The sequence below is a fragment of the Actinomadura graeca genome (assembly GCF_019175365.1).
GTDB classification, from domain to species: domain Bacteria; phylum Actinomycetota; class Actinomycetes; order Streptosporangiales; family Streptosporangiaceae; genus Spirillospora; species Spirillospora graeca.
This window is the reverse complement of the sequence record NZ_CP059572.1, coordinates 1,179,803-1,237,473: the sequence shown is the minus strand read 5'-3', so window position 1 is coordinate 1,237,473 and position 57,671 is coordinate 1,179,803. Positions and strand designations below refer to the sequence as shown.

The window sequence follows — 57,671 nt, the reverse complement described above, 5'->3', positions numbered from 1 at the left end:
CTCCGAGACGAGGTCGACGACGGCGCCGTCGGCGACGCCGAGGGCGGCGAGGTCCAGGGGGTTCACGAAGATCACGCGGCGCCCGGCCCTGATGCCGCGGTAGCGGTCGTCCAGCCCGTAGATGGTGGTGTTGTACTGGTCGTGGCTGCGGACGGTCTGGAGCAGCAGCCGCCCCTCGGGCACCCGCAGCACCTCCAGCGCGTTGACCGTCAGGTTGGCCTTGCCGGTCGCGGTGGGGAAGCGGCGCTCGTCGCGGGGCGCGTGGGGGAGGGTGAACCCGCCGGGCCGGCGGACGCGCACGTTGTAGTCGGCGAATCCCGGGACGACGCGGGAGATGCGGTCGCGGATGACGTCGTAGTCGCGCTCCATCGCCTCCCAGCCGAACTCCCCGCCCGCCAGGGTGGCCCGGGCGAGGCGGCAGACGATCGCGACCTCCGACAGGAGGTGGCCCGCCGCCGGGGCGAGCCGCCCGCGGGAGCCGTGCACCATCCCCATCGAGTCCTCGACGGACACCAGCTGGGGGCCGCTCTCCTGCACGTCCCGCTCGGTGCGGCCGAGCGTCGGCAGGATGAGGGCCTGCGCGCCGGTGACCGTGTGCGAGCGGTTGAGCTTGGTGGAGACCTGCGCGGTCAGCCGGCAGCGGCGCAGCGCCGCCTCGGTGACGGCCGAGTCGGGCGTCGCGCGGACGAAGTTGCCGCCCATCCCGAGGAACACCCGGGCCCTGCCGTCCCGCATGGCGCGGATGGCCTCCACCGTGTCGAGGCCGTGCTCGCGGGGCGGCTCGAAGGAGAACTCCCTGGCGAGGGCGTCCAGGAACGCGGGCGCGGGCTTCTCGTAGATCCCCATCGTGCGGTCGCCCTGCACGTTGGAGTGGCCGCGCACCGGGCAGACGCCCGCGCCGGGACGGCCGATGTTGCCGCGCAGCAGCAGGAAGTTGACGACCTCGCGGATCGTCGGGACGGAGTTGCGGTGCTGGGTCAGGCCCATCGCCCAGCACACCACGATCCGCCTCGCGGCCAGGACGTCGCCGAACGTGGCGGTGATCTCGTCCCGGCCCAGGCCGGTCGCCTCCAGCACCGTGTCCCAGTCCAGGCCGAGGACGTGGTCGCGGAACGCCTCGAACCCGTGCGCGTGGGCGTCGAGGAACCCGCGGTCGAGGGCGTCCGGCGCGTCCGACTCCAGGAGCAGCCGGTTGAGCGCCTGGAACAGGGCCAGGTCGCCGTTCAGCCGGATCTGCAGGAACCGGTCGGCGAGGCCGGTGCCGCGCCCGGTGACGCCGGAGGCGCGCTGCGGGTTCTTGAACCGCATCAGGCCCGCCTCGGGCAGGGGGTTCACCGCGACGATCCGGGCGCCCGCCCGCTTGGCGCGTTCCAGCGCCGACAGCATCCGGGGATGGTTGGTGCCGGGATTCTGGCCGACGACGAAGATCAGGTCCGCCTGGTACAGGTCCTCCAGCAGCACCGAGCCCTTGCCGATGCCGATCGTCTCGACCAGCGCCGACCCGGACGACTCGTGGCACATGTTGCTGCAGTCGGGCAGGTTGTTGGTGCCGAACGCGCGCGCGAACAGCTGGTAGGCGAACGCCGCCTCGTTGCTCGTCCGCCCCGAGGTGTAGAAGACCGCCTCGTCGGGGGAGTCCAGGGCGTTCAGCTCGGACGCGAGGAGCCCGAACGCCTCGTCCCACGACACCGGCTCGTAGTGCCCGGACCCGGCCCGCAGGATCATCGGCTCGGTCAGCCGGCCCTGCTGCCCGAGCCAGTGGTCGGACCGCACGGCCAGGTCGGCGACGCTGTGCCGGGCGAAGAACTCCCGGGTGACGCGCCGGGTGGTGGCCTCCTCGGCGACGGCCTTCGCGCCGTTCTCGCAGAACTCGGCGAGGTGCCGGTGGTCGTCCTCCGGCCAGGCGCAGCCGGGGCAGTCGAAGCCCTGCTTCTGGTTGACGCGCAGCAGCGTCAGCGCGGTGCGGCGCACCCCCATCTGGCCGTAGGACTGGCGCAGCGCCGCCGTGACGCCGGGCACGCCCGCGGCCCACGCCTTCGGCTTCGACACCCCGACCCCGGCGGTGTCGTCGGCCGGGTCGAAGTCGTCGGCGGGCGCCTTCCGGCTCATCGTCCACATCCTCGCGCTCGGGGGTCGAAGTCCCCCCACTGTGCCACGACCTGGCGTTCCCGGCACTGGCCGGGGTTCCGCTGGGCGGATGCCGGGCCGCCGCGCGGCGCTACTGCGGCGGGCCGCCGGTGAGGTGCAGGTCCGTGGACTGGCGGGCGCCCTCGGGCGTCGTCCACTCGATGCGGACGGTGTCGCCGGGATGGTGGGCGAGCATCAGGTCGGTGAGCGTGCCGGGGGAGTCGACGGGGCTGCCCCCCAGGGAGACGATGACGGCGCCGACGGGGACGCCGCCGGCGTCGGCGGGGGTGCCGGGGACGACCTCGGCGACCAGCGCGCCCGCGGTGGGCCCGGCGCCGCGGACCTTGACGCCGAGCAGGGCCGTCGGGCCGATGTGGACGGTCCGGGACGCCTCGCCGCGCTGGATCCGCCGGGCGATCTCCAGCGCGCGGCCCGAGGGGATCGCGTAGCCGCGGTGCGCGCCCTTGCGCTTGAGCTCCGTCCCGCCGGACGCCGCGGTGTTGATGCCGATGACGCGTCCGCGGGTGTCCAGGAGGGGGCCGCCGGAGTCGCCCGGCCTGATCGGGGCGCTGGTCTCGATCAGGCCGGTGAGCCGCTCGGACGTGCCGTCGCTCTCGTCACGCGCGGTGACGGCCTGCCCGAGCGCGGTGACGCGGCCGGTGACGACGGTGGGCGTGCCGCCCTTGCCGCCCGCGTTGCCCACGGCGGTGACCGGGTCCCCGACGCGGACGGTGGAGGCGTCGCCGAACGCGGCGGGCTGGAGCCCGGCCGCGCCGGTCAGCCGGATCACCGCGATGTCACCGGCCCTGTCGTACCCGACGACCTGCGCCGGGTAGCCGCGCCTGTTGTCGGTGTCGGTGCCCTTGATCACGGTGGCGCCCTGGATGACGTGGTTGTTGGTCAGCACGAACCCCGACGGGTCCAGGACGATGCCCGTCCCGGCGGCGGTGGCGCTGTTCAGGCCCTGCTCGGTGTCGATGTTGACGACGCCGGGGCGGCGGCCGCTGGGCGTGGCGTGCCGGGTGGGCGTCGCGGCGACCGGCGTCTCGGCGGTCTCTTCGACGGGACGGCAGGCCGGGGCGAGGAGGGCCGTCAGCGCGGCCAGGACGACCAGGACGGCGGCGCGGGCGCGGCGCCGCTCCGGGATCTCGCTCACCAGCGTGCCTCCCTTGTGATACTTCCTCCAATGATTCCCGATCTCCGGTGAATAGTCCTTGACGTCGGCACTGGATAACCGTTATCCATGGCAGACCGCTAGGGGGTCGCCATGCAGGACGTCGTGCTCGCGTTGCTGGCCAAGAAGCCGTCCCACGGCTACGAACTGCGCGCGCGCCTGCGCGACACACTCGGCCCCGTCGGGGAGGGCCTGAACGGCGGGCAGGTGTACGTGACACTGCGGCGCCTGGAGAAGGCTGGCCTGGCCCACGCCCGCGTGGTGGGTCAGATCGACCGTCCCGACCGCAAGGTTTACGAACTGACCCTGGCGGGCCGCGACCGCGTCACCGCGTGGCTGGGCGAGCTGGACTGGGACCGTGCGGCGCCCACGGGGTTCCACCTGAAGCTGGCGGCCGCCGCCACGTCCGGCCTCGGCGACCCCGTCGCGATCGTCGGCGCCCAGCGCCACGAACTCCTGCGCCTGCTCGCCGCGGCGCAGCGCGCCGCCCTCGCCGAGCCGGACGGCTCGGGCGCCGCCCTGCTGCTCCAGGGCTCGATCCTGCGCCTCCAGGCCGACCTGCGCTGGCTGGACGCCTGCGAAACCCACTGGACGACCACACAGCCCTGACCGTCTGCATGACGCGCGGCCGCGACCTGCGCCGCACCACAGGACGGGGTGGACGCTCGTCCGCGCGGTCGACGAAAGGGACCTCGCGCTTGGACGGATCGGACGTCAGGACGCCTCGGGCATGGGCAGGAGTTCGACGTGCAGCTGCATGCCCAGGGCCAAGGCGTAGCGTTCCAGCGTGGGGATCGAGGGCATGGTCCCGCCTGCTTCGAATCTGGCCACCGCCGGTTGCTGAAGACCGGTCCGCTTGGCGAGAGCGGCCTGGGTGAGACCGAGCTCCTCCCGGCGCTCGCGCACGGCCTTTCCGAGCTCGTACCGGATGCGCGCTGCTTCGTACCCTGCACCTGCACCGGGATGGTCCATGAGCTCGGCGCGCGTTTCCGCCCAGCTCTTCCTTTCGCTCACGACTCCTCCTCGTCGAGAGTGTGCCCCTCCGCGGCGCAGCGCTTCATGGCCCGTTGCGCCCGGACCACCTCGCCACGCTCGCGGTCGCGCTGCTTCCTGAAAACGGTCAACAGGATGATGCGCCTACCCGGGGCGATCCAGTAGGTGATCCGCACGGCGTCGCGATCGAGGTGGAAACGCAGCTCCCGCAGCTTGCCGTCCAGCTGCCGCGTATACGGCTCGCCGAGGAGAACCCCGTGCTCGGCAAGTAAATCGACATAGAAGACCACCGTTCCCATCGAGTCCCGGTCGAGTGAACGGATCCATGCTTCCACCTCGGGTTCGAGTTCTATGACACCCCAGCTCATAACATAGACGTTATCTTCGAAGGAGTCGAGAGGGAGGACGTTCGGCGATTGAGGCGTTACTGACCGTGGTGGGTTTTAGGTGTCTTGGTGGGTCGGGGTGGGGGTTTTGTGGAGGGGGGCGGGGCGGGCGGTGAGGGTGATGGCGGCGGCCGCCAGGGAGAGGGCGGCGATGGTCAGGGACATGGGCATGGCGGTGCCGGGGCCGCCCACGCCCGCCAGAGGGGCGACGGCGCCGCCGATGGCGAACTGGGTCAGGCCGAGCAGGGCGGAGGCGCTTCCGGCGACGCGCGGGGGCCGGTCGGCCAGGGCCAGGGCCGTCGCGTTCGGGATGATCAGCCCCTGGCCGGCGCTGACCAGGAACAGCGCGGGCAGGAGGCCGGCGAGACCGGCCCCGGTGAGGACGATCACCGGCAGCGCCACGCCGCCGGCCGCGATGATCGTCAGGCCGGACCACAGGAGCCGTTCCAGGCGGACGCGCCCGGCGAGCATGCCGCTGATCTGGCCGACGGCCACGATGCCGAGCGAGTTGACACCGAAGACGAGGCTGAACCCCTGCGGTGACAGGTGGTGGATGTCCTGGAGGACGAACGGGGAGCCGGAGATGTAGGTGAACAGCGCGCCGAACGTCAGCGCGCCCGCCAGGCCGTAGCCGGTGAAGGCGCGGTCGCGGGACAGCTCGCGGAAGGTCGCCAGCGTGGCGCGGGCGCCGCCGGTCTGGCGGCGGCCCGGTGGCAGGGTCTCGGGCAGGCCGAGCAGGGCGCCGAGGAACAGCGCGACCCCCATCCCGGCCAGGACGGCGAAGACGCCCGGCCACGGCATCAGCCGCAGCAGCTGCCCGCCGAGGACGGGCGCGAGGACGGGCGCCAGTCCGTTCACCAGCATGAGCAGCGAGAAGAACTTCGCCGCGGCCACGCCGTCGTAGAGGTCCTGGACGATGGCGCGGCCGATGACGATCCCGGCGGCGCCGGTCGCGCCCTGGACGAGCCGCAGCGCGGTGAAGGTCTCCACGTTCGGCGCGGCGACGCACAGCAGCGACGTGACGGCGTACGCGGCGACCCCGATCAGCAGGGGGCGGCGGCGGCCGAGCGCGTCGCTGAGCGGGCCCGCGACGAGCTGGCCGACGGCGAGGCCGACGACGCAGGCGGTCAGGGTGAGCTGCGTCTGCATCGCGCCGGTCGACAGGTCCGAGGCGAGCTCCGGCAGCGCCGGGAGGTACATGTCGATCGACAGGGGGGCGACGGCGGTCAGGGCGCCCAGGATGAGCAGCAGCACGAGCCGCCGGTCGGGTTCGGCGGCCCGGGCCTGGGACGGGGTGGCCGTCTGGGACATGGGGGTCTCCGTGGGGGGTCGGCGGCCGGGGTCGTCTGGCGCAGGCGGGGGCGGGACGCGGAGCCCGGGTGGCTCCGAGAGCCCTAACGCGATGACGGTACGTTATCTGCCTCGTCAGGGAGTGTTGTCCGTCACATCACGATCCGTACGTGGATTACCCACGCGGGGCCGTCAGTAAGGGAAGCGCTCCGCCGCGGCGACGACCGCCCCGGTCACCGTGGCGATGGTCAGGACCGACAGCCCGGCGAGGACGGACCAGCGTCCCACCTGGTAACCGGCGGGGACCCGCCCCGAGCCGCGTCCGCGCACGGGCCAGGGGGCGCGCAGCGGCGCGGTCCCGGGCACCTCCTGGCCGTCATCGGCCTGGCCGTCTCCGGACGCGGCGTCCGCGCCGCCGTCCGCGGGCGGGGCGGCGAGGCCCGACACCCAGCCGAGCAGGTCGGCGACGCCGGCGGGCTCGGTGGCCAGGCCGGAGCCGAAGTAGCGGACCTGCCCGGCGACCTGGTCCAGGGTCCGGACGGTGTTGCCGAGCCCGACCTGCGCGAGCCATTCCCGCAGGTCGGGGTCGTGTTCGAGACGGCGGCCGATGTCGGTGCGGGCCAGCAGGTCGGTCTTGGTGACGATGACGGCGACGCGCTTCTGCCGCCCCTGGTCGGGACGCGAGCGCAGCTCGTTCAGCACCCGCTGGAGGGTGTCGGCGGGGTCCTCCTCCGAGGACGCCGCCGAGCCGTCCACGAGCCGCCGCTCGTCCTCGGTGAGGGCCCGGCGGACCTGGGGGAGCGCGAACGGGTCCACGACGAACAGCAGCGCCTCACCGTGGTCGAGATAGCGCAGCGACTCGACTTCTGTGGCGCCCGTGTAATGCTCACCTGCCGGATCGAACAGGTAGAGGATCCGCCGCGCGCGTCCGGGAAGGTCCACGTCCACCATGGTCGCGAGCGGCAGTTCCGGGCCGGTCTTCGCGGGGCTCCCGCCGCGCTGGAACTCGCGGATGGCGCCCGCGTACGCCTGCGCGTGCCGTTGCTCCACAAACGTCAGCCGCCCGTGGAGGGACTGCGCGCGCGCGTGCAGCGCACGTATCCCGAGCACCATGAACGTGGTCTTGCCCGCCGCCGGGCCTCCGACGAACGGCAGCGGCTCGACGCGGACCCGCCCGATCCGCTCCGGCAGCCGCCCGTCGCAGTGCGGGCAGTGGGCGGCGAGCCGGAAGCGCCCCAGCGGGACGGTCGTGGGCAGGCGCGCCCCGCAGCGGCACACGTGGCGGAACGCCCCGCCCGCGCCCGGGGTCAGGCGCCGGTGCCGCGCGCCGCACCCCGGGCACTCGTACACCGGCAGCCCGATCCGCTCGTAACAGAACGGATGCGGGCAGGTCTGCAGGATCCGCCCGTACGCCATGAACACCCGCTCGACGGCCGCCAGGACCAGCACGCACGCCAGCCATCCCGCGAGCCCGATCGCCGCCACCAGCCCGTACAGGACGGTCAGCGCCAGCACGAACACACCGGCGGGGACGGCCGCGGTGGCGATGCCCGCGCACAGGGCCGCCCAGATCGGGAACGCGAAGAACCCCCACAGCCCGCCGAGCAGCAGCGTCCGGGTCAGCCTCACCACGATCCCCGAGGCGGTCTTCCACACCTGCGGGACGACCGTCCGCGTGATCGCCCACCAGTCGCGCCACACCTGCGTCAGGAGGTAGTGCCGGTAGGCGACCCGGGGGGAGGCGACCGGAGAGGGGCCCTCCAGCGTCGACGGCGCGAGCGTCCGGCACGCGTGCAGGTAGTACAGGCCGAGCGCGGCGGCCCCGGCGACGATCAGCGTCGCGGGGAACAACACCGGGAACACGACCATGAACCCGAGCCACATGGCGCCGAGCCACACCGCGATCAGCACGAGGACGATGATCGGATGCATCCCTCACCTCCCCCTGGCCTCGGCGAGGAGGTCCTTCAGCGCCGCCTGGAGCTGCGGCTCGCCCGCGAAGTGGGAGTCGAGCTGGCGGGCGGCGAGCCACCGGGCGGCGGCCGCCCGCGCCCACGTCTCCAGCGCGGGCTCGGTGACGCCGCGCTTGCGCAGCCTCAGCACGACCTCGACGAGCTGGTTGCGCTGCTCGACCTCCGCGCCGCGCAGGGGCGCGCGGCCGGCGCGGGCGCGTCCGGGCAGCTCCGCGGTCCACCGCCCGCCGAGCCTCGCGCGGACGGCGGTGGACGCGGCGGCGAGCAGCGCGGCGCGGAACGGCGGCGGGCGCCGGCACAGCCGCCGCGCCGCGCCGGTGAACGCCGCGTCCACCAGCCGGGGGTTCGCGCCGGACGCGCCCGCCAGGTCCTCCAGCGCCCGCGCGGCCTGCCGCGGGCCGTCGGCGGTGACGGCGTCGGCGTGCGCCTGGACGACCGTCGCGTCGCACCCCGCGGGACCGTCCGGCGCGACGGCCCTGACCCGCGCGGCGAGCCGCAGCGCCGCCGCGTCCGTCAGGCCCGCGTCCGGCGGGACGGCACCGGCGCCGGTCTTGCCCGGGCGGGCGTCGGCCAGCCGCGCGAACGTGCGGGACGGCAGCACCGCCAGCACCGGGCGCCCCGCCATCGCCTCGGGGTGCGCGTCCAGCAGCGCGACGCACTCGGACGCGGACGGCGGCGACGTCCACACCTGCTCCAGCGCCGCGTCGAGGTCCCTGCCCGGCGCCGTGTCCCGCGCCGGGCCGCCCGCGGGGCCGTCGCCGTCGCCGAGCCGCAGCAGCTCCCCGGTGACGGCGACGCGCCGGTCGCGGCGCCGCCGTCCCACCGACGCCAGCACCGCGACCGCGACCGAGGGCGCGGCGCGCAGCCGCCCGGGGTGCTCGGACAGCAGGTCGCAGGTGGCGGCGGTGAGGTCGCGCCGCCCGGACCCGGCGAGGCCGGAGACCAGGCCGTCCAGCAGCGGCCCGCCCGGCCCGGCGTCGCCGAGCCGGGCCAGCAGCCGCGCCGCCGTCTCCTCCTCGCCCGGCGTCACCGACGCGTCGCCGCGGCACAGCGCGAGCAGCGCCGCCGCCCCGTCCGGCGTGCCGGCGTCCAGGTGGGCCAGCTCGGCGAGGGCGTCGAGGCCGGCGAAGTCCGCGTCGCGCCAGCAGTCGGCGACCGTGCGGGCGAACCGGGAGGGCCCGGCCGCCGTCCCGCCTCCCCGCAGGTCGATGGCGGCGGCGTGGGACGTGTGGTGGCGCACGGCGGCCCACACGTCCGGCGTGGTGCCGACGAGGCGCTGCGCGGCGCCGTCCGGGTCGGCGGTGTAGGTGACGAACGACAGCCCGGCCGCCGCCGCGACCGGCAGCGAGTAGGACACGACCGCGATCCAGCGGGCGATCAGCTCGACGTCCCCGGCGATGAGGACGACCCGCCCGTGCCCCCGGCGGAGCACGGCCGCGACGGCGTCCACCAGCCGCGCGAGGGTGGCGTAGGGGTCCTCGGGCCGCTCCCCGGCGGCCCGGGGCGCCGGCCCCGGCCCGGCGGCGAGCCAGGTGGCGAGGGCCTCGGGGTCCAGGACGGCGCCGGGCGTCAGCTCGTCCAGCTCCTCCAGGTCGGGGCCGGTCGCGGGCTCGCCCGTCCACAGCGGGGCGTGCCACAGCTCGGCGGGGCGCAGTCCCTCCAGCTCGGCGGGCTCGGCGACGACCGCGTGGGCGAAGAAGTTGCCGTACCGGCCGGAGTAGTCCCGGCCGAGGTAGCGGCAGCGCAGGAGCAGCGGCCTGCCGTCCACCCGGTCGTAGAGCAGCGAGACGGGGAACAGGTCCAGCTCGGCGTCGTCGGGGGACAGCGGCGCGTCCGGCGGCGGCCGGTACGACAGGTACGGCGTCACGCCCGCCCGCACGCCGTCGGGCAGGCCGGGCGTCTCCGCGACGAACTGGAAGCCCGCCCGGCCGGTGGGGCCGCGCCGGGCGGAGGTGTAGTGCAGCTGCCAGGCCACCGTCACGTCCCCCCGGGGCGCACGCCGTCGAGCAACCCGAACCGGTACAGCAGCCACAGCAGCGGGTCCTCCGCGCGGTGGGGGCGGACGCCGCCCGCGCCGACCCGCCCGGCCTCGGGGACGCCGCCGAGCGCCGACAGCCCGAACAGGGCGTGGTCGGCGTACTGCTGCCCGAGGTAGGTGTCGAGCTGCCCGGACCGCCAGTCGTGCAGCAGCGCGCGGACCTGCGCGTCCACAGCGTCCCTGTCGTCCAGGTCCAGGACGCCCGTGCCGGACCGTGTCCGGTGCAGCGCCGACTGCCGCAGCAGCGACGGCCGCAGCACGTCGATCTTCGTCAGCGCGACCGCGACCGGGACGGGCAGCGGGTCGCCCGGCCGGGTGCCGTGCCGCTGCCGGAGCGCCTCGGTGACCCGGGCGATGACGTTGAGCGGCTCGCTGTCGGGGTCGGGGGACGGGGGATCGCCGCCCCGCGACACCTCGCCTCCCCGCGACAGCTCGCCGCGGGCGCCGGGCAGCTCCAGCGGGTCGACGAGGAAGATGATCGCGTCGGCGGCCTCCAGGTAGCGCAGGTGCAGGTCGGTGACCTCGCGGCTGCGCAGGTCCTCGCCCGCGGTGTCGAACAGGACGAGGGCCAGGGAGTCGTTGCGGGCGCGGGCGAAACGGCCCCGGCGGGTCCTGGTGAGGAGGTAGACGAGCGGCTCGCGGGGGCCCGTCGCGGCGCTGGCCGTCGTCGGCAGCAGCCGCCGCTCCTCCAGCAGCGGGCGGGCGAAGTCGCGCTTGTACCGCTCGATCGTCCGGTCGTCGCAGGCCACGAGCGAGGCGTCCAGCTCGGTGCCGACCCGGTTCATCAGCTCGTGCAGCAGGACGGCGATGTAGGTGCTCTTCCCCGCGTTCTTCGCGCCGACGAGCGCGACGATCCGGCCGGGGGAGTCGCAGTACGCGGAGGGGAGCGGGTTGTGGCACTCCGGGCAGACCCGGTTGCCCGTCGGGCGCCCGCACGCGGGGCAGTCGGCGCGCCCCTTGCGCCCGGCCGCGGCGAACACCGGCGGCAGCGACGCCCCGGCCGTCGAGCCGGTGTAGGCGGCGAGCCGCTCGTCCAGGACGGGCGCGCACCCGAGCGTCCCGCCGGCCTGCCCGCGGCACCGGAACGGGATGCGCTGCGGTGCCGCGGACGCGAAGCAGTACGGGCAGGTGACACCGTTCCTGGACGATGCGCCGGGGAGCCCCACGCGGGCGAGCGGCCTCGTCATCGGGCGACCTGGAGCCGGCGGACGGGGGGATCGCTGAGCTCGACGACGTCGTCGTCGGCGAAGCAGCGCAGCCAGTAGGGTCCGGCCGCGCGCGGGGCGGACAGCGACAGCTCGCCGGGGACGGGGACCTGCTCCCACGCGGCGAGCGTCTCGCCGTCGGCCGCGCGGTGCGGCATCACGCGCCCGGCGCGCAGCACCAGCGACAGCCGCGCCACCCGCAGCGGGCGGGACGAGCTGAGCCGGATCGTCAGCGACCTGCGCCACGGCGGGCCCGACCGCAGCACGTCGTAGCGGACGACCGCGCGGGCGGCGACCACGGCGGTGACCTCCGGGCCCGTGACCCGGACGCCGCCCACGGTCCCGGCGGCCGCGACCGACACCAGCACCGGCTCGTCCTCGGGGGCGGGCACCCTGATCCCGCCACCGGTGTCGTAGGCGGCGCGCGTCACGGCCTCCCGGGGCGGCGGCCCGTCCTCGGCGGAGCGCTCGGGGTCGCCGCCGACGTGGTAGACGAGGTCGACCTCCGTGACGTCCGGCGGCCAGTCGAACCCGACGTGCACGTGGCCGCCGCGCCGCTCGGTGACCAGCCGCCGCGGCGGCGGCAGGTTCACGTGCCGGTGGCAGGCGCCGATCGCGGCGACGCCCTCGGCCACCGTCACCGCGAGCAGCCAGCCGCCCGCGCCCGGCCGCACGTCGAGACCGCCGCCGGCCGGCAGGCACGCCAGCCTCCGCGTCACGGCCCGGACCTCCTCCACCGGCACGAGCGCGCTGCGCGGCCACGGCGGCGGCCCGGCCGACAGCACCAGCTCGACCGTCCCGTGCGCGGGCCGCTCGAACCGCACCCGCAGCAGCCCCGGGTCGGACGGGTCGGGCTCGGCGGCCAGCTCGTACACCGGGCGCGGGGGGGCGCTCGGCGTGACCGACGCCCGCACCCCCGGCGTCACGACCTCGTTCCCCGAGTCGTCGAGGTACACCGCGCCGATCCGGTAGTGGTGGGTGCGGCCGTTCGGGACCCGCTCCTGGAACCCGTCCCGGCCGGACGGGACGATCGTGCCCTCCCGGGCCACCACGACGCGCGCGGCCCCGGCCGGGCACCTCCACCGGCCCGTCACCCGCCCGTCGCCGGGCAGCAGCTCGACGTCGGCGGGCTCCGGCCGCACGATCAGCGGGCCCACCACCGACGGGGCGGCGGCGGCCTCGCCCCGGACCGCGATCACGCCGTAGTACAGCGGCACGTTCACCGGCGGGCTGGGGTCCCGCACGCCGGTGACGGGGTCCCCGTCGCGCGCGTCACGCGGCGCCCGGTCCCGCCGCCGCACCACATGGCACGCGACCTCGCCGACCGTCGACGGCGACGCCTCCCAGGACAGCCGGACCGACCCGTCCGCGGGATCGACGTCCGCGCGCGGGGGCGGCACCGGCCGGGGCGGGAGGCGGCGCTGGTGCTCGGCGGCACCGGGCAGGTCGCGGACGAGGCGCAGCGCGTCGGCGAGCAGGACCCACGCGCGGTCCGGGTCGGGTTCGGCGACGGCCGACTCGCGCAGCCGCAGCGCCGTGTCGAGGCGGTGCCGGGCCTCGGCGGCGAGGACCTCCTCCTCCGGCGGGTCCCCGGCCGGGGCGCGGTCGGCGGCGCCGGGCCCGGGGCGGGGGACCTCCGCCGCGTCGGCGAGCTCGGCGGCCGCGTACACCTCGCCCGCGTCCAGGAGGGCGCGCAGCCGCCCGGCGAGGCCGCCGCCGCCCGCCGGTTCCGTCTCGCGGACGACGGCGAACACCAGCCGCCGCGCGTCGCCCTGCTCGACGCGCAGGTCCTCGGCGGCGTGCCGGAGCAGGGCGTGCTCGGAGGCGCGCTGCCGCCGCCGCTCCCGGAGCCGGTCGGCGATGTCGAACAGCACGAGGCCCGGCAGCGCGTCCGGGTCGTCGTGCCCGGCCCGCAGCGCCGCCAGGACGGTGCCGGCGTGGGTGGTGCTGGTGTCGCGGCTGCGGCGCGCCCACTCGGCGCCCGCCGCCGCGACCGCCGCGGCGTCCAGCCGGAGGCCGGGGGGCGCCGCGAACCCGTCCAGGACCTTGATGGGACCCGCGAGCCGCACGCCGAACAGGAAGTCGGCCAGGTGCCTTTTGCCGAGGACGTCCAGGGACTCGCGCACCTTCCGGTACGCGGGGTAGGGGGCGGCGGACGGCAGCGCGTCCGGCTCGCGGACCTCGATGCCCTCGGCGGCCGCGACGGCCTCCAGGTCGGCGCGGGTCACGCCGCCGGTGCGGGCGATGGCCTCGATCTCGGCGGGCGTCACCATCCGCAGCGTCCCGGCGGCGTCGGCGAGGCGCGCGCGCGTGTCGGCGCGCCGCCGCTCGGTGCGCTCGGCGCCGCCGCGCAGGCGGCCGGTGAGCGGCCGCAGGTCGCCGCGCCCGGCGGCGTCGAACAGCGGCGCCAGCCCGCGGTGCTCGGCCTCCAGCCGGTCGATGAGCTTGCGGTACTTCAGCTGCCCGCGGGCCCGCCGCCAGCACTGCCGGACCTCCTTGACGCGCGCGGCGACCGCCGCGGCCTCCAGGGGGTCGGGCAGCGCGTACCGGAGCCGCAGGTCCTCGGGGGGCTGGTCGCCGGCCGCCCGGGCGGGCTCCAGCACCTCCCGCCGGTAGTCGTCGTCGAACGGCACGGCGGGGCCCCTAGCTCACCTGCACCCGGGAGAGTGCCTTGCGGGAGCGCTCGACCTCCTCCTCGGACATGCCGCCGACGTCCACCTTCAGCTCCAGGCGCTCGCCGGTCTCCTTCTCCACCGCCGTGACGTTGAGCAGGCCGGAGGAGTCCAGCGCGAACGTCACCCCGATCGGCCAGCCCGCCTTCTTGCCCGGCGGGACGCGGATCTCGCCGGTCGCGATCTCGGTGTTGTCGATCAGCTCGGCGGACTCGACGCTCCCCGCCTGCTCCATCACCCGGATGTCGGCGGAGGTCTGGTCGTCGTAGACGGTGAAGAAGTCCTCGGTCTTGGCGGCGGGCAGCGCGTCGTTGGCGTGGACGAGGTGCGCGACGTGCTCGGCGCCGCTGTCGCGGTCGACGACGACGATGCCGAACGCGTGCGAGGCGACGGTCTTGATCTGCCGCCCGGCGATCTGCTTCTGCTGCTCGGCGGACAGGCCCGCGCGGTTCGCCATCTCCTCGGCGCGCTCGGCGGCCCCCTCGCGGACGAGCCGCCGGTAGGTCTCCTCGAAGGCGTACAGGGCGGCGCCCTTCGCGACGGCGAGGTCGGGGTCCTGCAGCCGCGGCGCGAGGCCCAGCTCGGTCTCCAGCCGCGCCGCGACCACCGGCATCTTCGTGGACCCGCCCACCAGGACGAGGTCGTCGTAGTCGTCGACGCCCTTGTCGGCGGCCGTCGCGAGGGTCCGCCCGGTGATCTCGACGGTGCGGTCGAGGAGGTCCTTGGTCAGCTCCTCCAGCTTCTCCCGCGTCACCTCCACCACGGCGACCCGCCCGCCGTGCATGACCCGGACGGTGTGCGCCGTCCGGGTGGTGAGGGCCTTCTTGGCGTCCTCGGCGTCGCGGCGCAGCTGCTGCTCGGTCTGCTTGTCGTCGAGCGGGTCGCCCGCGTCGGGGTGCTCGGCGCGGAACCGCTCGGCGAGGTGCTCGACGAGCCGCGCGTCCCAGTCGGCGCCGCCGAGCTCGTGGTCGCCGTCGGTGCACACCACCTCGATGTGGCCGCCGCGCAGCGCGATGACGGTCGTGTCGAACGTCCCGCCGCCGAGGTCGTACACCAGGATCGTCCGGTCCGACTCGGGGTTGAGGACCCCGTAGGTGATCGCGGCGGCGATCGGCTCGGACACGATGTCGATGACGTTCAGGCCCGCGATCCGGCCCGCCTTGCGGGTCGCGTCGCGCTCGGCGGCGCCGAAGTAGGCCGGGACGGTGACGACGACGTCGCGGGTCTCCTCGCCCGTCGTGGTGCGCGCGTCCGTCGCGAGCTTCAGCAGGATGAACGCCGACAGCTCCTCCGGTGCGAAGTCGATGCCGTGGATGGGACGCGTCACGTCCCGGCCCATGTCGCGTTTGATCAGGCTGACGACATTGTCGGGCTCCAGGACCGCGGTGTCCTTCGCGGTCGCGCCGACGACGACGTTGTCGCCGCTCTCGAAGTACACCACCGACGGCGTGGTGTCGGTCCCCTCCAGGTTGCGCAGCACCGCTGGCCGCCCCACCTCGTCGATGGAGGCGATGCACGAGTACGTGGTTCCGAGGTCGATCCCGTAGACAGCCATGTCCCTCTCACCTATCGGTGCCGAGTCCGGTGTTCATCGTCTCTCCGCGCCCTGCCGCGCGGTGGCGACTTGACCGGGCCTTGTCGGGCCCCGTGTCGCCGAGGCCGGTCTGGTCGAGCTCCGTCCTGTCGGGTCCGGTGCCGCGGGGCGCCGCGCCGGGCCCCGCCGTGTCGAGCCTTCCGACGCACACCGCCGCCTTGCGCAGCACCTTGCCGCCCTGCTCGAAGCCGTCCGACTGGACGGTGACCACGGTGCCGTCGCGGGCGGGCTCGGCGACGGCGGTGACCGCGACCGGCCGGTGCCGGGACGCGTCGTAGAGGGCGCCGGGCTCGACGGTGAACCGCTCCACGCCGAGCCGGGCGAGGGCGTCGGCGACGTCGTCGGCCACCGCGGCCAGCAGCAGCGCGGTCTGCGCGGGGTCCGGCGTGTCGCCGCCGTCCGGCGCGGCGAGCCTGCCCGACTCGCGGCGCGCCTGGTCGTGGAGCCGGTACAGCGCGGCGCGCACGGGCTCCAGCATCGCCTGGAGCTCCCCCCTGCGCAGCCGCTGGTTCTCCTCGTGCAGCCGGTCGATGACGGCCTCCCGGTGCGCCGCGCGCTCGTGCTCGCGGTCGAGCCGGGCGGACATCCCGGCGAGGGCCCGCCTGACCTCCGCCCGGAAGGCGGCGTCGCCGTCATCGCCGGTGCCCTCCCCGGCGGGTTCCGGCTCGGCTCCAGAGCCGTCGTTGACTGGGCGATCCCGGTCCGTCGACACGTGCGGTTACCTTAATGGTGAGGCGGCTGCGGCGATAGGCGTGTGGTTGACCTTCAGTGGACTCTAGTTTGACCCCTGCCCGCCGATCCAGCACCGGGTTCCCGTTGGCGACACGCGTGGGTAACACCAAGGAAACGCCTCTCGCGCATTCTGAGGGGGATTCCGACACTGGAGGTGGCGATGTTGCTGCGGATTCGCGTCCGCCTGCCGGACCGTCCCGGCTCGCTGGGGCAGGTGGCGCGCACGCTCGGCGCCGCCGGCGCCGACGTGGTGCAGATGGCTGTGCTGGAACGTGCCAACGGCCGGGCGCTGGACGACTTCACCGTGTCCTGGCCCGCGGGCGCCGACGCCGGGCGGCTGCGCGGCGGGCTGGGCTCGGTGCCCGGCGTGGACGTCGTCGGCGTGTGGCCGACGGCCGAGCCGCACGGCGTGTTCCCGGACGCGGCCGTGATCGGGCAGGTCGCGGCGGTGCCGGAGCGCGGCGCCGAGATCCTCGCCGACGCCGTCCCGGCCATCCTCAGCGCCGACTGGGCCGGGCTGGCGGAGACCGGCCCCGACGGCACGGCGGTGCTCGTGCACGCCAGCGTCGGCGGGCTGGAGGGCGCGGAGCCGCCCGCCCTGGAGCCGCTGCGGCCGCGGGCGTTCACCGCGCCGGACGGCGCGGAGTACGCGATCTGCCCGATGCCGGGGAACGGCGCGCTGGTGGTGTCCCGCGCGGGCGCGCCGCCGTTCCACCAGACCGAGGTGCTGCGGCTGGAGCAGCTCGCGGGCGCGGCGGCGGCGGTGCTGTCCGCGGGACTGCTCCGCACGCCCTGACGCCGGCCCCTTGTGATCGCCGGGCCGGTGGCGTACGCCTGGGGGAGATCCGGCGGGAGGGGTTCGCGATGCTGCTGGGTGACGAGCGGGCCGCGCTGTGCGGCGTGGGCCGGAGGCTCGCGGAGACCGGTCTGGTGACCGGGTCGTCCGGCAACGCCAGTGTGCGCGCGGGCGACCTGGTCGCGGTCACGCCGGGCGGGATGATGCTCGACCGGATGGAGCCCGCGGACTGCCCCGTCCTGGACGTGCGGGGACGGCCGGTGGAGGGCGGCCGGGCGCCGTCGTCGGAGACGCCCATGCATCTCGCGCTGTACGGGGCGACCGCCGCGTCGGCGGTCGTGCACACGCACTCGACCTACGGCACCGTCGTGGCGACGACGATGACGGAGCTGCCGCCGGTCCACTACAACACGCTGCTGCTGGGCGGGGTGGTGAGGGTCGCCCCGTACGCCACGTACGGGACGCCCGAGCTGGCGGAGAACGTGCGCGCGGCCATGGAGGGCGGGAGGCGCGCCGCGCTCCTGGCCAACCACGGCGGTGTGGCGATCGGCCGTGACCTGGGCGAGGCGTTCGAGAACGCGCGGCTGCTGGAGTGGCTGTGCGGCGTGTACGTGCGGGCCAGGATGATCGGTGAGCCCCGCGTCCTGACCGCCGGGGAGCTGGCGGAGGCGGCGGAGCGGGGCGTCAGGCCGCCGGAGTACGGCCCGTCCGGTCCCGCGGACTGACCAAGCGGTCTCCTGGAGGGAACCCTCCCGCCCGTGCGGGGTGGGTGCGCGGGAGGCGGCGGCGTGGCAGGGTGCTCGGTGTGCCCAGGCTCTCGCCGGACGACGCGCTCCGGCTCCTGACGGCGGTCCCCGTCGCGCGGCTGGCGACGGCCGACGAGACGGGGCGCCCGCATCTCGTCCCGGTGACGTTCGCCGTCCACCGCGGGACGGTCTACACCGCGGTCGACCACAAGCCGAAGAGCGGCCGGGACCTGCGGCGCCTCGCCAACGTCCGGGCCAACCCGCGGGTCGCGCTGCTCGCCGACCACTACGAGGACGACTGGGACCGCCTGTGGTGGGTCCGCGTGGACGGCCACGCGCACGTGTCCGGGGACCCGTCCCGGACGGCCGGGCCCGTCCGCCTGCTGGCGGGCCGCTACCCCCAGTACCGCGACCGCCCGCCCGGCGGCCCGGTGATCACCATCACGATCGACGCCGTGACCGGCTGGACGGCCACCACGCCTCCCGGCACGTCCTCCTGACCCGTTCCCCCGGCCCTGGCGCGGGCCGCGGGCGCGTCAGGAGGCGACGGCGCGGTGGAAGGCGGTGACCGCCTCGGCGACCCGCTCGGGGAACTCCACGTGCGGGTGGTGGCCGGCGCCCTCCAGGAGGACGACCTCGGCGTCCAGCCGCCCGGCGACCCACTCGGCCTCGGCGACGGGGTCGGGCCAGTCGATGTCGGCGGTGCCCATGATCACCAGCGCGGGCGCGGTGACGCGGTCCAGGCGGGCCTCGGCCTCGGCGTGCGACATGCTCATGTAGGCGCCGATGACGCGGGCGCGGCCGGGCCGCCGGAAACTCGCGTCGAGACGCGCCTTGTGCTCGGCGAAGTCGGCCGGGGGACGGGGCTCCCACTTCGGGTAGTACGCCATGTACAGCGGGCGGGCCAGCGCGGAAACGCGCATGACGGCCTGCGTGAGCCGCTGCGCGAGGCCGGCCTCGCCGTCCCGGACGAACGGCGCGGACAACACGAGCCCGCTGATCAGCTCCGGCGCCTCCGCAGCGGCGTAGACCGCCGCCGCCGCGCCGTTGGAGCAGCCGTGGACGAGCGCGGGCCCGGCGTCCAGGTGCCGCAGCAGCGCCATGAGGTCGCGGGCGAGCGGGATGCCGCCGTACTCGTCCCAGTCGGCGCTCGTGTCGCCCATCCCGCGCTGGTCGACCGTCACGACCCGGTGACCGGCCCTGACCAGCAGCGGGGTGAGGAAGCGGTACTGCGAGCGCAGGTCGAGCATGGACGGCAGGCACACGATGAGCGGCCCCTCGCCCTCGTCGTCGTAGGCGAGCCGCCCGCCGGGTAGGTCCAGGTACCGGGTCATCGTCCGCTCCTCGCAGTCATGTAGCTCTATGGCTAATCAGATTAGCCACAGAGCTATGTGCCGTCAAGCGGTCGGTCCCAGGCCGCGCCGATCCGGGCCAGGTCGGAGGCGTACTCGATGCGCGCCGCCCACTCGCGCGGCCAGGCGTCCAGGCCGAGGTGCGCGCCCGCGAAGGCCCCGGCCAGGCAGGCGATGGAGTCGGAGTCGCCCGAGCTGGCCGCACCGCGCCGGATCGCCCGCACCGGCTCGTCCGGGAAGAGCAGGAAGCACAGCAGGCCGGTGGCCAGGGCCTCCTCGGCGACCCAGCCGGCCCCGGTCGCCTCGCAGGGGTCGCAGGCGCGGTCCGGGCGGGCCAGCGCCGCGTCGAGGCGGTCGAGCGCGGCCAGGCACTCGTCCCACCCCCGGGAGATGAACGCCGCCGGGCCCTCCACCCCGGGACGGCGCCACAGGTCGCCCAGCCACTCCCCGTGGTAGACGGCGCGCTGGTCGTGGCAGCGCCCGCGGAGCGCCGCGGGCAGGGCGGCGGGCGCCATCCCGTCCGCGAGCCACCGGACGGCGAACGCCGTCAGCTCGCTCGCCGCGAGGCCGGTGGGGTGCCCGTGCGTCATCGCCGCCTGGAGCTGCGCGGCGGCGGCGCGCGTCGCGTCCGAAAGGCCGGGGGCCAGCCCGACCGGTGCCACCCGCATGTTCGCGCCGCAGCCCTTGGAATCCGGCTCCGTCGCCTCCGCCCACGGCTTCCCGGCCGCCAGGCCCCGGCAGGCCCGCATGCAGGTCTGCCCGGGCGCCCGGTCGTTGTCGGGGCTGCCGAGCCAGTCGACGAACCGCCGCCGCCACATCGGCTCCACCAGCGCGGCCGTGAACGGCGGGTCCTCCAGCGCGTCGAGCAGGGCCAGCGCGACCGCGATCGCCATCTGCGTGTCGTCGGTGACCAGGGCGGGATCACCGTCGAGCCGGGCGGGCCCGTCGTCACCGAAACGCGTGCGGATCTGCTCCATGGTGAGGAACTCGGTCGGCGCGCCGAGCGCGTCCCCGTACGCCAGCCCGAACATGGTCCCGCCGGCCCGTCGATTCACGGTCATGGGCCCGCATTCTCCAGTAATCCACCCGGCCTTACGGAGCCCAGTCGTGCGGGCCCAGCACGTACCCCTTCGGCGTCGAGTGGAGATGGTCGACCGACACGAGGTGCCCCAGGGCGGCCCACAGGTCCTCCTCCGGCCCGCCGACCAGCCGGCTCACCGTGTCGAAGTCCGCCGCGCCGCCCCCCTTGTCGATCTCCGCCACCGTCTCGTACACCGTCAGCTCGAAGTCGGACAGCTCCTGGACGTCCCCTCGCCTGCCCCTTCTCTCATCCATGCCCGCAGCCTGCCCACTGCGCCGTCCCCTAGTCCCGGCCCAGGGCGGCCGCGCGTCTAGGCTGGCGGCGGAGACGACCGCGCCCCCCGGCGCGTCCCGGAGGAGTTGATCACGTGAGCTGGTTCCGCTGCGCCGAGGCACGCCCCTGGGCGCCGACGCGGCTGTTCTGCCTGCCGCACGCGGGCGGGTCCGCGGTGGCCTACCGGTCCTGGGCGGGGGAGATCGGCCCGGAGGTCGAGGTGCACGCCGTCCAGTACCCCGGGCGCGCCGACCGGCTGGGGGAGCCGCTGGTCCGAGACGCCCTCCGGCTCGCCGGCCTCATCGCCGGGGCGATGGCCCCGCTGCTGGACCGTCCCGCCGCGCTGTTCGGGCACAGCATGGGCGCCGTCCTGTCCTACGAGGTGGCACGGCTCCTCCAGGAGCAGGGCGCCGCGCCGGTGCACCTGTTCGCCTCCGGGGCCCGGCCACCGCACGACCGCGGCGACGACCGGGTCGCCGGCGAGGACGACGACGCCCTGGTCGCCGAGATGGTGCGGCTCGGCGGCTCCGACGCCGAGGCCCTCCGGGACCCGGAGCTGCGCGAGCTGGTGCTGCCGTACGTCCGCAACGACTTCGCGCTGGTCGAGGACTACGTCCACCGGCCGGGCACGCGGCTGGCCGTGCCCATCACGACGATCATCGGCGACGCCGACCCGCACGTGACCGAGGCCCAGGCCAAGAAGTGGGCCGACCTCACCGACGGCCCCTTCGCCCTGAAGGTCCTGGAGGGCGATCACTTCTACCTGAACGGCCGGCGGCGCGAGGTGGCCGGCGAGATCCGCCTCGCCCTGGAGGTCTGAGCCTCCCGGCGGCCCGCGCCGGGTCCGGGACGGGACGGCCCCCGGTCCCGCCGGGCGGACCGGCGGGAGCGGGGGCCGTGAGGGGCCGGGGCCCGGTCAGTAGATCTCGACGCCGTAGACCTGCGCGGCCTCGGTGACCGGCTGGAAGAACGTCGTCCCGCCGCCCGAGCAGTTGCCGCTGCCGCCCGAGGTCAGGCCGAGCGCGACGGCCCCGGCGAACAGCGAGCCGCCGCTGTCGCCCGGCTCGGCGCAGACGGTCGTCTTGATCAGGCCGCTGACGCTGCCCTCCTGGTAGTTCACGGTCTGGTTGAGCGCGGTGACCTGGCCGCTGTGCACCTGGGTGGTGCTGCCGCTGCGCTTGACGCTCTGCCCGACCGTCGCGCTGCCGATGCTCGTGATGTCCTGGGTGCCGCCGTAGAGGCTGACCGCGCCCTGGGTGTCCGCTGGGGCGGACGCGTACTTGACGATGCCGTAGTCGTTGCCCGGGAAGCTGCTCCCGGTCTTGGTGCCGAGCAGCTGGCTCTTGCCCCGGTCGGAGTACCACTGCGCCCCGGCGTTGGTGCAGTGCCCGGCCGTCAGGAAGTAGTACTCGCCGCCCTTCTTCACGTTGAAGCCGAGCGAGCAGCGCGAGCTGCCCGTGTAGATGGCCTCGCCGCCCAGCGTGAACGTGCGGAACCGCCCGGCGATGTTCTCGGTGCGGACAGCGGAGCCCTGCTTGGCCGCCGCGGCGCGCACCTTGCGCAGGTTCGCTCCGGTGACCGTGCTGTCCACCGACAGCAGCACCGTGTTGGAGGCCGGGTCGACGGCCCAGGCGGTGCCCGGGACGGTCGCCTCGCGCTTGAGGGCGGACATGACCTTCTTGAGGTCCTTGCCGCTGCGCGTGACGGTCTTCGGCTCGGCGCCCGCCGCGCGCACCGCCCGCGCGGCGCCCGCGTCTGTCACGGTGACGACGAGCTTCTGGGTGGCCTGGTCGATGTACGACCCGGCGGTGCGGGAGCCGAGCCGCCTCTCCAGCTTCGCCGCCGTCCTCGATTGGGCGGACTGGTCGGCGACGGGGGCGGCGGGGGCGGAGGGCGCGTCATGGGTCGCATGGGCGGCCGGGGCGGCGACCAGGGCGGTCGCCATGAGCCCCGTCGCCGTCAGCGTGACGGCGGCGCCGCTGATGCGGGCGTGACGGATCTTCACTGAGCCTCCAGGGGGGATTGGGCGCACCCGAGTTGGCGCGCCGGAGGTCACGCACATGATGGAAGAACCCAAAGGTGGGCGGAAGACTAGAAAGTGCCTAACTGCTCACTAGCGGATTGGCACTATGGGTGCGGGTTTGTCCATACCCCGTGGGCAGGATGGCCTCTTCAGGCCGGACCCGACCTGTGGAACGTTCGAAAATGCGGGGCCGCCAGAGTGTCCCGGACGCGCCGTTTCCGCAGTAAATCGCGGGGGTTAGGTGGTGATTCCGGGGCCACAAGCGGTACGCCGGACAGGGTCGCCTTCCCGCGGGGTCAGAGGCTTCAGGCCGTCGGGTGCGTCGGCGCGAGGCGGCCGAGGACGGCATGGGAACGGCATGGGGGATGGCATGGATGGCATGGCCACGGCATAGGGCCGGCCGCGGCTGGGAGAATGATCTGGTGACGCTCCTTTTGACCAGATCTGATCTGGAGTCGGTGCTCGACCCCGCCGCGTGCCTGGACGCGCTGCGGCGCGGCTTCACCGCGGAGGAGGGGGAGATCCAGCCGCGCCGGGTGGTGACCGCGCTGCCCGGCCAGGGATCGGCGACGGCGCTGCTCCCCGGGCTGGTCGGGGGAACGCCCGCGTACACGGTGAAGGTGAACGCCAAGTTCCCCGGCGGCCGCCCGGCGCTGCGGGGCGTCGTCTGCCTGCACGACCTGCACACCGGCGAGACCCTCGCCCTGCTCGATTCGGCGACCGTGACCGCGTGGCGCACCGGGCTCGCCGCCGCGCTCGGCACCCACGCCCTGGCACGTCCCGACGCGGACACCGTCGCGGTGATCGGCGCGGGGGCGCAGGCGGAGCTCGTCATGCGGGGGCTCGCGCTCCTGCGGCCGGTGCGCGGCCTCACGGTCTGCGATCTGGACGCCCGCCGCGCCGCGGGCTTCGCCGCGCGCCACGGCGCCCGCCTCGGGCTCGACGCCCCGGTGGCGCCGGCCCCCCGGGACGCCGTCCGCCACGCCGGGATCGCGGTCCTGGCGACCTGGGCGCGGCGGCCCCTCCTGCACGCGGCGGACGTGCCGCGCGGCGCCCACATCACCTCCCTCGGCGCGGACGAGCCGGGCAAGGCCGAGCTCGGCGCCGACCTCCTGGAGGGCGCCCGCGTCGTGGTCGACGACGTGGCCCTCGCGGTCGAGATGGGGGTGCTCGCGAGCGCGGGCCTCGATGTGAAGCACGCCGCGGGGACGCTGCGCGATCTGCTGCGCGGCCAGGTGCCGGGACGCGTCAAGGGCGGCGAGGTGACCGTGTACGCACCGGTCGGGCTGCCCTGGCAGGACCTTGCGCTGAGTTGGACGGCCTACACCGCGGCGCGCGCCGCCGGCGTCGGACGGGAGTTCGATTTCATGGCCTGAACTGGTCGATCGCCGACCGCGGATTCGTACGATATCCTCACCTAGAGTAATTGTTAATATTCTATTCCGTCTTTATGTTGACTCGGCGATTACTGTTGGCTGCATTCGGTAAGTCTCGCTCATGACTCCTGCCCTCCAAGGTCCCTCCATGCATGATCGCAGTCGTGTGCTTCGCGTCCCGGGGGCGCTCTCCCGGTCGCCGCCCCAGGACCTATCGCTTGACAAACGTTGGGTAAGTGCTTCTCGGGCCACATGGGTGGCGGGCCTTGGGAGACGGAACATGATTCGGATACTCCTCGCCGAGGAGGCACCGCTTCTGCGTGGCGGACTCGTCGCCTTTTTCGGCGGTGTGAAAGACCTGGATGTCGTAGCCGAAATCGAATCCGGGGAAAGTCTCTTGCGAACGGCACTCTTCCGGAGGCCGGATGTGGCGCTGATAGATGTGGCACTTCCCGTTCTGGACGGTTTCTCGGCGTCCCGGAGGCTGCGCGAGGAGGTCCCGGAGTGCCGCACGGTGCTCATGGCCGGCCGCCAGCGGTCGGGGGACCTGCGCCGGGCGGTCGCGTCCCGGGCGGCGGGGCTCGTGCTGAAGGACACCTCGCCCGGCGCGCTGGTCGAGTCGATCCGGCGCGTGGCGGCCGGGCAGCGGGTGGTGGACGCCGAGCTGGCCTTCAGCGAGCTCGGGTCGGCGGCCAGCCCGCTGACCGAGCGTGAGAGCGAGGTCCTGGAGCTGGCCTCACGGGGCGCCTCCGCGGCCCAGATCGCTTCTGACCTCTTCCTCACGATCGGCACGGTCCGCAACCATCTGTCGCGCATCAACCGGAAGGTCGGTGCCCGGAACCGGGTGCACGCCATCCGGATCGCCGAGGAGGCCGGGTGGCTCTGACCGCCGGGACCGTTCCGGTGCCTCCTCCCAGCGGCCGATGAGGTCGCGGTAGAGCGGCGACACGGCGGCCAGGCCGGGGTGCCGGCCGACGTGCGCGCGCGTCCCGTCCAGGACCAGGACGCGGCGCGCGCGCACGGCCGAGCTGACGCGGTGCGCGATGACGACGAGCGTGCCGGGGCGGCGTGCGAACGCCTCCTCGGCGCGTGCCTCGGCCGCCGCGTCCAGCCGGTAGGCGGCCTCGTCCAGGACGACCAGCGGGGCGGGCGCCAGGTAGGCGCGGCACAGCGCGATGAGCTGCCGCTGCCCCTCGGTCAGCGCCGCCGGGTCCACGGTCGCGCCGTACCCGCCGAGGTCCCGCACGAGCCGGGACAGCCCGAGCGCGTCCGCGGCGCGGACCACCTCCGCGTCGTCCGCGCCGGGTGCCAGGTAGGTCAGGTTCTCGTGGACGGTGCCGGTGAACACGTACGCCTCCTGCGGGATGAGCACCCGCCCGGACGGGTCGCCCGCCGGGCGCCCGCCCACCAGCACTTCTCCGGCCGTCGGTAGCAGCAGGCCCGCGATCAGCCCGGCCAGCGTCGACTTCCCGATGCCGCTCGGCCCCACCACGGCGAGGTGGTCGCCGCGCGGGATCGTCAGGTCCAGATCGGCGATCACGGGACGCGCCCCCGTCCCATAGGCGAACGACACCCCCCGCAGCTCGACCGCCGGTGCGTCCCGGTCCCCGCGCGCGGCGGGTCCCGGCATCCCGCCGGACGCGCCGTTCACAGCGCCGCGGGCGCCGTGCGCCTCGTCCGGGCCGTCCTCGTCCGGGCCGTCCTCGTCCGGGGCGCTGGTCTCCAGGATGCGGCCGAGGGTGACCGCCAGCCGCAGGCCGCTGCCGCCCATGCCCTGGACCAGCGTCCGCAGCGCGGGCTGGAGCCCGTGCAGGACGTAGGCGAGCGCCCCGACGATCATTCCGGGGGTCGCGCCGCGGCGGGCCAGCCACGGCGCCGCGGCGAGCAGCGCCAGCAGCGGCAGCCAGCCGCTCACCGCCAGCGCGAACGCCCGCAGCGCCGCGAACCGCGCGACGGCGCGGCCCGCCGCCTCCTGCGCGTCGACCGCGGCGGCGAGGCCGGCGCGGACCGTCTCCTCGCCGCCGCACGCGACGACGTCGCGCAGCCCCTCGGCCAGCGCGGTGGTCCGCTCCGCGATCTCCTCCTCGCCGACGACCAGGTCCCGCTGCCGGGCGGCCGCCGCGCCGAACGCCGCGCCGAACAGCAGCAGGCCCGCCAGGAGCGGCGGCACCACCAGCAGGACGACCTCGGGCATCAGCGTCAGCAGCCCCGCGAGCGCGGCCCCGGCCGCGAACACGAACCCCCGCGCGACGACGAGGATCCCGCCGAAGGTGTCGCGGACGATCTCGACCTGGTGCGTGAGCCGCGCGACGGCCCCCCGGTCGGGCCTCCCGCGCAGCGACCGGTACAGCGCGCCACGCGTGACCGCGCGGACGAGGTCGTCGCGGAACGGCTCCACGAGCGCGGCGAGCGCGGAGTAAAGGCGGCGGCTCCCATAGGCCCCCGCGAGTGCCGCGAGGGCGAGTGCGCCCAGCCAGAGCGCCGCGTCCGTTCCGCGCCCGCCCGCGAAGGCGTCGGTCGCCTCCGCGACGGCGCGCCCGAAGACCGCGGTGGGGACGGCCTCCAGAAGCGACCATCCGACGACCGCGCACGCCGCCCGCGGATGCGCCCGCACCGCGTGGGAGACGGTGCCCCACAGCAGCCGCGCCGCGTCCCGCCGGGAGGTCACGCGCCCTCCCCGCCCGCGCCGGGGCCGCCGCCCGGGACGTCGTCCGCCGCCGCGGCGAAGACCGCGCGGTAGCCGGGGTCGCGCCACAGGTCCCGGTGGGAGCCGCGCCCGCGGACACGGCCCTCGTCGAGCCAGACCACGAGGTCGGCGCGGGCGGCCGTGCCCGCGCGGTGGGCGATGATCAGCCGGGTCCGGTCGCCGAACCGGTCGAGGACGGCGTCGGTGATCTGGAGCTCGGTGACGGTGTCGAGGCTGGACGTCGCGTCGTCCAGGACGAGGACGCGGCCCGCGTGCGCGAAGGCGCGCGCGAGGCCCATCCGCTGGAGCTCGCCGCCCGACATCGGCGCGTCCGCGAGGGGCGTCGCGTAACCGCGCGGGAGGCGGCGGACGAAGTCGTCGGCGCGGGCCGTGCGCGCCGACTCCCGCAGCCACGACTCCGGCGGGCGGCACGGGCCGAACGCGATCGCGTCGCCGACGGTGTCGCCGAACAGGAAGGGGCGGGCGAACGCGTAGCCGATCTGGCGGCGCAGCGCGTCCCGGGACAGCCGGGGGAGCGGCGTCCCGTCCAGCAGCACCTCGCCCTCGTCGGGGTCGGCGAGCCGCCCGGCGAGCGCGGCGAGCAGGGACTTGCCCGAGCCCGAGCGGCCCACCACCGCCACGGCGAGGCCGCCGGGGACGGTGAGGTCCAGCCCGCGCAGCACCCCGCCGGCCGACACCGCCCGGAAGTCCAGGCGCCCGGTGCCCGGCGGCGCGCCGGCGTCGCCGTGGGAGGGCGCGGGCCGCGCGAGCACCTCGGCGGCGCGGCGGGCCCCGGCGCGCGCCCGGCCGAGCCGGAGGACATGCGTGAGGACGGGCCCGAACCCGGCGGCGAGCCCCGCGTACTGGACGGTCGCGACCAGCTCGCCCGCGGTGATGCGGCCCGCCATCAGCTCCGCGCCCGCCGCGCCGACCGCCGCGACCTGGAGGAGCAGCAGCGTCAGCAGCCCGCGCGCGGCGACGGCGCCCTGCACGCGCCACATCGCGTGCCCCTCGGCGCGCAGGCCGGGCAGGGGCGCGAGGACGCGGTCCGCCTCGCGGTCCGCGGTGCCCGCGGCGGCGATCGTGCGGGCGCCGGCGAGCGCCTCGGCGAGCCGTCCCGCGATCGTCCCCTGCACGGTCAGGTAGCGGTGCGCGGACGCGGTGATGTCGCGGACGAACACGCGCAGCAGCAGCACGATGGCCGGGAGCGCGACGGCGATGGCCGCCGCGAGCCGCCAGTCGATGAACGACAGCACCGCGAGGGCGCCGAGCGGGGGCACCAGCGCGACGGCGGCCTCCGGCGCGGCGGAGGGGGCGGTGCCCGCCTCGGCGGCGCCGCCGACCGTGCGTCCCGCCACGTCGCCGGGCGGGATGCGCAGCGCGGGCCCGGCGGCGAGGACGTGCCGGACGAGCGCGTGCCGCAGCCACGCCGTCGCGCGCGCCGCGCCGCAGCCGGTGGCCAGTTCCGAGAGCACCTCGGCCGCGGCGGCCACGACGACGAGCGCCGCGCACGGCCACAGGGCCGCGGCGGCGGAGGGGCCGCCCGGCGGGACGGCGTCGATCATGCGGGCCAGGGCGAGGGGCAGCAGCACGGCGGCGGCCGCGTCCGCGAGGGCGGCAGCCGCGACCAGCCCGGTCCAGCCGCCGCTGCGGCGGGCCGCGCCGAGCAGCAGCCGGTCGGCGCCGGCGGACGTCGGAAGCGTCATGGGTCTCTCCTGCGATGACGGCCATGGTCGCCCCCGGAGGGGCAGACCATGGCCGTCACGTGCCATTACAGGCAGATGGTGATGCTGTGCGAGCTGTGGCAGAGCAGGCTGAGGCTGCTGTTACCGCCGCCGCCGCCGTTCTCGCTCACCATTCCCTGAAGGTCCAGAAGCGCCATTTGTCTTCACCTCCTTTCGGGCTGGATAGAGGTGGCCGCCGTGGAGGTCTCCACGGGGTGTACTTGGGCCGTCCCGAAGAACGGCAGCCCCACCGGGGCGTCGTGGCACGCCGCGCCGATGGCCAGCAGCACGCCGGCCGTGCCCGTCGCGAGGTCCATCGAAAGCCGGTACATGTGCTCGCCGGGTACCGCGAGCCCGTCCGCGTACGGCAGCGCGTGCCAGGCGAGGTCGCGGATGTGGCGGGCGACGCGGGGATCGTCCCGGTCCTGCCCGGCCAGGTAGAGCAGCATCCCCGCGCGGCCGTTGAACAGGCCGGGCTGGGCGTAGTAGCGCGACATCGCGGCGAGCCTGACCGAGGAGCGGACGTCCTGGAACTCCGCGTCGTCCGGGCGGTGCCTCAGGTACTCGTCCACGACCAGCCCGACTCCGACGCTGCCGCGGCCCAGGTAGGGCAGGACGCGGTGTCCCTGATCGACGTGCAGTGCGCCGTTGTCGTCCTTGACACAGGCCGCCAGGTCGCGGCGCAGTGCCGCGGCGGCGAGGTCGAGCAGCGCGGGATCGCCCGTCTTCTCATACCGGCGGACGAACATCAGCGCCGCCCCCGCCCCGCCGTACAGGAGCCCGGGTCGCGGGCTCGGGCCGTCGGGAGCCCGGTCCGCCGTGATCTGGACGGCCCTCCGGGCGGCGTCCTCCAGCGACCGTTCACCGGTCAGGTCCGCAAGGTGGCCGAGAACCAGGGCGTACCCCGGCAGCCCGCCGTGCAGGTCGTCGCCGAGCCGTTCCCACCGCTCGTTCAGGCAGTGCGCGACCGCGTCGAGCGCGGCGTCGAGATGACCGAGCCGGGCGAGGGTGTAGGCGGCGCCCTGCAGGCCGTCGTACAGGCCGAGGCCCGTGCCGCGCGGAGGGTCGGCGGCCCGGTCGGCCAGCCATTCCTCGTGCACCGGATGCCGTCCGGCTCCGGTCGCGTCCAGCGCGTACAGGACGCCCGCGGCGCCGTAGGCCAGCCCGAGTGCCGCCCCGGCGAACTGCTCCACGTCGCCCGGGAACAGCCGGTCGCGACGCTGCGGGGTGGCGCTCGCCAGGACGGCGCCGGCGAGGGCGCCGCGGGCGCGGTCCCATCCATCCGCGTCCGGTTCGAACACGGGCGCGGGAGCCTCGGGGACCCCGCGGGTGATCTCCTCGACGGCCTCGTCCAGGAACGGGCGCGGCACCGGGAAGTACTCGGCGATCAGATCGGCCAGCTGGCGCGCCTTCCCCCGGTCCATCACGAACAGCGTGGTCATCGGGACGAACAGCGCCAGCCGCAGGCAGGCGAGGCTGTACCGGTCGACCTCGGTGCCGCGCCGGTCGGGCGGGGCCAGGAAGGCGGGGTTGGCGAGGGTCTGCCGCCCGCCGTCGGAGGCGGGCGCGGCGACCTCGAAGTCGATGAGGGCGACCGTGTCGTCCGGGCGCACCATGATGTTGAACATGTGCAGGTCGTTGAAGGCCACGCCGCGTTCGTTGATCGCGTCGACGACCCGCTCGACGCCCTCGTGGACGCGCAGCGCCCACGCCGTGTACGCGGTGACCTTGCCGGGCTCCGGCTCGGGGTCGAGCATCGGATGCCTTTCGGCGAAGAACGTGTTGAGCGTCCGCCCCTCGATGAACTCCTGGACCAGGAAATGGTGCTCGCCCAGGGTGAAGGAATCGCGGACCGCGGGAATCCCCTCGACGCCGTCGAGCCGGGTCAGGATGTCGCGCTCGCGGTTCAGGCGCTCGACCGCGTCGGCGCCGTCGGCCGCCAGTCCCGCATAGGGGCGCGCCTCTTTGAGGACGACCTTCTCACCGGTCCTGGTGTCCACTCCCTGGTACACACCGCCGCCGTTGGAGAAATGCAGCGCCTTCTCGATCCGGTAGGGCAGGTCGGTCGTGGTGGTGCTGCCCCGCGCTGCCAAATGGGGTTCGAGACATCGTGGCAGCGTCACCCATTCGGGAACGGAGAAGACCGGATTGCGGCGGTCCGGGACCAGTTCGCCGGAGCCGTTCTCCAGCGCCGCGACGAGCTCGCCGCGCTCGTCCAGGCAGCGCCGCTCGGCGAAGCCGCCGTAGCGGACGTGGAGGGGGCCCTCACCAATGCGCAGATCGCTGAGGATGTAGGGCCCTGGCAGGCCGGACAGGCGCTCGCCGAGCACCTCCAGCACCGACTCCAGCTCCCGCTCGTCCCGGGGGTAGATGGTGACGAGCTTGCCGCTCGCCCCGCGCGGGGCGTACTTGGCGTTCCGCATCCGCAGCGTCCCCGGGCCGCGCAGGTGCTTGAACTCGATCCCGTGCTCGACGCAGTAGTCGAAAGAGTGTGCGAGGGCCTTGTCGGCGCTTTCCGCGCAACCGGTGACGTGGACCTTCCAACCCTGCAGCGGCGCGTTCTGCACCGGCGGGACGTAGACCGTCCACTCGTCCCCGCGCACCCTTTCCCAGCCTTCTGGAAGTGGCCGGTCCGCGATGTCGAACTCGGTCTCACGGGTGGTCGGAGGGGTGTCGTAAAAGAACTTGTCCGCGAGGCAGTAAAGCTCATACCTCTTGTCCACGACGCCATTCCCTTCCGGCCCGGCGCCGTTGTCCGGCGCTCACAAGAAAAGAATGGCAGCCACAGCGAAAGGGGACCAGTAGCTGACATAACGACTCCACCGTGAAGATCTACCGGCGGCCGTGAGCGTTCGTCACCGGGCCGGTGGGGAGGCTTCCCGGGGGCCGTGGCCGGGGCGGCGTTGAGCAGCGCGATCAGCCCTGGCCCTCGCAGAGGGGCAGGCAGTCGACGCGCGGCCGCGCGCCCGCCGCGGGGCAAGGGCGGTTCTCTAAAGTCCCTCGCGGTGCGCGGCTGCGGCGGCCTGGGTGCGGCTGGAGACGTTCAGCTTGGCGAGGATGTTCGAGACGTGCACGCTCGCGGTCTTCGGGGAGATGAACAGCGCCGCCGCGATCTCCCGGTTGTTGCGTCCCTCCGCGACGAGCGCGAGCACCTCCCGCTCGCGGACGGTCAGCGCCGCGAACGGCCCCGCGGGGGCGCCGGGCTCCGGGCCGCCCCGGGGACCGGCGGCGGGCCGTCCCGTGTCCAGCCGCGCGCGGGCGCCGAGATCGCGGAGCGCGGCCAGCAGCGGCGCGGCGCCGAGCCGTTCGGCGATCCCGGCGGCGGCCCGCCACTGCGCCGCGGCCTCCTCCCGGTCGCCGGTCTCGATGAGCGCCTCGGCCAGCCGGTGGCGCGAGCGGGCGACCTCGTACACGAACCCGTCCCCGCCGTAGGTGAACATCTCGGCCGACCTCCGCCACGCGCCGGGGTCGTGCTCGCCGGCCAGCCTGCGGCGCTCGGCCTCGGCGCGGGCGAGCCAGGCGTGCCCCTCCAGCCCCAGCCAGGCCCGCGGATGGCCGCCCCAGGTGGTGGTGGCGGCGAGCCGCGCTCGGGCGAGCAGGTCGTCGCCGGCCTTCGCGGCGGCGCGGACGGCGTCCCCGTCCCCGGCGGCGCGGGCGCGGGCGGCGAGGTCGGCGTGCGCCCACAGTCCCGTCGCGGCGATCCGTATGATGCCCGTCTCGTTCGGGTACAGCACGTTCAGCACGGCCCCGACGTGGTCGAGCGCGGCGGCGGCGTCGCCCCGCCACAGCGCCTGCTCGGCGGCGAGGCCGCGGGCGACGTAGGTGAGGAAGCCGTCCTCGCGCCACAGCGGCGCGATCCAGCGCAGCCGCTCGTCGACGGTCGGCTCGCCGCGGGCGACCTCCAGGAACAGCGCGTACGCGGAGACCCGCGCCTCCGGCGGGCGGACGACCCGGATCCCGAACCCGTCGGCCAGCCGCGCCGCCTCGTCCCAGTCCCCGGTCGTGTAGCGGATCAGGTACTGGAGGCTGCGCAGGACCGTCCCGAACGTGCTCCATTCGAGGCCGTTGTCCAGGGCGTGCCTGACGCCCTCGTCGGCGGCGAGGGTCGCGCCGGCGAGGTCGCCCCGGTCGAACTTCGTCCGGGCGTAGTGGAACGCGGCGCGCAGGGCGACCGGCTGGTTGTCGTCCTCGGCGGCGAGGTCGCGGGCGCGGGCGAACACGTCGGCGACCGCGTGGTCGGTCTCCCGCGACTCCCGGTACAGGCCGAGGGTGACCAGCAGGCTGGCCTCGGCGTCCCCGGCGCCGGCGGCGCGCGCCTCGACGACGGCGTCCTCGGCCAGCCCCGGCAGCAGCTTGCCGGGGTCCTTGTACAGCAGCTGCCGGGCGTAGGTGGCGAGGGCGCCGGCGCGCACCTCGTCCGGCGGGCCGGGCGGCAGCATCTCCACGGACGCGCGGGCCACCGCCAGCGCCTCGTCGTCCTCGTCGAGGTCGGAGAGGTAGGACGCCAGGTGCTCGCGGAGCCGCGACCCGAGCCGCAGGTCGGCGGGGTCGGCCAGGTCGAGCAGCCGACGCAGCCGCGAGACCGCCCGGCGGATGTCGCCGGCGCGGCCCGACGCGCGGACGGTGGACAGCGAGAGCTCCATCCGGTCCGTCCCCGCGACGGCCTCGGGGCCGGGGACGGCGTCCCACAGCTCCAGCGCCCGGTCGAAGTGCTCGAACGCCTCCGCGGGCGCGCCGAGCCGCTCGGCCTCGCGGCCCGCGCGGACGGACGCGGCGAACGCGGCGGGCAGGTCGTGCGCGGCGAGGCTGTGGGCGGCCAGCTCGGCCGCCGACCCGCGCCGCCGGTCGGGCGTCCCGTCCGGCCCGCCGGCGAGCAGCCGGGCGAAGTCGGCGTGCAGCCGGGTCCGCTCGCCCGGCAGCAGGTCGGCGTAGACGGCCTCGCGCAGCAGCGCGTGCCGGAAGGTGTAGCCGGCGCCCGCGGGGACGAGGACCTGGTGCGAGACGACCTCCCGCAGCGCCTCCCCGGCCGCCGCCTCGTCCAGCCCGGACACGCGGCGGACCAGCTCGTCGTCGACGCGCCGCCCGGCGACCGCGGCGGCCCGCACGACGCGCTGCGCGTCCTCCGACAGCCGCTCCACCCGGGACAGCAGCAGGTCGGCGAGCCCCGCGGGCAGTTGCTCCCCGGTGCTCTCGGCCGAGTACAGCTCGGCGGCGTAGAACGCGTTGCCCTCCGAGCGGTGGTGGACGCGCTCGACGACCTCGGCGGTCACCGGCGCCGCGCCGTCCGCCAGCGCGGCGAGGTACTCGGCGGTCTCGCCGGGCCCGAACGGCACGACCTCGACGGCGGTGACGTTCGGCAGCCGCAGCAGCTCGGCCACGACGGGACGCAGCGGATGCCGCCGGTGCAGGTCGTCGGTGCGGTAGGTGCCGATCAGGCAGACGCGTTCCCGCTGCAGGACGCGGCTGAGGAAGGTCAGCAGGTGGCGGGTGGAGCGGTCGGCCCAGTGCAGGTCCTCCAGCACCAGCAGGACGGGCCGCTCCCGCCCGAGCTCGCCGAGCAGGCCGAGCACCGCGCCGAACAGCCGCTGCTGCCCGAGGTCGGACGCGGTGCCGGGCGCTCCGTCGCCGTCGGGCAGCAGCCGCCCGAGCACGGGCCTGGAGTCCAGCGCGGCGCGGACCGCCGCCGCCTCGGGCGACGCGGCGCGGGCGGCGGTCCACAGGGCGTCGGCCAGCGGCAGGTAGGGCATGCTCTCGCCCAGCTCGGCGCACTGCCCCACGAGGACGGCGCAGCCGCGGTCGCGGGCCGCGCGGGTGAGCGCGGTGACCAGATGGGTCTTGCCGACCCCGGCGTCCCCGCTGACGAGCACGACGCCGGCGCTGCCCGCGGCGGCCCGGTCGAGCGCGGAGGTCAGCTCATCGAGCTGCGCGGCCCTCCCGATCAGCACCCGGCGCCCCCGGACGTCGCGTATTCGGCCATGCCGCACAGTATCCCACCGGGGCGAACACCGCCCGCGGGGCAAGCCGCGCGCAGGACGGGGCGGACGTGCCGGGGCCCCGGACCCGGGGAGGGGTCCGGGGCCCCGTGGGGGGCGTAGCGCGTCAGCCGGCCATTGCGGGGATCAGGTCGGCCTCGCGCTCCGCCTCGTCGGTCTCCCGCGGTCCCGGGACGGGCACCGGCTCGGGCTCGGGGAGCGCCCTGGCGTAGGCGCGCAGGGTCTCGCCCGCGATCCGGTCCCAGGAGTAGCGGGAGCGGGCCCGGTCCGCGGCGGCGATCGAGTACCCGTGCAGGGTGGTCTCCTCCGCCAGCAGGGTGCGGATCGCCCGGCCGATCACGGTCGGCCGTCCCGCCGGGACGTGCAGGCCGGTGATCTTGTCGAGGACCTCGTCGGCGTTGCCGCCCGCCGGGGTCACCACGACGGGGACGCCGCAGGCCATGGCCTCCAGCGGCACCGCCGGGGACGGCTGGACGGGCGCCAGGCACAGCGCCAGCCGGGCGGTACGCAGGAGCTTGGGCAGTGCCTTGCGGGGCAGCCGGCCGAGGAAGATGACGCGGTCGGCGACGTGCAGCTCCTTGGCGAGCAGCCGCAGCCGGTGCACGACCGGGTCGTTCTCCAGGTCCTCGCGCTCGGGCCCGCCGGCGACCGTCAGCTCGGCGTCGGGGACGTGCACGAGGGCGCGCAGGGCGGTCTCGACGTCGCCGGCCTCCAGGTCGCGGCAGACCATCACCAGGCGGTCCCGGTCGCCGGACGGCATCGCGGGGCCGGCCTGCGCGAACTGGTCGGGGTCCACACCGTAGGGGATCACCTTGACCGCGGGCCGGGGGACGCCCATCCGCACGACGGTGCCGGCCTCCTCGGTGTTGCCGGCGAGGACGGTGTGGGCGCCGCGTCCGATGGCCTTCTCCAGCCGGTCGCGGTGCGGGTGGACGCCGCGTCCGGCGCGGCGCTCGGTGGCGGCGACACCGTGGTAGCTCTGGAAGAAGGGGATGCCGAGCTCGCGGGCGACGGCGCAGGCGGCGAGGCCGGCGACCCAGCCGTGCGCGTGGACGACGTCGGGACGGCCCGCCCCGGACCAGCGGCGGCGCAGCGCGTCGGCGAAGTCGCGGGCGTGGTCGAGGTGCTCGTCGTCGGTGAGGGGCCGCGCGGGCCCGGCGTCGAGGTGCACGAGGGCGGCACCGGGGCCGAGGCGGACCCGGGCGCGGGCGTCCTCGTCCTGGCGGCGCGTGTACAGGGTGACGTGGTTGCCGGTCCCGTCACCGTGGTGCGGCCTCGCCAGCGAGCGGGCGAGATCCCGGACGTGGACGGAGTGCGCGTGCTCGCCGTCGAGGTCGGAGGCGGACACGAGGGCAATGCTCAGCGGGCGGTTCATGACAGATCCTCCGGGACAACACAGGGGAAGCCTGGAGGTATCTGCGTCGTAGACACCTGCTCGGGTGAGACTATTTCCGGGCGCGCAGTCCGTCAAACCTCGCGAATCGGATTGTTTCCTCGCCGCTGCCCTTCGCACGGAGGGTGACCGGCGGGGATACTGGAAGAGATGGACGACGAACCGCTCTGGTACGTGGCCTACGGCTCGAACCTCTACCGCGAGAGGTTCGGCTGCTATCTGGCCGGTGGCCGCCCGAGCGGCGGCGCCCGGCACTACCCGGGCTGCCGCGACCCGCGCCGGGCCCGCGCGGAGGCGCCGGTCACGATGCCCGGCGGCATCTACTTCGCGCTGACGTCCCTGGTCTGGGGCGGCGGCATGGCCTTCTACGACCCGGACCTGCCCGGACGCGCCGCGGCCCGCGCCTACCTGCTGTCGCGCCGCCAGTTCAGCGACGTGATCTCCCAGGAGATGCGCCGCGCCCCCGGCACCGACCACGACCTGTCCGAGGTCGTCCGGACGGGGCGCCAGCGCCTCGGCCCCGGCCGCTACGAGACGGTCCTGAAGGTCGGCGAGCGGGGCGGGCACCCCATGCTCACCTTCACCGCCCCAGCCCCGCACGGCCCCGCGGAGCTGAACGCGCCGACGGCCCCCTACCTGACGATGCTCGGCAACGGGCTGCGCGAGGCCCACGGCTGGACGGCCCAGCGCGCCGCGTCCTACCTGTGCGCGCGTCCAGGCGCCACCGGCGCCTGGCATCCGGGCACGGTCCTCCCCCTGCTCACACCGGCGCCCACCGGGGCGAGCGGCTAGTCGGACCTGCTGAACGACAGGGAACCCTCCTCTGCCTGCATTCGACAGACGAGGACGCTACGCCGAAGGGCGATCGCGCGACTACTTACCGTGATGGAAGAGTGGTGGACGGGTCGCCCGGACGGTGGGGCCCGGTCGCCCGTCCGGCAAGCATCATGCAACTCCACCGACTATGTCGGACGGTAGTGGTGCGTGCACTAATAGTCACGCACTGGACACTCTCCGCACACGAAGGAGTCTCGAATATGAAGAGGACCGCCGTCACCGTCCTGGCACCGGCCCTGCTGGCACTCGGGGTGATCGCCGGTGCCGGCACCGCCGACGCCGCGCCGGTCGAGAAGCTGGCCCTCCACTCGGAGATAAACCAAGGGGGAAGGCCCCATACGATCACCGCGAGGGAAGACTGCGTGAAGCTGTCGACGCCGTTCGACACCCTCTCGGGCACCAACGGGTCCACGACGCTCGACGCCGAGCTCTACACCACCGTTGACTGCAGCGGGACGCCGGCGGCGGAAATCCCAGCGGGTAAAACGGCCGACAACTTGAAGAACACCATCAAGGTGGCCTCGGTCTACTTCACCCACCCCGACTAGCCGGTCTCGCGTTGTTTCACCTGTGACGGAGTCGCCGGGCCCCCGCCCCCTCAGGGCCGGGGGCCCGGCCCTGTCATGAGCGGCCGCCGTCCCCGGCGTCGACGACCGGGAGGATGATCGCGGAGGGGCGGGCGGGGGAGTGGAAGACCTCCTGGTCGGCGGTCAGCATGGCGGTGGCGGTGCCGATGGGCTCGCCGGTGCCGGGGTTGCGGGCGACCCGCGGGTAGGCGCCGCTCGCGACCTGCACGCGGACGCGGTGGCCGCGCCGGAAGCGGTGGCCGGCGGGCCACAGCTCCACGGCGACGCGGCGGACGCCGTCGCCGTCCGCCTCCGGTGTCCCGGGGACGAGGCGGCGCATCCCCTCGCAGAGGTTGAGGGACTCGCCCTCGGGTGTGACGTCGCAGAGCCGGACGACGAAGTCGGTGTGCTCGCGGTCGGAGCGGACGCGCAGGTCGGCGGTGACGGGGCCGATGATCTCCAGGTCCTCGTCCAGGACGGCGGAGGTGTAGGTCAGCACGTCCCGGCGGCGCTCCAGGCGGGCCTGGTCGGTGGACGGGCGGCTGTCGCCCAGCAGCGTGGGCCCGCCGAGGAACGGCGTCGGGTGCTCCGGGTCGTAGCGGTAGGTGTCGGGAGGGTTGGCGGCGGGGTCGGCGGCGGGCGGCGCGTGCGGTGCGAGGGCCCCGCCCGGCTGGAGGTGCCAGCGCTGCTCCCGCATCCCCGGGACGGGCCAGTCGGGGAACTCGCGCCACTCGCCCGCGCCGGTCACGAACAGCCGGACGGGCTGGTCCCGCAGCCCGGAAGGGTCGTCCAGCAGGTGGGCCCGGAACCAGCCCACCGCCTCGCCGACCGACCCGCGCATCATCCGCTGGTCGGCGTGGAACCACGGGCCGATCGTCAGGTGGGGGCGGTGCCCGGCGGCCCGCAGCGCCGCGTAGTCCTTCAGCTGCCAGGGCAGGAAGATGTCGTACCAGCCGCCGGTCATGTTCACCGGCGCCCGCACCTGCGCGACGGTGGGGCTGAAGTCGCGCTTGTCCCAGAACGGCGTGTCGGGGCCGTTGACGAGCAGCTCCTGGAAGAACCGCTGCTGCGCGCCCGTCGCGAGCCGGTCGAGCTCGGCGAGCGGGCGTCCCGACAGCGCGGCCCGCCGGGCGCGGCGCGGCGACATGATGCCGGTCGTGATGCCCGACAGCGAGTGCTTCATCCGGGCGGTCAGGTCCACCCAGATGAGCGCCGACTCCAGTGCGAACGCCCCGCCGACGTTGACGGCGTCCCGGAAGGTGGACGCCGTGACCTGCATCGACAGCGCCTTCAGCTCCGGTCCCGCCTCGGCGGCGACGGCCCACTGCACGTAGCCGAGGTAGCTCGGGCCGTGCATGGCGAACGTGCCGCCGAACCAGGGCTGGTCCTTGAGCCAGGCGATGGTGGCGAGGCCGTCCTCGCGCTCGTCCAGCGCCTCGAACACGCCGCCGGACCCGAAGCCGCCGCGCACGCTCTGCACCACGGCCTGGAACCCCTGTGACGCGAACGCCTGCCCGCACATCAGCCCGAACGGCCCGCGGCGGCCGTAGGGGGAGCGGACGAGCACCGTCGGGGCCCGCTCCACGTCCGCCGGGGCGTAGCGGTCGGCGAGCAGCGTCACGCCGTCCGCGGCCGGGACCTCCAGATCCTTCTCGACCGTGACCCGGTGGGGGCCGTTCCGCAGTCCCAGCGCCGTGACCCCCAGCCGGCGCATCATCCCCTCGCCTACCACTTGATCGATCGTAACCGCCACTTCCGCGTCCCGGGCGGGTGCCCTGCGCCCGGGACGCGTCCCACCCGCTCCGGTCCTTCACTACGATCAGGGGGCGAATCCGGACCGATGTCGCAAAACAGATGTCTCGCAGGGGAGTGGGAACGGTGCCATGGATGACCTGAACTGGCAGCGGGTCATCGTCGCCGCGATCGTCATGGCCGCCGCGCTGGCGGTGGCGGTCGTGCTGCGGCTGCTGACCGGCCGGCTGTTCCGCCGGGCCGGTGACACGCGGTGGGCGTGGGACGACCTGGCCGCGCGCCTCGTCCGCGACCTGGCGGTGCCGGTCGCGGTGCTCGGCGGCGCCTGGATCTCCGCCAAGGTGCTGGAACTGCCGCGCGGCACGCTGGACGTGACCGCCAAGGTGCTCACCGCCGCGACGATCCTCGTGGTGTCGCTGGCGCTGGCGCGGCTGATCGCGGGCTCGGTCACCTCGATCGCGCTGGCCCGGCAGGGCGTCGCCGCCAACGTGACGATCTTCGCCAACATCACCCGGGTGATCGTGATCGGCGTCGGCCTGCTGGTGATGCTGCAGAGCCTCGGGGTCTCGATCACGCCGCTGCTCGGCGCCCTGGGCGTCGGCGGCCTCGCGGTCGCGCTGGCGCTCCAGGACACCCTCGCGAACCTGTTCGCGGGCGTACACGTGCTGGCGTCCAAGACCATCGAGCCCGGCGACTACATCAAGCTGAGCAGCGGGCAGGAGGGGTATGTCGTCGACATCAACTGGCGCAACACCTCCATCCGGACGCTGTCGGACAACATCGAGGTCATCCCGAACGCCCGGTTCTCCGACACGATCCTCACCAACTTCCACCGGCCCGCGCAGGACATGTCGCTGCTGCTCCAGGCGAAGGCGCCCTACGAGGCGGACCTGGAACGGGTGGAGAGGCTCGCGGTCGAGGTCGGCGAGGGGGTCATGGCGGACGTGCAGGGCGGCGTGAAGGACGCGGAGGTCCTCGTGCGGTTCCACACGTTCGGCGAGTCGACCGTGGACTTCACCGTCATCCTGCGCACCGGCGAGTTCGGCGACCAGTTCCGGATCAGGCACGAGTTCGTCAAGCGCCTGCACCGGGCGTTCCGCGAGGAGGGCATCGAGGTCCCGTACCCGCGCCGCCGGGTGACGCTCGACGGGGTCCCGAGCCCCGACGGCCTGACGCTCTGAGCCCGCCCCCGCCTCCGTGCCCGTCTCCGCTCCCGCCCCCGTCCTCCGTCAGGGGCGCAGGAGCGGGATCAGCACGTCGTCCACCAGCGAGGCCAGTTCCTCGTCGCCGAGGTTGAGGCCCTCGGTGAGGTTCTGGTAGACGATCATGGCCGGGCCGACCCTGGCGATCTGCCGGGTGGCCGCGTCCGGACGCACCTCGCCGCGCGCGGCGCCCTCCACGAGCGACTCGTACAGCCGGTCCAGGACCGGCTGGGAGATGCGCGTCCGGATGACCTCGTTCATGACGCCCTTGCCCTCGCCGCTGTCCTCCTTCAGCACCTTGAGCGCGGCGCCGCGGCAGGCGACCAGCGTGTCCCGCAGGCAGGTGAGGAGCAGCAGCACGTCCTCGCGCACCCTCCCCGTCGAGGGTGACGGCGGCGGCTCGGGCAGGACGTGCTTGAGCGCGTCGGTGACGAGCTCGTCCTTGGACGGCCAGCGCCGGTAGAGCGCGGCCTTGCCGGTGCGGGCCTCGGCCGCGATGCCCTCCATGGTCAGCTTGCGGTAGCCGACGGCCTTGAGCTGCTCGAACACGGCCTCGTAGATCGCCGCCTCCAGATCGCCGCCGCGGCGGCGGGTGCCCGTGCTCACCACGTCCTCTCCCGATCCGGCGCCGGCGCCGGGATGTCCGACCTCGCGAAGATAGTGAACGGTAGCGTTCTCTTTCGCGGGAATCGGTGATACGTTCCCCACATAGTGTACTTCGCCGTTCCTTAAATCCCGTCCCCCGGAGGGTCCCTCGTGACCGCATCCAACGAGCGGACGGCGGCGCACGGGGAGTTCGCCCCTCCCGGCGCCGTCGCTCCGCCTCTCCATCATCGCCTCTTCCGGCGGTCCGGCGTCATGCTGGCGGTCATCGTGGGCTGCCAGGCCATGATCGTGCTCGACACGTCCGTCGTGACGATCGCGCTTCCGCAGGTCCGCGACGGGCTCGGGCTGTCGACGGGCGGGCTCGCCTGGATCCAGAACGCCTACATGCTCGCGTTCGGCGGCCTGCTGCTGCTCGGCGGCCGCGCCGGGGACGTGTTCGGCCGCCGCCGGACGTTCGCCGCCGGGGTCGCCGGGTTCACCGCCGCGTCCCTGCTCGGCGGGTTCGCCACCAGCGGCTGGTTCCTGCTCACCGCCCGAGCCGTCCAGGGCGCCGCGGCCGCCGTCGCCGCGCCGAGCGCGATGGCCCTGATCGCCACGAACTTCCAGGGCGCCGCCCGCGTCCGCGCGCTCAGCGTCTTCTCCGCCGTGAGCGGCGCCGGCGGCGCGATCGGCATGCTGGCCGGCGGCGTGCTCACCGAGGCGGGGTCGTGGCGGTGGGTCTTCTTCGTCAACGTCCCGGTCGGCGTGGCCCTGGCGGTGCTCGCGCCGCGCGTCCTCGCCGAGACCGGGCGGCGCCCCGGCCGGTTCGACGTCGGGGGCGCGCTGGCCTCCACGTCCGGGATGACCGCGCTGGTGTACGGGCTGATCCGCGCGGGGTCCGACGGCTGGGACGACGGGCCGGCCCTCGCCGCGTTCGCCGCCGCGGCCGTCCTGCTCGGCCTGTTCGTGCTCCTCCAGGCGCGCGTCCGGCAGCCGATCATGCCGCTGTGGCTGCTCACCGGTCGCGACAGGGCCGCGTCCTACGCCGTCCTGCTGCTGCTGGTCGCGGGGATGTTCGGGGCGTTCTTCTTCCTGACGCAGTACCTCCAGCAGAACCTCGGCTACGGGCCGCTGCGGGCCGGCGCGGCGTTCCTGCCGCTCGTCGGGCTCCAGTTCGCGACCGTCCGCGTGCTGCCGCGGGTGCTGCCCCGGACCGGTGCCCGCCCGCTGGTCGGCGCCGGGACACTGCTGTCGGCGGCGGGCCTGCTCTGGCTGTCGCAGATCTCCGCCGGGGACGGCTACCTCACCGGGGTGCTCGGCCCGTTCCTGCTCATCGGCGCGGGCGCCGGAATGACGATACTGCCGCTGAACGTCACGATCCTCGGCAGCGTCGGCCCCGAGCACTCCGGGGCCGCCTCCGGTGTCGCGCAGGCGACGCTGTGGTCGGGCGCCTCGCTCGGCTCCGCCGTCCAGGTCACGGTGCACGACGCGGCGGCCGCGGGCGCCGCCGACCCGCTGGGCGGGATGGGCGCGGCCTTCGGGGCCGCCGCCGTGTTCGCCGCCGCCGCCTTCCTGACGACCCTGCTGGTCATGCGGGTCAAGCGCGGGTAGCCGTCCCGGCCGGGCGGTTCAGCGGGGCCCGCGCGGCTCCCCGAACCAGGCCAGGAACTCGGTATGGCCGAACATGCGGGCCGTGTCGGCGGCGGACGGGGAGCCCGCGTGCGGGTCGGCGCCCGCGTCCAGCAGGGCCCGCACCACCTCCGGCTCCTTCTTGAACACCGCGCCCGCGAGCGGGCGCTGACCCCGGTCGTTCGCCCGATCGGGGTCAGCGCCGCGCTCCGTGAGCGCCCGGACGGTCCCGGCGTGGCCGTGGTAGGCGGCCAGCATGAGCAGCGTGTCGCCCTTGTCGTTGGCGAGGTTCACCGGCACCCCGGCCTCGACGTAGTCGACGATCCGGGCGGTCTCGCCCGCGCGGGCCAGCGCGAACAGCCGGGACGCGAAGTCCTCCAGATCCCGGTCCGGCTCGTGCGCGTGCGGCTCGTGCGCGTGCGGGCCGTTCGCCGGCGGGCCGTTCATCGGCGCGCCGCTAGCGCCCGTCCGCGCCGCGGACGTCGGCGAGGCGCCCGCCGATGCTGTCCTCGCCGTAGCGCAGCCGCTTCTCCAGCGCGACCAGCGCGCCGTCGTCGGGGACGGAGGCGAAGCGGACGTCGTCGGCCAGCATCCGCATGATCATCAGGCCGCGGCCCCGCTCGGCGGACGGGCCGGGCACCGGGATCTCGTCCGGCTCGAAACCGGGCCCCGAGTCGATCACCTTGATCACGCAGCGCAGGTCCTGGATGGTGGCGCGCACCGTGTAGCCCGAGCCGTTCTCGGCGTGCCGGATCACGTTCGAGCACGCCTCGGTGAGCATCAGCTCGATGTCGTCGCAGATCTGGTCCTCCACGCCGAGCGCCTGCAGGGCCGCGTCCAGGATCTTGCGGGACGCGGGGACGCTCGCCGCGTCACGGGGCAGCAGCAGGTCAAGACTGATCTCCACATCGTCTCCGTGTTCGTCGGTCCGTCCCCTACTGGTGCCCTCGGGGCCGCGCTCGAATCATGGCCGGGGCGCGTAGTCGTCCACGTACTCCTGGCCCGACAGCTCCCGGATCGCCCGCATGATCTCGTCGGTGACCTCGCGGGCGGCGCGGCCGCGCGGGGTCCCCGCGTCCCGTCCGGCGAAGTCCAGCGGCGGGCCGATCCGCACCCCGATCCGCCCCGGCCTCGGGACGGCCCGGCCGCGCGGCTGCACCCGGTCGGTGCCCTCGATCGCCACCGGCAGCACGGGTGCGCCGGTCCGCATCGCCAGCCGCGCCACGCCCGTGCGGCCGCGGTAGAGCCGCCCGTCGGGGGAGCGGGTGCCCTCCGGGTGGATCGCGAACACCCCGCCGCCCTCCAGCACCCGCGCGGAGGTGTCGAGCGCGTCGAGCGCGTCGAGCGCGGCCCGGCCGCCCGACCGGTCGACCGCGATGGCGCCGACGCCGCGGAAGAACGCCGCCATCGCCCGGCCCGGCGTGCCGGGGCCGGTGAAGTACTCGTGCTTGCCGAGGAAGCGGACCCGCCGCGGCACCATGAGCGGCAGCACGAACGAGTCGAGGAACGCCAGATGGTTCGCCGCGAGGATCACCGGGCCCGTCCGCGGGACGTGCCGCAGCCCGCTCACCCTCGGCAGGAACACCACGCGCATCGCGGGACCGAGCAGGACGTGCTTGAGCAGGGGATAGATCAGGCGTTCGGGGTCCATGTCCGACGAGGCTATGGCCCGCGCGCCCCCCGTCGCGGTGCCGCCCCGTTACAAGATCCGCCCGCCGAACGTTGTAGCCCTCCGCCCTTGCCCGGCCCTCCGGCGTGCCGCGTCCGGCCGTCCGCGCGGCGCTGCGCCCGGCCGTCCGGCGGGGCCGCGCCGGGTCAGCCCGCGGCGGCGGCGCGCTCGGCCGAGATCAGCTTGCGGACGGCGGGCGCGGCCGGGCCCGAGCGGGCCGTCAGCTCGGCGATGCGGCGCCGGTGCCGCCGCCGGTCACGGCCCGGCAGCACCGACCTCATCTCCCCGGCCGCGGCCAGGGCCACCGCCGCCGCGTCGTAGCTGTTCACGTGCGCCACCGGGCGCCCGCGCAGAGCCGACGACGCCCCGCCCCACAGCGCCTTGACCACCCGCGGGTCCTTCACCGTCACCCGCTCGCGCGGGAACAGCCCGAACGCGCGGTACCGGGTCACCCGGATCCAGCCGCCCCGCCTCAGCTCCTCGCGGACGGTCGCCACGAACGGGCGGCTGTCCTTGCGGATCCAGTACCGCCACGTGCGGGGCCGCGACCCCGAGATCTGGGCGAGCATCCCGTACGGGTCGTCGCCCGGCGTGCCCGGCGCCGGGCGGCGGTCGTCCCCGCCGAGCCGCCCGTCCAGGTACAGCTCGGTCAGCGCGGCGGCCCGCAGCACGTACCCGAGCTGCGACCCGTGCATGGTCATCTTCTGCTTGCGCAGGTCATAGGCCAGCAGGAACATCCGCGCCGGCAACGAATCCGGGGTCTCGATCATTCTTCGCTCCCGTCGCCTTCCGCTCTGGACGGCCGCCCCGGGCGGCGCATCCGCTTCGCCGACCCGGGCATCCGCCCGGCGTCGGCCAAAGCCTGCCGCAGCAGGAACTCGATCTGTGCGTTGGTGCTGCGCAACTCGTCCCCGGCCCACCTGGCGAGCGCGTCGTGCACCGCCGGGTCGAGCCGCAGCAGGATCTTCTTGCGCTCGGAGGTCACTGGTAGAGCGTGCCCGCGTTCACCACCGGCTGGGCGTCGCGGTCGGCGCACAGCACGACCAGCAGGTTGCTGACCATCGCCGCCTTGCGCTCCTCGTCCAGCTCCACCACGTTCTCCTCGTCCAGCCGCTCCAGCGCGAGCCGCACCATGCCGACCGCCCCCTCCACGATCCGCTGACGGGCCGCGACCACCGCGCCCGCCTGCTGGCGGCGCAGCATGGACTGCGCGATCTCCGGCGCGTACGCCAGGCGCGTGATCCGCGACTCGATGATGTCCACGCCCGCCGAGGCCACCCGCTGCCGCAGCTCCTCCGACAGCTGCCCGGTGATCTCGTCGGCGTTGTCGCGCAGCGAGGTCCGGTCGTGCGCGTCGTAGGGGAAGCTGCCCGCGATGTGCCGGACGGCCGCCTCCGTCTGGAACGCCACGAACTCCACGAAGTCGTCGACCTCGAACGTCGCCCGCGCCGTGTCGCGGACCTGCCACACGACCACCGCCGAGATCTCGATCGGGTTGCCGTCCAGGTCGTTGACCTTGGCGATCCCGGTCTCGTGGTTGCGGATCCTGGTCGAGACCTTCCGCCGGTCGGTGATCGGGTTGACCCACCGCAGCCCGTCGGTGCGGACCGTCCCGGCGTACCGGCCGAGCACCTGCAGCACCCGGGCCTCGCCGGGCGCCACCGGCGTGAGCCCCGCCGCGACGACCAGCCCGGCCACGACGAGCAGGACCCCCGCGACGATCCCCGCCGTGAGCGCCCCGGCGCCCCCGGCCGCGATCCCGGCGAGCACGGCCACGGCCCCCAGCAGGATCAGTCCCAGCGCCAGCCCCAGCATCGGCCAGCCGCCCGCGTCCCGCGCGGCCCGCTCCGAGATCTGCGGCCGGGGCATCTCCACCCGCGTCGTCGCCTCGTCCATGAACCCCTCCTCTGTTATCAGCAAACTATCAAAGTGATATCACTTTTTCCACTCCGGGGTGCGTGCCGGGGCCTCGGCGTCCTCGATGACCTTGGGGACGGAGCGCAGCGTGACCAGGGCGAAGCCGGCCACGAGGACGGCGCAGACCGCGCTGCACGCGAGGGCGGCGTGCATGCCGTCCATGAACGCGGCGCGTGCGGCGGCGGTGACCTGGGCGGCGACGCCGCCGGGCAGGGCGCCCGCGGCCTCCAGCGCACCGGCGAGGGAGTCGCGGGCCGCGGCCGCGGCCGGGCCGGGCACGCCCGCGGGCAGGTCGAGGGAGCCACGGTAGACCGCGTTGAGGACGCTGCCGAGGATCGCCATGCCGAGCGCGCCGCCCAGCTCCGTCGCCGTCTCGGAGAGCGCGGACGCGGCGCCCGAGCGCTCCTTCGGGACGGACGCGAGCACGGTGTCGGACGTGACGGTCATCGCCAGCCCCATCCCGAGGCCCGACAGCGCCATCATCGGGACCATCGCCAGGTACGGGGTGTCCAGGCCGACCGTCAGGAACAGGGAGAAGGCCCCGGCGGAGACGGCCATGCCGAGCGCGACGACGCGGGCGCGGCCGAGCGCGGAGATGAGCGGCGGGGCCAGCGCCGCGCCGCCGACCATGGCCCCGGCGGCTCCGGGCAGCCCCGCGAGGCCCGCCCGCAGCGGCGACCAGCCGAGCGCGAGCTGGAACAGCAGCGAGAAGATCAGTGACTGGGCGACCAGGGCGAACATCGCGAACATGGTGGTGCCGACCGAGCCGCTGAACGCGGGGAGCCGGAACAGCCGGACGTCCACCAGCGGCTCGTCCACCCGCGTCTGGCGCACCGCGAACGCGGCGAGCGCCGCCGCGCCGAGGACGGCGGCCACCGGGACCCGGGGCCCGTCCACGCCGTGCGCCGCCGCCTCCTTCACCGCGTACACCAGGCCGAGGACGCCCGCGATCGACAGCGGCACGCCGAGCACGTCCATCCGCCCCGGCCCGCCGGGCACCCGCGACCCCGGCAGGACCAGCGCCCCGGCGACCAGCGCGACGGCCATCACCGGCACGTTGATCATGAAGACGGATCCCCACCAGAAGTGGTCGAGCAGCGCGCCCCCGGCGACGGGCCCGAGGCCCACCGCGAGCCCGCCGAGGCCCATGAAGAGCCCGACGGCCGTCGTCCGCTCCCCGGGCTCGGTGAACACCCGGCGGATCAGGCTGAGGCAGGACGGCATGAGCGTCGCGCCCGCGACGCCCAGCAGCGCCCGTGCCGCGATCAGCAGTTCCGCGCTGGGCGCGTACGCCGTCACGGCCGACACGACGGCGAACACGGCGGTGCCGGTCAGCAGCAGCCGCTTGTGCCCGATGCGGTCGCCGATGCCGCCCATCGTGATCAGCAGCCCGGCGAGGGCGAAGCCGTAGGCGTCGGCGATCCACAGCGTCTGCGTCGCGGACGGGTGCAGGTCCGCGCCGAGGTGCGGGATCGCCTGGTTCAGCGCGGTCAGGTCGATGTTGGGGACGATGGCGAGCAGTCCGCAGATCGCGAACGTGCCCCACTTGCGAGCCGGTGAGTACATGGACGGAGCGTCGGCGCCCGCGCTGACCGTCCGCGCACCGTCCGCTGACCGCCGCTGACCGGCTGACCGCCCGGCCCTGCCGCCGTCAGCCGCGCAGGAGGGCGAGGGCCTCGGCGCGGGACGCGCCGGCGCCCCGGGCGTAGGACGCCTCGTACGCGGCGTCGCCGGCGAGGGCCCGCGCCCCGGCCGCGACACGCTCGATGTCGGGGTCACCGGTGACGTGCACGCCGCGCAGCGCCCGCGCCGCGCCGAGCATCAGCGCGGCCCGCGTCCCGTCCCCGTCCGCGAGGTCCGCGCCCGCCAGGCCCACGGCCGCGCCGGCCTGGTGCATGAAGACGGGGTGGTCGGCGGACACGTCCAGGGCCTCGCGGAACAGCTCCCGCGCCCGCGCCGCGGCTCCCTCGTCGACCTCGACCCAGCCGAGCCCGACCAGCGCCAGCGCGCGGACGGCCGAGGCGATGAACCGCTCGGACGAGAACCCCAGCGCCGTCTCGTGCAGCCGCCGCGCCTCGCGCAGGTCGCCGCGCAGCCGCGCCACCCGCCCGAGCCCGTGGAGGGCGCCCGCGACCTTGTCGGGCGCGCCGGCGCGGCGCGACAGTCCCGCGCCGCGCGTGTAGTCGGCGTGCGCCGCGTCCAGGTCCCCGGCGTGGACGTGCACGTCGCCGCGCCGGTACAGCAGGTCCGCGGTGTCCTCCAGCGCGCCCAGCCCCTCGACGAGCGCGAGCGCCTCGTCCAGCAGGGCCAGCGCACGGGCGCGGTCGCCGCGCCAGTCGGCGAGCTGCGCGAGCGGGTCGAGCGCGTTGGCGATGCCCCAGCCGTCCCCGGCCTCCCGGAACCCGGCGACGGCCTCGGCGCACGCCCGCTCGGCGCCCTCCAGGTCGCCGCGGAACTGGCGCACGAACCCGTCGCTCATCCGCAGCAGCGACCGCGACCAGAGGTCGTCGCCGATCTGCCGGGACATGACCGGGACGTTCGTGCGCTCCGGCCCCGCCGTCAGCGCCCAGAACACAGTGGTGACCGGGTACCTGAGCGTGCCCGCGATCCCGTTGAGCAACTCCTCGGCCCGGTCCAGCGACCGGCCCGGCCGCCCGCCGCCCGCCATCGCGTTCGCCACGCACAGGACGTACTCCTCGTGCAGGTCCGCGGGCGGGTCCAGGCCGACGACCTCCAGCAGCCCGGTGGCCAGCTCCGTCCCCTCGATCCGCCCCCGCAGCCACCAGTACCACGACAGGGACGCGACGAGCCGCAGCGCCAGCGCCGGGTCCGGGCGGACGGACCGCCGCAGCGCCGCGTGCAGGTTGCCGTGGTCGGCGGCGAGCGCCTCCAGCCACGCCACCTGGCCCGCGCCGCGCAGGTGCGGGTCCGCGCGGCGGGCGAGGGCGAGGAAGTACGCCGCGTGCGCCCGCCGGAACCGCCCGGTCTCCCCGGCCTCCTCCAGCCGCTCGGCGCAGAAGGCGCGGACGGTGTCGAGCATCCGGTACCGGGTGCCGTCCGCCTGCACCAGCGACTTGTCGGCCAGCCCGGCGAGCAGCTCGTCGGCGTCGTCGACCTCGCACACCTCGCAGGCCGCCTCCAGCGTGAGCCCGCCGGAGAACACCGTCAGCCGCCGCGCGAGGGTCTGCTCCTGCGCATCGAGGAGGTCCCAGCTCCACTCGACGACGGCCCGCAGCGTCCGGTGGCGCGGGGCCGCGCCCCGGCTCCCGCGCGACAGCAGCCTGAACCGGTCGCCGAGCCGAGCCGCGACCTCGGTGACGGGCAGCGACCGCAGCCGCGCCGCCGCCAGCTCGATCGCCAGCGGCAGCCCGTCCAGCGCCCCGCAGATCCGCAGGACGGCGGCGGCGTTCCCGTCGTCGACCTCGAAGCCCGGCCGGACCGCCGCGGCGCGGTCGGTAAACAGCCGCACCGCCGGGTAGCACGCCATGTCCCGGGCCGGCGTCCCCTCGGGCGGCGCCTCCAGCGGCGGCAGCGGACGCAGCGCCTCGCCCGTGACGGCGAGCGCCTCCCTGCTCGTGGCCAGCACCCGCAGCTCCGGGCACGCGCTCAGCAGCCGGTGCGCCAGCCGCGCGGCCGCCGCCACGACGTGCTCGCAGTTGTCCAGGACGAGCAGCACCCGCCGCCCGGCCAGCGCCGTGACCAGCCGCTCCTCCGCCCCCCGAGGCGCCTCCCCGGATCCGGGCAGCATCCCGCTCTCGCGCAGGCCGAGCGCGGCGAGCAGCGCCTTGGCCACCTCGCCGCGGTCCACCGGCGCGAGGTCCACGAAGCAGACCTCGCCGTCCTCCCGCCCGGCGGCCTCGATCGCCAGCCGCGTCTTGCCCGCGCCGCCCGGCCCGAGCAGGGTGACCAGCCGTCCCTCCGCGAGCATCTTCCCGACCCGCCGCACCTCCTCCTCGCGCCCCACGAAGCTCGTGAGCTGCGCGGGCGGCGCGGCCAGGACGGGACGTGCCGCCGCGCCGCGCGCCGCCCCGGCCCGCGGCGCCGCCTCGCCCCGCAGGATGGCCAGGTGCGCGTCCGCCATCTCCGGCGACGGGTCGGCGCCCAGCTCGTCCGCGAGCAGCCGCCGCCCCTCCTCGAACACCGCGAGCGCCTCCGCCTGCCGCCCGTCGCCGTACAGGGCCCGCATGAGCAGCGCCCGCGCCCGCTCCCGCAGCGGGTGCCGCTCCACCAGCGCCCTCAGCTCCGCGACGACCGCCCCGCACGACCCGAGGCCGATCTCCGCCTCGGCACGGTCCTCCACCGCGGTCGCCCGCTGCTCCTCCAGCCGCACCGCCTGCCCCGCCGCGAACGGCGCGTCGACACCGGCGAGGGCCGGCCCCCGCCAGAGCCCGAGCGCCTCTCCCAGCAGCCGGGCCGCCGCCGTGTTGTCCCCGGTGGCGAGTGCCTCCCGCCCATCCCGCGCGAGGCGTTCGAAGACGTGCGCGTCCACCGTGTCCCGCTCCACGGCCAGCCGGTATCCCGCCGGGTGCCCCTCGACGAGCCCCGCGTCCCCCAGCCCCCGCCGCAGGCGCGACACCTGCGACTGGAGGGCGTTGGCCGCCCCGGCGGGCGCCTCCTCGCCGTACAGCCCGTCGATCAGCCGCTCCGCCGGGACGACCCTGCCCGCGTCCAGGGCGAGCATGGCGAGCAGCGCCCGCACCCGGGGCCCGCCGACCGCGACGGCCCCGCCGCCGCCCCGGGCCTCGACGGCCCCCAGAACCCCGAACCACATGCGCCGATTGTCGCAGGCCCGCGGAAACCCGTCCGCCGCCCGGCGCCGGGCCCGCGCCGCAGGCTTCGCCCTCTCCGCCGACGGCCCGTCCCGGTCTTTCCGCGCGGCCTTTCCCATCCGCTCGGCCATGCATTTCCGTGAATCCATTCCTGAAGGACATAAGACACGGAAGGAGGTGAGGTCACGTGTCCGCTAGCGGCCGTTCGGAGGGCACTGTGACGGCGTACATTCCAGATCATGAGCCGGCCGACGCCTGACGCGCTGATCCAAAAGTATTCCTCCGCCGGACCAGGACAATTAGACGAGTCGCCGAAGGGCGGGCGGCGGCGGTTCTCGGACGGGCCCGGAGGCAACCGCGTCGAGGCCCTGGTGGACGCGGCCGCCTACTTCGGCGCGCTCGACGACGAGATCGCCGCGCTCAAGGCCGGAACGGGCACCGGGCGCTACTTCTACCTGTCCGCCTGGTGGCTCGGACTGGTCGGCCGCACCGGCACCGTCGAGGTCGGGGACTCCGGCGACACGGCCGGTGGGAGCGCCAGGAGATCCGGCACGCGATGGTCGCTGAAGGTCGAGGCCGAGCGGTTCGTCCTGCCGAAAAGCAAGAGGGCGCTGCTCTACGAACTGTGCGAGCTGGCCATGAAAGGCGTGGACGTCCGCGTGCTCGCCTGGACGTCGCCATTCCTGCCGAAGTACAAACCGGTCGCCGACAAGGTCCCGGGCGTCGCGGCGCTGAACCTGCACACGATCCTCAGCGCCGACGCGCTCCGCACCGCCCCGGCCCTGAAGGACGCGGTGATGCTCAACCTGCTCGCCCATCCGATGGGCACCGCGCACCTCAAGCTGGTCGTGTGCGGCGACGAGGCGTCCATGCGCGCCTACACCGGCGGGCCCGACCCCCGCATGAGCCGTTCCGCGCCCGTCGGCGATCCCGGGGGCCGGCACGACGTGGCCGTCCGTGTCCAAGGCCCGGCCGCCGCCGCGATCCACGACTTCTTCCGGCAGTTATGGAACGAGCAACGCGCCCGCCCGACCCAGGTCTTCCGCGTGAACGAGAAGGAGATCCCGTCGCAGACAAAGAACACCAAAGAGATCCCCGCCCGAAAGCCAGAGCCGGTGCCCGATGGGGCCGGACCACTCGTGCAGGTTCTGCGCACGGTCCCGCAGATGAACTTCTCCGCCTCCGGCCCGGCCCATCTCCCCGGCGACGCGTTACAGCGCTGGCTGGTGACGAACCTGTCCGGTTCCCGCACCCCGGCGCTGTCGTTCGCCCCGGACGGCCTCTTCGAATTCAAGGTGGCGTTGAAGCAGGCCGTCTCATCCGCCGAGCGCTACATCTTCATCGCCGACCAGGCGTTCCAGAGCCAGGAGGTCATGGACTGGATCAACGCGCGCAGAACGGCGAGACCCGACCTAAGGGTCATCCTCCTCTACGGCGCCGACCCGCCGTCCGCCCTTTTCTCCAACGCGATCAACAAGCACCTTCTCGCCGGCACATCACCGCGCGACAGGAACGGCATCGCCGTCTGCACCTGGCCCCGAACCGGCGTCCACGGCACGGTGGCGATCGTCGACGACCGCTGGTGCGCTGTCGGCTCGGCGAACTGCACGCGCCGCAGCCTCTACACCGACATAGAACTGTCGGTCGGCGTCCTCGACACGGGAGACTCGACCTTCGTCCGAACCCTGCGCCGTGACCTGTGGGCCCGCTACTGCGGCCTTCCACCGGACGCGGAGATGCCGTTCATGCGGATCACCGGCGCCGGACTCGACCGCCTCCTCGACCTGGACGCGGCCCTGGCGATCTGGGACGCCACCTGGGGCACGCCTCTACCGGGCGTCCACCTCCGCCCGACGTTGCAACGCCTCGCCCTCCCCGTCCCCGAGACGGCTTCCTACACCGAAGAACTGGCCGACCTGACAGACCCCGACTCCCGCGAGACCCTCTGATCCCCGTTCACCGGACCAACCGCGAAAGGAATGCCTGGGTCTCCGCGTCGACGGAGTAGATCAGCGTGCCGACCATGCCGCGGGTGAGCAGCACCTTGTAGGTGTTGCGGATCAGCGCGTCCGCCTCCTCGTCCGTCACGGTCGAGGGCTTGAGGGCAGGGTCGTGGCTCTCCGCCCGCCGCGTGACGAGCCTGCCGTTCCTGTAGACGAGGTCGCGTCTGAGGATGACGCCGTTCCAGTCGTACTCGAAGCCCTGCGCGGTGTAGACGCATCCGACCTGCCCGAAGCCGCCCGGCGCGGTCGCCCAGAGCTCGCTCGGGGGAGCGTCCCCGACCGACCGGTCGCCCTTGACGTTCCACGGCCGGGCCCAGTCGCCGATCCTGACGTCCGGGACGAGCGACATCTCCCCGCCGGGGGCGCCCGCGGCGGGGCTGCTCCAGCGCCAGCAGAAGCCCGCGGTCATCCGGGCGCCGCGTCCCTGGTCGTGGTGGGAACGCAGCAGCGCCTCCATCTCCCGCGGGGACTCGGCCAGGGAGACGGAGAAACCGTCGTCCCCCGTCCACTCCCGGGCGGGGCTCTCGTGGAGGCCGAGCAGCATCAGGACCCAGTCCTCGTACTTGCGGCTCCCGCCGCAGCGGAACTGCTCGTCCAGAGAAACGTGCTGGACCCGCAGGCCCTTCGACTCGGCGTGCCCGCGGATCTGCTCCAGCGTGCCCATCTCCCCGGGCCGGACGTTCTGCTGCCCGTCGAGCAGGAACACCGGGACGCGTGCCGCGTCGATCAGCTCGTCGACCTGCGGGCGGCCGGTGCGCAGCCGTGCGGCGGTGTACCGGTTCGCCGACACCTTGCGGATGCGGTGCGCCTCGTCGCAGATCAGGACGTCGAGGCCGTTGCGGTCGGCCTCCATGAAGTTGTTGAAGTAGGTGAACAGCGCCTTCGTCCGCGTCGACCCCTTGGCCACGTGCCTGCGCATCGTCTGGGTGAAGGACTTGGACCCCGTGGCGTGCAGGACGGACAGGCCCCGGCCTGACAGGGCGCCGAGGAGGGACAGCGCGATCACGCTCTTCCCGCTGCCGGGCCCACCGGTGATCACCACGACCGTCTTCAGGTCCTGCCTGCGCGCCTTGTCGACCGCGTGCAGGACGATCTGGTACGCGAGCCGCTGCTCGTCCAGGAGCACGAACTGGTCGCGGTCGCGGATCTCCTTGGCCGCGTGCTTGAGCAGCTGCTTGGAGGGACGCACCTCGCTGCTCAGGAAGTGGTCGGCCGCCGTGCGCCCCGGGGAAGGGGCGAACCGGTCGCGCAGGTAGTCGACGAACTCTCCGCGCGTCGACTGGGTGAACAGGCGCGTCCTCTCGTCCTCGTCCCACACCTCCGCGCGGCTCCACTGCTTCAGCTCGACGACCACGTACGCGTCGCCGCCGGTGCGCCGGTCGGTGCCGGCGAGCACCACGTCCGCGCGCTTGCTGGTCAGCGGCAGCCTGTACTCGATGAGCATCTCGACCTCGCCCAGACCGGCCTCGACGAGGTCCTGGGCGAGGACGGGGAGGCTGCGCTCCCAGGAGCGAACCTCGGACGGCGAGACCGAGATCCCGTCCCTCATCTTCATCTGTTCGGCGAGGACCTGCGTGAACCTCCGCTCGGCGGGCGACAGCAGCGATTCGGCGGTACGACGGAAAACCGTCAAGGGACCTTCCCCCAGGCAGCACGAGATGTTCGTGCGGTATGGGGGCGTGTCCTCGGTCCGCGCTCAGGCGGGAAGGCGGAAGCCCGTCGGGCCGCATGTTCCTACCGGGAGAGGCTATAGCCGATCTCCGGCGGTTCTCCGGGGTTCAGGGGAGGCGCCTTGCGGGCCGAGCCGCGGTAGGTCTCGGCGTCGTAGCGGCGCCCGCTCTCGTCCAGCTTCGCGTGCGCGGCGTCGGCCAGGTCGACGCCGAGGACGTCGGCGAGCCGGGTGAGGTAGATGACGACGTCGCCGAGCTCGGCCCGTATCCGCCCGGCGGCCTCGGCGTCCGCCATCACCGCCGCGGACTCCTCGGGCGTGAGCCACTGGAACTCGGCGAGCAGCTCACCGGCCTCGCCGGCCAGCGCCATCGCGAGGTTCTTCGGCGTGTGGAACCGCTCCCAGTCCCGCTCCGCCGCGAACTCCCGCAGCCGCTCGGCGAGCCTCCCGTCGTCATGCATCCCGCCAGGCTAGACGCCGGGGGGCGTCGTGCGGGGACCGGCCGCCGGAAGGCGCGCGGCGGGCGATTGCGTTCGCCGCCGCGAGGCCCTGAAGATCAGAATTGAATTCGATCAACGCGATTTTCTGATATCGATGATTTAACGCGATACATGGCGATACGATCCTGCCCACACCTCCCTTTTGCGCAAGCGTGGGCCGACGACGTCCAAGAACGGGGTTGCCATGGGCCACGGCCCTCGTCGCAAGCGGTCACCCGACGAACCGGCGCCGTTCGCCTCCCTCCGGGACAGGGTCCCCGACCTGGCCGAACTGGACGAGGCCACGGTCGCGGCGATCACCGTCGAGGACATGAGGGAGTTCACGCGCTCGGTACCGCCCGGTCTTACCCGCAGGATGCTGAGAGTGGTCCGCCTTGGGGACTCCAAGAGGATCTCGCCGCACTCTCTCAAACTGCTTCTGCGCACCCTGCAGTCCGGTGAATCCGGGCGCCGCGACCGGCTCCGCCTCATGGTCGGCGCTTTTTATTTCTGGGGTTTCGGCAATCTCGACCTTCTCGACGCGGACGACTGCGCGAGGCTGCTCACCGCCTCCACAGCGCCGGAGGCCCTGGGCCGCGCGCCGCTCCTCCGGCAGGCGCTCGGCTGGGACGCGCCCGAGTCGATCCTGCGCTGGTCACTGGTCCGCGTGGTCGAGGACGACCGGCCGCTCGCCCCCGTGGCGCTCGGGCTCCTGGCGGCGGAACCCGCCGGGCACGCCCCCGGCGCGGAGGCCGCCTGGGCGGTGTTCCAGAAGGAGAACCCCCGGCTTCCCGAACAGACCATCGATCTCCGGCACTTACAGGAGCTGGCGCGGACGCCGCCCGCTCCGGACGAGAGGAGGGGGCACGTGACACCGGACTCCGGTCGTCCCGCCCTGGACGAACTGGCGGCGCGGCTCTGCCGCCTCGACGGACGCCTGACCGACGGGGCGGAGGCGGCCGACCGCATCGCCGCCTGTCTCCGGGCCGGGCAGCGGCCGGGCGAGGGCGAGCTGCCCCTCGTCGGCGACGTGATCGGGGAACTGGAGCGGGCCCGGGAGCAGGCCGAGGACGTGTTCCCGGGATCCGGGGATGCGGAGCTGCCCGCCCTGGCGAAGATGGCGCAAGAGGCCCTGGACAGCGCGAAGCAGGAATCGCGCATCCGGCTGCTCCGCCGGGTCGACGGGCCGGAGTCCGTGGCGGGCCTGCTCGCCGAGATGCGCGACCTCGTGGGCGCCGGTGGCGGCGAGGGACTGGCCGCGTTGGCGGAGCTGATCGAGGTCGTGGCCCTGGAGGAGGATTCCCGTGCGCTTGAGGTCGCGGAGAAGGCGCGCAGGGAATTGCCCGGCCGGTTCCGGAGGCTCGTCGACCTCGCGCTGATGAGCCGGGTGACGATCGCGGAACCCGCCGGCGCCCCTGACGAGGGCGAGGCGGACCGGGACGACGATCCCGGCGACGAGGCCGGAGATCCGGGCGGCTCCGATCCCGTCCCGGCTCCCGGCCTGGATGACAGCCCGGAGGAACCAGAGTACGCCGGTCCGCCGGGCGGAGACGTCGCCGAGCCGGAAACGCCGGCCGACGACGAGGAGGAACTCGCCGGACTCGACGCGTTCCTCGCCCAGGCCGTCCCCGGCGACGGTCCCGGTCCGGCCCGCGAGGAGCCGGACGCCGGGCGGCCGCCCCATGCCGAGCCGGAACCGCCGGCGCCTGTGGAACCGCGGCAGCCGCCCGAACCACAGGTGCCCACCGACCCGCCGGCGCCCGTCAGGGCGGTGTCCTTGCCGGTGATCCTCGTCGATCCGGACCAGGCCGTGAGCGCCGGGCGGCCGGACGACGCGGCGGAGCGCCTGCCGGACGGGCTGCCGGAGGCGGAGGTCGCCGCCCTGCGGGCCGGGCGGTTCGGGCTGGCCGCGTGGCTGAGGGAGGCGGCGGGACGGCCCGCGGCCGAGGTGGGCGCCCGCCGGTGCGCCGCGCTGGCGGCGGAGATGTCGGTGTTCGCCGGGCCGCTGTCGGCGGAGTTCGCCGAGGCGGCGGGCGGCCTGGACGCCAAGTCCCTCGCCGGTGATCCGGCCGGCGGCGTGCTCGCGTGGGCCGCCGCGATCCGGGCCGGGCTGATCCACCCGACGCCCGAGTCGACGCGGCTGGTGGAGGGCCTGGACGTCGTCGTCTCGGGCCATCGCGTCCTTCAGGAGTGCGGCGAGGCGTTCACCCAGGCGGCCCGGGGCGGCGTCTACCTGAGCCCGGGGATGGGCAGCTGGATCCGCGGCGCCGCGGGCTCGGACGAGGCGCGCCGCGCGGTCGTCCGGGAGGCGGCCCGGCTGATCGAGGAGGAGCCCTTCCGCAAGATCAAGTATCAGCGCGCCACCGAGGTGTGGAAGACGCTGGTGGAGAAGGGCGGCCGGATCCGGGTGCTCCTCGAACTGGCCGCGTGCGACGATCCGGCCGGGGCGGACGAGGCCGCCGCCGAGGCCGTCCGGCTCAGAAGCGGCGTCGGGATCGACAAGCTGATCGACGACACCGACGCCGCGATCATCGGCCGCGGCAAGAAGGGCAAGGAGATCATCGCGGGGGCGCGGGCCCAGCTCCAGACCAAGATCGGGTCCGCCCTGGACACCGTGGCGCGGTGGGCCGCAGCCGTGAAGGAGACGGGGGAGGGCGGGCACGGCGCCCGCGACTGGCGCGCCGTGCCGCTCGGGCAGCTCCGGGAGACCGTCGCCGGCCGGCGTGCGCGGGTCGACCGCGCGCTGGAGGAACTGGCCGCGGACGCCGACCAGCCGCTCCCGGCCGCCGTGGAGGCGGCCCGCGTCCTGCTCACCGGCGCGTTCGGGCTGGTGGACGGCGCGCCGCTCCCCGACCAGGAGCCGCGCGTCGCGCATGTGCTCAACCGGGACCTGCTCCTGGCCGGGGAGGTGCCTCTCGACCCGCGCACGTGGGAGCCGCGGGCCACGCCGCCCGTCGAGGCGCTCGG

45 protein-coding genes and 1 pseudogene (2 of these 46 running past the window's edge) are annotated in these 57,671 nt (G+C 74.8%); 13 read left to right on the top strand and 33 right to left on the bottom strand.

The genetic code is table 11. The annotated features are described in order from the left end of the window. Together AGRA3207_RS05770 and AGRA3207_RS05765 are read right to left on the bottom strand one after the other, a co-directional pair. Positions 1–2,109, bottom strand: the 5' portion of a protein-coding gene (locus AGRA3207_RS05770) for an FdhF/YdeP family oxidoreductase (RefSeq protein WP_231333507.1). 174 nt of this gene lie to the left of the window's left edge; the window shows 2,109 of its 2,283 coding nt (coding positions 1–2,109); the start codon lies at positions 2,107–2,109; its stop codon lies off the left edge, out of view. 109 nt (positions 2,110–2,218) lie between these two features. Beyond that, complete coding sequence (locus tag AGRA3207_RS05765) at positions 2,219–3,283, bottom strand: S1C family serine protease (protein ID WP_231333506.1); 1,065 nt, start codon at positions 3,281–3,283, stop codon at positions 2,219–2,221. Positions 3,284–3,394: 111 nt separating this feature from the next. On the opposite strand from AGRA3207_RS05765, the gene AGRA3207_RS05760 reads away from it, so the two are divergent. Continuing rightward, positions 3,395–3,910: a PadR family transcriptional regulator gene (locus AGRA3207_RS05760; protein ID WP_231333505.1), complete on the top strand. Its 516-nt coding sequence runs from the start codon at positions 3,395–3,397 to the stop codon at positions 3,908–3,910. A gap of 105 nt (positions 3,911–4,015) precedes the next feature. On the opposite strand, the gene AGRA3207_RS05755 is transcribed toward AGRA3207_RS05760, so the two are convergent. From AGRA3207_RS05755 to grpE, 9 genes are all read right to left on the bottom strand, one after another. Then, positions 4,016–4,315 (bottom strand): helix-turn-helix domain-containing protein, encoded by a 300-nt coding sequence (locus tag AGRA3207_RS05755; RefSeq protein WP_231333504.1) that lies wholly within the window; start codon positions 4,313–4,315, stop codon positions 4,016–4,018. Further along, positions 4,312–4,662 carry a type II toxin-antitoxin system RelE/ParE family toxin gene (locus tag AGRA3207_RS05750; RefSeq protein ID WP_231333503.1) on the bottom strand — a complete coding sequence of 117 codons (351 nt, stop codon included), beginning with the start codon at positions 4,660–4,662 and terminating at the stop codon, positions 4,312–4,314. Before AGRA3207_RS05750 ends, AGRA3207_RS05755 begins: the two co-directional genes overlap by 4 nt. A 75-nt stretch (positions 4,663–4,737) precedes the next feature. Next, complete coding sequence (locus tag AGRA3207_RS05745; protein WP_231333502.1) at positions 4,738–5,991, bottom strand: multidrug effflux MFS transporter; 1,254 nt, start codon at positions 5,989–5,991, stop codon at positions 4,738–4,740. A gap of 171 nt (positions 5,992–6,162) precedes the next feature. Further along, positions 6,163–7,902, bottom strand: coding sequence for a TRAFAC clade GTPase domain-containing protein (locus AGRA3207_RS05740; protein WP_231333501.1), 1,740 nt, complete (start codon positions 7,900–7,902; stop codon positions 6,163–6,165). A 3-nt stretch (positions 7,903–7,905) separates the two neighbouring features. Further along, positions 7,906–9,918, bottom strand: coding sequence for a GAP1-N2 domain-containing protein (locus tag AGRA3207_RS05735; RefSeq protein WP_231333500.1), 2,013 nt, complete (start codon positions 9,916–9,918; stop codon positions 7,906–7,908). 2 nt (positions 9,919–9,920) lie between these two features. Continuing rightward, the gene (locus AGRA3207_RS05730) at positions 9,921–11,168 is read right to left on the bottom strand and encodes a TRAFAC clade GTPase domain-containing protein (protein WP_231333499.1); all 1,248 of its coding nucleotides are present in this window, start codon (positions 11,166–11,168) and stop codon (positions 9,921–9,923) included. Further along, on the bottom strand, positions 11,165–13,819 hold the full coding sequence (locus tag AGRA3207_RS05725) for a SaeA-related protein (protein ID WP_231333498.1): 2,655 nt from the start codon (positions 13,817–13,819) through the stop codon (positions 11,165–11,167). Before AGRA3207_RS05725 ends, AGRA3207_RS05730 begins: the two co-directional genes overlap by 4 nt. 10 nt (positions 13,820–13,829) lie before the next feature. Beyond that, positions 13,830–15,413 carry an Hsp70 family protein gene (locus tag AGRA3207_RS05720; RefSeq protein ID WP_231333497.1) on the bottom strand — a complete coding sequence of 528 codons (1,584 nt, stop codon included), beginning with the start codon at positions 15,411–15,413 and terminating at the stop codon, positions 13,830–13,832. A 7-nt stretch (positions 15,414–15,420) separates the two neighbouring features. Further along, a complete protein-coding gene (gene grpE, locus AGRA3207_RS05715) occupies positions 15,421–16,164 on the bottom strand; it encodes a nucleotide exchange factor GrpE (RefSeq protein ID WP_231333496.1) in 744 nt (247 codons plus the stop codon). Positions 16,165–16,344: 180 nt separating this feature from the next. Here grpE and AGRA3207_RS05710 point away from each other — a divergent pair, with 180 nt between their 5' ends. The 3 genes from AGRA3207_RS05710 (at position 16,345) to AGRA3207_RS05700 (ending at position 18,226) form a co-directional block, all read left to right on the top strand. Then, a complete protein-coding gene (locus AGRA3207_RS05710) occupies positions 16,345–16,980 on the top strand; it encodes an ACT domain-containing protein (RefSeq protein ID WP_231333495.1) in 636 nt (211 codons plus the stop codon). A 68-nt stretch (positions 16,981–17,048) separates the two neighbouring features. Next, positions 17,049–17,705 (top strand): class II aldolase/adducin family protein, encoded by a 657-nt coding sequence (locus AGRA3207_RS05705; protein WP_231333494.1) that lies wholly within the window; start codon positions 17,049–17,051, stop codon positions 17,703–17,705. An 80-nt stretch (positions 17,706–17,785) separates the two neighbouring features. Next, positions 17,786–18,226 (top strand): TIGR03668 family PPOX class F420-dependent oxidoreductase, encoded by a 441-nt coding sequence (locus AGRA3207_RS05700; RefSeq protein ID WP_231333493.1) that lies wholly within the window; start codon positions 17,786–17,788, stop codon positions 18,224–18,226. A gap of 36 nt (positions 18,227–18,262) precedes the next feature. Here the strand turns inward: AGRA3207_RS05700 and AGRA3207_RS05695 are convergent, their stop codons facing one another. The 3 genes from AGRA3207_RS05695 to AGRA3207_RS05685 are packed head-to-tail and all read right to left on the bottom strand — an operon-like array spanning position 18,263 to position 20,413. Next, positions 18,263–19,060, bottom strand: coding sequence for an alpha/beta fold hydrolase (locus AGRA3207_RS05695; RefSeq protein WP_231333492.1), 798 nt, complete (start codon positions 19,058–19,060; stop codon positions 18,263–18,265). 53 nt (positions 19,061–19,113) lie between these two features. Then, on the bottom strand, positions 19,114–20,139 hold the full coding sequence (locus AGRA3207_RS05690; protein WP_231333491.1) for an ADP-ribosylglycohydrolase family protein: 1,026 nt from the start codon (positions 20,137–20,139) through the stop codon (positions 19,114–19,116). Positions 20,140–20,170: 31 nt separating this feature from the next. After that, on the bottom strand, positions 20,171–20,413 hold the full coding sequence (locus AGRA3207_RS05685) for a hypothetical protein (RefSeq protein WP_231333490.1): 243 nt from the start codon (positions 20,411–20,413) through the stop codon (positions 20,171–20,173). Between the two features lie 113 nt (positions 20,414–20,526). Between AGRA3207_RS05685 and AGRA3207_RS05680 the strand changes: the two genes are divergently transcribed. After that, positions 20,527–21,252, top strand: coding sequence for a thioesterase II family protein (locus AGRA3207_RS05680; RefSeq protein WP_231333489.1), 726 nt, complete (start codon positions 20,527–20,529; stop codon positions 21,250–21,252). A gap of 96 nt (positions 21,253–21,348) precedes the next feature. On the opposite strand, the gene AGRA3207_RS05675 is transcribed toward AGRA3207_RS05680, so the two are convergent. After that, a complete protein-coding gene (locus AGRA3207_RS05675; protein ID WP_231333488.1) occupies positions 21,349–22,437 on the bottom strand; it encodes a S1 family peptidase in 1,089 nt (362 codons plus the stop codon). Between the two features lie 440 nt (positions 22,438–22,877). On the opposite strand from AGRA3207_RS05675, the gene AGRA3207_RS05670 reads away from it, so the two are divergent. Beyond that, a complete protein-coding gene (locus tag AGRA3207_RS05670; RefSeq protein WP_231333487.1) occupies positions 22,878–23,831 on the top strand; it encodes an ornithine cyclodeaminase family protein in 954 nt (317 codons plus the stop codon). Between the two features lie 121 nt (positions 23,832–23,952). Then, positions 23,953–24,636 (top strand): annotated as a pseudogene (locus AGRA3207_RS05665) (response regulator transcription factor); the annotation flags it as partial. Here AGRA3207_RS05665 and AGRA3207_RS05660 read toward each other — a convergent pair. The 6 genes from AGRA3207_RS05660 to AGRA3207_RS05635 all read right to left on the bottom strand — a co-directional run bounded on the left by AGRA3207_RS05660 (position 24,568) and on the right by AGRA3207_RS05635 (position 35,609). Then, positions 24,568–26,499, bottom strand: a complete 1,932-nt coding sequence (locus AGRA3207_RS05660; RefSeq protein WP_231333486.1) for an ATP-binding cassette domain-containing protein — start codon at positions 26,497–26,499, stop codon at positions 24,568–24,570. The pseudogene AGRA3207_RS05665 and the gene AGRA3207_RS05660 sit on opposite strands and share 69 nt — an antisense overlap. After that, positions 26,496–28,223 carry an ATP-binding cassette domain-containing protein gene (locus AGRA3207_RS05655; protein WP_231333485.1) on the bottom strand — a complete coding sequence of 576 codons (1,728 nt, stop codon included), beginning with the start codon at positions 28,221–28,223 and terminating at the stop codon, positions 26,496–26,498. Before AGRA3207_RS05655 ends, AGRA3207_RS05660 begins: the two co-directional genes overlap by 4 nt. A 65-nt stretch (positions 28,224–28,288) precedes the next feature. Beyond that, a complete protein-coding gene (locus AGRA3207_RS40205) occupies positions 28,289–28,375 on the bottom strand; it encodes a SapB/AmfS family lanthipeptide (RefSeq protein WP_420830904.1) in 87 nt (28 codons plus the stop codon). 30 nt (positions 28,376–28,405) lie between these two features. Then, complete coding sequence (lanKC, locus tag AGRA3207_RS05650; RefSeq protein ID WP_231333484.1) at positions 28,406–30,964, bottom strand: class III lanthionine synthetase LanKC; 2,559 nt, start codon at positions 30,962–30,964, stop codon at positions 28,406–28,408. 267 nt (positions 30,965–31,231) lie between these two features. Continuing rightward, positions 31,232–34,186, bottom strand: a complete 2,955-nt coding sequence (locus tag AGRA3207_RS39755) for a helix-turn-helix transcriptional regulator (RefSeq protein ID WP_273700010.1) — start codon at positions 34,184–34,186, stop codon at positions 31,232–31,234. A 154-nt stretch (positions 34,187–34,340) separates the two neighbouring features. Further along, entirely contained in the window at positions 34,341–35,609 is a 1,269-nt protein-coding gene (locus AGRA3207_RS05635) for a glycosyltransferase (protein ID WP_231333483.1), read from the bottom strand. Positions 35,610–35,777: 168 nt separating this feature from the next. On the opposite strand from AGRA3207_RS05635, the gene AGRA3207_RS05630 reads away from it, so the two are divergent. Together AGRA3207_RS05630 and AGRA3207_RS05625 are read left to right on the top strand one after the other, a co-directional pair. Continuing rightward, complete coding sequence (locus AGRA3207_RS05630) at positions 35,778–36,419, top strand: histone deacetylase (RefSeq protein ID WP_231333482.1); 642 nt, start codon at positions 35,778–35,780, stop codon at positions 36,417–36,419. 245 nt (positions 36,420–36,664) lie between these two features. After that, positions 36,665–37,012 carry a hypothetical protein gene (locus tag AGRA3207_RS05625; protein WP_231333481.1) on the top strand — a complete coding sequence of 116 codons (348 nt, stop codon included), beginning with the start codon at positions 36,665–36,667 and terminating at the stop codon, positions 37,010–37,012. Between the two features lie 73 nt (positions 37,013–37,085). Here AGRA3207_RS05625 and AGRA3207_RS05620 read toward each other — a convergent pair whose 3' ends face one another. Next, a complete protein-coding gene (locus tag AGRA3207_RS05620) occupies positions 37,086–38,762 on the bottom strand; it encodes a CocE/NonD family hydrolase (RefSeq protein ID WP_338028258.1) in 1,677 nt (558 codons plus the stop codon). 151 nt (positions 38,763–38,913) lie between these two features. On the opposite strand from AGRA3207_RS05620, the gene AGRA3207_RS05615 reads away from it, so the two are divergent. Next, on the top strand, positions 38,914–39,963 hold the full coding sequence (locus AGRA3207_RS05615; protein WP_231333480.1) for a mechanosensitive ion channel family protein: 1,050 nt from the start codon (positions 38,914–38,916) through the stop codon (positions 39,961–39,963). 48 nt (positions 39,964–40,011) lie between these two features. Here the strand turns inward: AGRA3207_RS05615 and AGRA3207_RS05610 are convergent, their stop codons facing one another. Further along, complete coding sequence (locus AGRA3207_RS05610) at positions 40,012–40,590, bottom strand: TetR/AcrR family transcriptional regulator (RefSeq protein ID WP_231333479.1); 579 nt, start codon at positions 40,588–40,590, stop codon at positions 40,012–40,014. A 150-nt stretch (positions 40,591–40,740) separates the two neighbouring features. On the opposite strand from AGRA3207_RS05610, the gene AGRA3207_RS05605 reads away from it, so the two are divergent. Then, positions 40,741–42,180 (top strand): MFS transporter, encoded by a 1,440-nt coding sequence (locus tag AGRA3207_RS05605; RefSeq protein WP_231333478.1) that lies wholly within the window; start codon positions 40,741–40,743, stop codon positions 42,178–42,180. An 18-nt stretch (positions 42,181–42,198) separates the two neighbouring features. On the opposite strand, the gene AGRA3207_RS05600 is transcribed toward AGRA3207_RS05605, so the two are convergent. From AGRA3207_RS05600 to AGRA3207_RS39750, 8 genes are all read right to left on the bottom strand, one after another. Then, entirely contained in the window at positions 42,199–42,645 is a 447-nt protein-coding gene (locus AGRA3207_RS05600) for an ankyrin repeat domain-containing protein (RefSeq protein WP_231333477.1), read from the bottom strand. Positions 42,646–42,655: 10 nt separating this feature from the next. After that, positions 42,656–43,105, bottom strand: coding sequence for an ATP-binding protein (locus AGRA3207_RS05595; RefSeq protein WP_231333476.1), 450 nt, complete (start codon positions 43,103–43,105; stop codon positions 42,656–42,658). 57 nt (positions 43,106–43,162) lie between these two features. Continuing rightward, positions 43,163–43,849 (bottom strand): lysophospholipid acyltransferase family protein, encoded by a 687-nt coding sequence (locus tag AGRA3207_RS05590; protein WP_231333475.1) that lies wholly within the window; start codon positions 43,847–43,849, stop codon positions 43,163–43,165. Between the two features lie 164 nt (positions 43,850–44,013). Then, positions 44,014–44,637: a GOLPH3/VPS74 family protein gene (locus AGRA3207_RS05585; protein ID WP_231333474.1), complete on the bottom strand. Its 624-nt coding sequence runs from the start codon at positions 44,635–44,637 to the stop codon at positions 44,014–44,016. Next, positions 44,634–44,852 (bottom strand): type II toxin-antitoxin system antitoxin, encoded by a 219-nt coding sequence (locus tag AGRA3207_RS05580; protein ID WP_231333473.1) that lies wholly within the window; start codon positions 44,850–44,852, stop codon positions 44,634–44,636. The genes AGRA3207_RS05585 and AGRA3207_RS05580 overlap by 4 nt, the downstream gene beginning before the upstream one ends. Further along, entirely contained in the window at positions 44,849–45,763 is a 915-nt protein-coding gene (locus AGRA3207_RS05575; RefSeq protein WP_231333472.1) for an SPFH domain-containing protein, read from the bottom strand. The genes AGRA3207_RS05580 and AGRA3207_RS05575 overlap by 4 nt, the downstream gene beginning before the upstream one ends. 39 nt (positions 45,764–45,802) lie before the next feature. Further along, entirely contained in the window at positions 45,803–47,350 is a 1,548-nt protein-coding gene (locus AGRA3207_RS05570; protein WP_231333471.1) for an MFS transporter, read from the bottom strand. A gap of 85 nt (positions 47,351–47,435) precedes the next feature. Further along, complete coding sequence (locus AGRA3207_RS39750) at positions 47,436–50,555, bottom strand: AfsR/SARP family transcriptional regulator (protein ID WP_273700009.1); 3,120 nt, start codon at positions 50,553–50,555, stop codon at positions 47,436–47,438. Between the two features lie 237 nt (positions 50,556–50,792). Between AGRA3207_RS39750 and AGRA3207_RS05555 the strand changes: the two genes are divergently transcribed. After that, positions 50,793–52,502 (top strand): phospholipase D family protein, encoded by a 1,710-nt coding sequence (locus AGRA3207_RS05555; RefSeq protein WP_231333470.1) that lies wholly within the window; start codon positions 50,793–50,795, stop codon positions 52,500–52,502. Positions 52,503–52,509: 7 nt separating this feature from the next. Here the strand turns inward: AGRA3207_RS05555 and AGRA3207_RS05550 are convergent, their stop codons facing one another. Both AGRA3207_RS05550 and AGRA3207_RS05545 read right to left on the bottom strand, forming a co-directional pair. Further along, the gene (locus AGRA3207_RS05550) at positions 52,510–54,189 is read right to left on the bottom strand and encodes a DNA/RNA helicase domain-containing protein (RefSeq protein WP_231333469.1); all 1,680 of its coding nucleotides are present in this window, start codon (positions 54,187–54,189) and stop codon (positions 52,510–52,512) included. 101 nt (positions 54,190–54,290) lie between these two features. Next, entirely contained in the window at positions 54,291–54,686 is a 396-nt protein-coding gene (locus AGRA3207_RS05545) for a nucleotide pyrophosphohydrolase (RefSeq protein ID WP_231333468.1), read from the bottom strand. Between the two features lie 223 nt (positions 54,687–54,909). On the opposite strand from AGRA3207_RS05545, the gene AGRA3207_RS05540 reads away from it, so the two are divergent. Beyond that, a protein-coding gene (locus tag AGRA3207_RS05540; protein WP_231333467.1) for a hypothetical protein crosses the window boundary here: on the top strand, positions 54,910–57,671 show its 5' end (the start). Its footprint extends 3,334 nt past the window's final position; only the first 2,762 of its 6,096 coding nucleotides appear in the window; its start codon is at positions 54,910–54,912; its stop codon lies off the right edge, out of view.

Excerpts from the sequence above, each read along its gene's own strand:
- AGRA3207_RS05685 (WP_231333490.1), bottom strand. The coding sequence starts at position 20,413 with ATGGATGAGAGAAGGGGCAGGCGAGGGGACGTCCAGGAGCTGTCCGAC.
- AGRA3207_RS05720 (WP_231333497.1), bottom strand. The coding sequence starts at position 15,413 with ATGGCTGTCTACGGGATCGACCTCGGAACCACGTACTCGTGCATCGCC.
- AGRA3207_RS05600 (WP_231333477.1), bottom strand. The coding sequence starts at position 42,645 with ATGAACGGCCCGCCGGCGAACGGCCCGCACGCGCACGAGCCGCACGCG.
- AGRA3207_RS05590 (WP_231333475.1), bottom strand. The coding sequence starts at position 43,849 with ATGGACCCCGAACGCCTGATCTATCCCCTGCTCAAGCACGTCCTGCTC.
- AGRA3207_RS05740 (WP_231333501.1), bottom strand. The coding sequence starts at position 7,902 with ATGCATCCGATCATCGTCCTCGTGCTGATCGCGGTGTGGCTCGGCGCC.
- AGRA3207_RS05745 (WP_231333502.1), bottom strand. The coding sequence starts at position 5,991 with ATGTCCCAGACGGCCACCCCGTCCCAGGCCCGGGCCGCCGAACCCGAC.
- AGRA3207_RS05710 (WP_231333495.1), top strand. The coding sequence starts at position 16,345 with ATGTTGCTGCGGATTCGCGTCCGCCTGCCGGACCGTCCCGGCTCGCTG.
- AGRA3207_RS05625 (WP_231333481.1), top strand. The coding sequence starts at position 36,665 with ATGAAGAGGACCGCCGTCACCGTCCTGGCACCGGCCCTGCTGGCACTC.
- AGRA3207_RS39750 (WP_273700009.1), bottom strand. The coding sequence starts at position 50,555 with ATGTGGTTCGGGGTTCTGGGGGCCGTCGAGGCCCGGGGCGGCGGCGGG.
- AGRA3207_RS40205 (WP_420830904.1), bottom strand. The coding sequence starts at position 28,375 with ATGGTGAGCGAGAACGGCGGCGGCGGCGGTAACAGCAGCCTCAGCCTG.
- AGRA3207_RS05635 (WP_231333483.1), bottom strand. The coding sequence starts at position 35,609 with ATGAACCGCCCGCTGAGCATTGCCCTCGTGTCCGCCTCCGACCTCGAC.
- AGRA3207_RS05760 (WP_231333505.1), top strand. The coding sequence starts at position 3,395 with ATGCAGGACGTCGTGCTCGCGTTGCTGGCCAAGAAGCCGTCCCACGGC.
- AGRA3207_RS05750 (WP_231333503.1), bottom strand. The coding sequence starts at position 4,662 with ATGAGCTGGGGTGTCATAGAACTCGAACCCGAGGTGGAAGCATGGATC.
- AGRA3207_RS05570 (WP_231333471.1), bottom strand. The coding sequence starts at position 47,350 with ATGTACTCACCGGCTCGCAAGTGGGGCACGTTCGCGATCTGCGGACTG.
- AGRA3207_RS05730 (WP_231333499.1), bottom strand. The coding sequence starts at position 11,168 with ATGACGAGGCCGCTCGCCCGCGTGGGGCTCCCCGGCGCATCGTCCAGG.
- AGRA3207_RS05695 (WP_231333492.1), bottom strand. The coding sequence starts at position 19,060 with ATGACCCGGTACCTGGACCTACCCGGCGGGCGGCTCGCCTACGACGAC.
- AGRA3207_RS05630 (WP_231333482.1), top strand. The coding sequence starts at position 35,778 with ATGGACGACGAACCGCTCTGGTACGTGGCCTACGGCTCGAACCTCTAC.
- AGRA3207_RS05545 (WP_231333468.1), bottom strand. The coding sequence starts at position 54,686 with ATGCATGACGACGGGAGGCTCGCCGAGCGGCTGCGGGAGTTCGCGGCG.
- AGRA3207_RS05615 (WP_231333480.1), top strand. The coding sequence starts at position 38,914 with ATGGATGACCTGAACTGGCAGCGGGTCATCGTCGCCGCGATCGTCATG.
- AGRA3207_RS05555 (WP_231333470.1), top strand. The coding sequence starts at position 50,793 with ATGAGCCGGCCGACGCCTGACGCGCTGATCCAAAAGTATTCCTCCGCC.
- AGRA3207_RS05585 (WP_231333474.1), bottom strand. The coding sequence starts at position 44,637 with ATGATCGAGACCCCGGATTCGTTGCCGGCGCGGATGTTCCTGCTGGCC.
- AGRA3207_RS05690 (WP_231333491.1), bottom strand. The coding sequence starts at position 20,139 with ATGACCGTGAATCGACGGGCCGGCGGGACCATGTTCGGGCTGGCGTAC.
- AGRA3207_RS05705 (WP_231333494.1), top strand. The coding sequence starts at position 17,049 with ATGCTGCTGGGTGACGAGCGGGCCGCGCTGTGCGGCGTGGGCCGGAGG.
- AGRA3207_RS05655 (WP_231333485.1), bottom strand. The coding sequence starts at position 28,223 with ATGACGCTTCCGACGTCCGCCGGCGCCGACCGGCTGCTGCTCGGCGCG.
- AGRA3207_RS05575 (WP_231333472.1), bottom strand. The coding sequence starts at position 45,763 with ATGGACGAGGCGACGACGCGGGTGGAGATGCCCCGGCCGCAGATCTCG.